This window comes from Pusillimonas sp. T2 (assembly GCF_002236805.1).
Taxonomy (GTDB): domain Bacteria; phylum Pseudomonadota; class Gammaproteobacteria; order Burkholderiales; family Burkholderiaceae_B; genus Neopusillimonas.
Map to the genome: position 1 here is coordinate 403,701 of NZ_NIQA01000002.1, position 56,569 is coordinate 460,269.

The following is a 56,569-nucleotide window of genomic DNA, read 5'->3' on the forward strand; positions in this document are numbered from 1 at the left end:
GTGGTAGTCGCCTGGGTTTTTCACCTGGCTTTCATGACCAACGTAAATCCAGGCCTGACCATAAATGCGGTCCATTTCCAGCTGGAAAAGCTCGGGATCGGTGTATACCCGTTTATGTACGCTGTCTGAACGAACCAGACCCGCAATTTCCTCGTTGCTGATGCTCATGTTGTCCTCCAAACGGTTCAAGAGTCATTCCGTAGGAGGCAATTTATTACGCAGCGAAAATGCGCAATAGCCGTTACTTGCAGCGGTTGTCCGCTTATGGCAGCGTAGCCTGACCATACCGGGATTAACCCTGTTTTTTGCATGATTCGGATAAACCATTCGGGGCTGATGCCTATTTCGGATAGTGACACCCGGCGAATTCAACAAGAATGGCCACCTTGCAGCTTTACCTTGCAGCGCAGTTGCGCCTGCAGCAACAACCCCTCAACATGAGCACATGCACACATGAGCACCCTATCCATTATTGAACAACTCATGAATGGCATCGGCCTGGGGCTGATTCTATTCATGATGGCAGCGGGCCTGACCATTGTGTTCGGCGTGATGGACACCATGAATCTGGCCCACGGCTCGCTATTCATGTTTGGCGCCTATTTTGCCGCAACAGCCTATGGCGTCACCGATTCATTCACGCTGTCCGTCCTTATTGCAGTCGCCCTGACCATGCTGGTCGGGCTGCTGCTGGAAACCAGCCTGATCCGCCGTCTATACACCCGCAACCACATGAATCAGGTCGTGGCCACGTTCGGCGTCATTCTTATTTGCAATGACTTGGTCAAGTACGTTTGGGGGCCGGCCCCTATCATGGCCGCCACACCGCCCTCGCTCGCCGGCTCTGTCGAGCTGATCGGCGGGCTTGAGTACCCGGCCTTCCGCTTGCTGATCATCGCCGTCGGTATCGTAGCCGCCCTGGCGCTTTACTTCATGATGACGCATACACGGCTGGGCATGCTGGTGCGTGCCGGCGCATCGAATCGCACCATGACCCAGCTCATGGGTGTACCGGTGCGACGCGTCTTCTCGCTGATTTTCATTCTGGGCGCAGCCCTGGCGGGTATTGGCGGCGCCATGGTCGGCCCCGTCACCGCCGTACAGGTTGGCATGGGCGACTCGTTCATGATCCCCGCACTGGTCGTTATTGTCATTGGCGGCATCGGGTCGATACGCGGCGCATTCATAGCCGCCTTGCTGGTTGGCATTGTCGACACAGCCGGCCGCGCCTTCATACCTGGTCTTATCAGCATGGTTGCGTCGCCGGTTGTTGCCGCCGACGTGGGCCCCGCCCTGGCCAGCGTTCTGATGTATATCCTGATGATTGTTGTGCTTGGCTGCAAACCATCCGGACTTTTCCCCGCACGAGGATAATTCATGCCCAGTCACAACACCTCAAAGTCGTCCGCCTGGGTGCCGCTGCTCGGCATCGTTTTGCTGGCAGCCTTCCCTGTTTTCTCGCAATACCTGGGGCTTGACTACTACACCGGCTTTGTCATGCGCCTGCTCATCTCGATGATCATCGTGACCAGCCTGAACTTCTTGCTCGGCTACGGCGGCATGGTCGCCTTAGGGCATGCCGGGTTTATTGGCGTTGGCTCTTACGCTATGGTCGCGCTGATCGAAGCCGGCATTACGTCAGTCTGGCTGCTGTGGTTCGGCGCCACCGTCATCACCGCGATCTGGGCGGCGCTGATCGGTCTTATCGTTTTGCGCACCCGCGGCATCTACTTTCTGATGATCACCCTGGCCTTTGCCGAAATGGTTTACTACATCGCGGTGTCACTGCGCCAGTACGGCGGCGACGACGGCTATATCTTGTCGACCCCGCTCAGCTTTGGCCTGGGCTTTGATCCGATGGACACCAACACCTTGTACGCCGTGGTATTGGTCATGTTCGTGTTGACCTTTGCATTCTTCAATCGCATGGTCGACTCGCGCTTCGGCAAAGCCATTATGGGTATTCGCGACAACCCAGTACGCATGCAGGCCCTGGGTTACCCCACGTTCAAGCTGCAACTACAGGCCTTCGTCATTGGTTCGGCCGTTGCCGGCTTGGGCGGCGCCATGATGATGACGCAGAACGGCTTTATCAGCCCCACCACAATTCACTGGACACACTCGGCCGAGCTGATGGTGATTGTTGCCCTGGGTGGCATGGGCTACAAATGGGGCGCCATTCTGGGCGCAGGCTTGTGGGGCATCTTGAAAGAGTTCTTGCCACAGTTCACCGAGTACTGGCACTGGCCCATGGGCTTGCTGGTCATCCTCATCATTTTGTATGCACCCAATGGCCTGTGGGCACTGTTCAGCCGCGAACAAGGTCACCAAAACGGCGGGCTGTTTAAATTTATCCGGAGGCAGGCATGAGTCTTTTTTCTGCGACCGGCCTGGTCAAAAGTTTCCATAGTTTGCGGGCCACCGACAACGTCGACATTTCAGTCAACGCCAATGAGGTCCACGCGCTTATCGGCCCCAACGGGGCAGGCAAAAGCACCTTGGTCAACCTTATCTCGGGGTTGCTGCCCGTCGATGCCGGGCGCATCACGCTGGACGGACAAGACATCACCCGCCTGAAGGCCCACGAACGTGTACACGCGGGTTTGTCACGCTGTTTTCAAGTCACCAATCTCTTCAAAGAAATCAGCGTCATCGACAACCTGCGGCTCGCTATTCAGGCCCACGAAGGCAACAATTTCAAAGTATTTGGCGTGCGTAACAACGAGGCCGTACTGAACGAAAAAGCTCGAGCCCTGGGCGCCAAAGTGGGCATCGAAGGCGAGGCTGTCCTGAACAGCATGGCCGGCAGCCTGCCTCACGGCGCACAGCGCCAACTGGACATTGCCCTGGCGCTGGCGGCCAACCCCAAGGTGTTGTTGCTTGATGAGCCTATGGCGGGCATGGGCCCCGACGAATCGGCACGTGTGGTCGAACTCATCAAAGGCCTGCGCCAGCACATGGCAATTTTGCTGATCGAACACGATATGGAAGCCGTGTTTCAACTGGCCGACCGCATTTCGGTGCTGGTTTACGGCAAAGTCATTACCTCGGGGACGGTCGATCAAATCCGCAACGACCCGAAGGTTCAAGAAGTTTATTTAGGCTCGGAGACCGTCGCCCATGGCTGACAAACACTTGTTAACCTGTAAAAACCTGCACGCAGGCTACGGCGCCAGCCAGGTCTTGTTCGGCATGGATTTCACCATCGACGAAGGTGAGGTCATCGGGCTGCTGGGCCGCAACGGCATGGGTAAAAGCACCACACTCAAAAATATTGTTGGCTTGCTTAAACCCACACAGGGCGAAATTTGGTGGGAAGGCAAGGCACTGAACACTATGGCGCCCGACGCCATTGCCCGCCTGGGCATCGCCATTGTGCCCGAGGGCAGGCAGTGCTACCCAAACCTGACCGTGCGCGAACACCTGGTGGCGTTTGCCGGCAACCGCAATGGCAGCGCCAACCAATGGACACTGGAACGCATTTACGATCTTTTCCCGCGCTTGGCCGAACGCAGCCAGCATATGGGCGGGCAATTGTCGGGCGGCGAACAGCAAATGCTGGCCATTGGCAGGGCATTGTCCACCAATCCGCGCTTGCTGATTCTTGACGAAGCCACCGAAGGCCTCGCCCCCTTGATTCGCGAAGAAATCTGGCGCTGCCTTGACTTGCTGAAACGCGAAGGCCAAACCACACTGGTGGTCGACAAATATGTCGATAAGCTGGTCGGGCTGGCCGACCGCCATATTATTCTGGAGCGCGGAAAAATCGTCTGGACAGGCTCGTCCGCCGAACTGGACGCCGACCGCAGCCTGTGGGTGCGCTATATGGGCGTTTAACCACAAGGGTTAAACGTTCACACTGCGCCGTCCCGCAACACTGCCGGACGGCGCAAATTTATAAAACGCCCCCCTACGCGGCACCTTCGCTCAACTCAGTAACGCTAGACACTTTCGCCACAAACGCTAGGCTGCGCAGCGCCGCATCATGAAACTCAGGTGACCCGGCAGCGCAGGCGTCAGCCGCAATGGTGACTTCGTAGCCCCGATCGGTAGCGTCACGCACGGTATGCTCAACGACTGAATGCGTCGCCACGCCCCCCACAATCAAATGCTGCACATCAAGCATGCGCAAAATATTGTCCAGGCACGTTCCGGCAAACGAGCTGATGCGCTGATGAGTGACCACAAACTCGCGCGCGTTGTTCAACGGTTGCAGAGGCGCCATGAATTCGGCACCCCACTCGCCGTCCTTCACGGCGCCAAGCTCGATGGTTTTCTGGAAAATAGGCGTATTACGGGGGCAGTCCGCATAGTCGGGACGAAAAGCAATACGCACGTGCACCACCGGCAATTGCTGGTCGCGGGCAAACGCCAGTAAGCGCGTGGCGCCATTAATCAGACGCTCGCGCACTTTTTCATCGTTTACGCCTACCCGGATCTTGCCGTCCGGATGCAGCACTTCGTTCTGGTAATGCAAGGCCAATACTGCGGTTCGTTCATTCATGGTTTTCCCCAATAGGTCGAGAGATCAATTGTGATGAAACCCAGTCTAGCGCCTTGAATCATGGGGCACTATCCGGAAAAAGAGCCCGAGACAGCCAAAAATGGCACTGCTAAAAACGGATAGCGCAACAGAGGCGTCTGCCGATTGTGGATATTGCGCCGTGCCTGCTTTGCCTAGACTTGAAGCGCTTCAACCACTCAACGCGCAAGGAAAATCATGAAAAAATCAGCTATCGCTCGAGCAATGGTGTTTTCCGCAGCCTTGCTGGCCGCTGCCGGCGCCCAGGCTGCCGACGAAATCAAAATCGGCTTCTTGACCACATTGTCCGGCCCCGGCGCCGGCACAGGCCAAGACATCCGCGACGCCTTCCTGCTGGCCATTAAGATGAACGGCGGCAAATTAGGCGGTTTACCCGTTAACATCAGCGTCACCGACGACCAAAACAACCCGGTCGCCGCACGTCAAACTGTCGAGCGCTACATCAAGCGCGACAAGGTCGACGTGATCACCGGCCCCGTATTCTCCAGCGTTGTCCTGCCGATTCTGCCCACCATTTTGCAGAACGATACGGTTTTCCTGAGCACCAACACCGGCCCAGCCGACTATGCCGGCGAAAAATGTGACCCCAACTTCTTTGCCGTATCGTGGCAGAACGAAGACGTGCCCCAGGCAATGGGCGCATTCGCCTCGTCTAAAGGCTACAAACGCGTCGCCATGATCGCCCCCAATTACCCCGGCGGCCGCGAATCGCTGCAAGGCTTCAAGCGCAAGTACACCGGCGAAATCGTCGACGAGGTCTACACCAAAATGGGCCAACTCGACTACTCGGCCGAAATCGCCAACCTGAAAACAGCAAAGCCTGATGCCGTGTTTTACTTCCTTCCCGGTGGCATGGGCATCAACTTTGTCAAACAATACAACGCGTCGGGCCTGCAAAAAGATGCCCCATTGCTGACCCCCGGCTTTACCGCCGACACCGAGAACATTGCCGCACTGGGCAAAGACCTGGTGGGTACGTACAACTCGTCGCAGTGGGCCCACGACCTGCCTAACGAAGCCAACAAGAAGTTCGTAGAAGCCTACCAGAAAGAGTATGGTCGTCTGCCCAGCATGTACTCGTCGCAAGGTTACGACGCTGCCATGCTGATCGACGGTGCCGTTCGTCAGGTCAACGGCAAGATCGAAGACCACAAGGCCTTCCTGAAAGCACTTAAAGACGCCAAGTTCGACTCGGTACGCGGCAAGTTCCGCTTCAACAACAATCAATACCCCATCCATGACATCTACATGCGTCAGGTCGTAGAAGACGCCCAGGGCAATGTCCAGAACAAACTGGTCAGCAAGGTCCTGGACAACCACCGCGACCCGTTCGCCAACCAGTGCCCCATGAAGTAACTTGAAGGAATTTTCTGCAATGAGCATGTCCACAACCACCGAAGTACTGAAGTTACGCGTGTCCTCTGCGGACATGCTCACTGCCGATATTCGCCAGTTGTACCTTGAACCTGCGGTCGACGGGCAGGCGCTGCCCGCCTTTACCGCAGGCGCACACATCGCACTAGAAGTAGCATTGCCAGACGGCAAGACCGACTGGCGCGAGTACTCGCTGGTCGCCCTTAACGACGAGGCGGCCCGGGCCCCCGTCGGCTACCAGATCGCTGTTCGCCGCGAAGCCAACGGGCGCGGCGGCTCGCATTTTGTACACACCAACATCAATGTGGGCGACGTGCTCAATGTACGCGCGCCCCGCAACCAGTTTCCGATGGAAACTGCGAACACGTCGCGCGCTGTTTTAATTGCCGGTGGCATTGGTGTCACGCCTATCGCCAGCATGGCCGCACATTGCCGCGACATTGGCCGCCCCATTAGCGTTTATTACGCAGGACGCAGTCGCAGCCTGATGGCCTATCTGACAGCACTTACCGAGCTGGCAGGCCCCGATCTGCATGTTCACGCCGACGACGAGCAGGGCAAGCCGCTGGATATCGCGGGTATTTTTGCCCGCCTGCAAGCCGAAGATCACGTTTATTTCTGTGGCCCCACGCCCATGATTGAGGCCATCCTCGCCACGGCCGAAAAGCAAGGTTGGCCGCGCAACCAGATTCACTTCGAACTGTTCAGCGCCCCCCCCGCCGAAGAGGGCGACCACCCGTTTGAGGTCGAGCTTGCCCAAAGCGGCAAAACACTAACCATCCCCGCCGACAAGAGCATTCTTGACGTTCTTATTGATGAAGGCTTCGACCCGCTTTACGACTGCAAGCGCGGCGAATGCGGCGTGTGCGCCACCGACGTCCTGTCAGGCGACATCGACCATCGCGACTACATCCTGACAGCCCGCGAGAAAGAAGCCGGCAACATCATGCACACCTGCGTGTCACGATGCAAAGGCAGCAAGCTGGTGCTGGATATGTAACCCCATAGGGCGGCAATGGTGACAACACCCCGCCGCCCAAACATTTGTCAGGCAACCTGACGAATAACGCCAAATAACCCTTTTAATATCAGGGATATAGCGTATCAAAACCGCGGGAAGTCCCTGATAGCCCAAAAGATACTTTACGTTTAAAGTGTTTCGTGTGGCAGAGTGGCGCCACTCTTTCTCAGCCGTCTCAAACCACCGGGCAAAACCGTGCAACACTTGGCGAATCTTAACCTTTCCAGGCTACACGACCACCTCGTATTCCACTCCGACTGCCCGTCTGAAGTGCGTAGTACGCTGGGCAGCATTCTTAGCGAACACGACCTAACGCTGGGCGAAGGCAAAGTCGACACCACGCTTTTTCAGCGTCGTCTCAACGACATCAGCGTCATGAAACTCACCTACGGTGCCGAGGTCAACGTCAAGGCCAGCCCGTTCAAAGGGTTTTCGTTGGTGCAAACGCCCCTGCGCGGCTCCTTCGAGGTCGAAATCGCCGGACGACGCAAAACGTTTGGCCAGGGCGACGTCGCGGTTCTGTCACCGCAGCACGATCTGGGCATTCACTGGCAAGAAGGCAGCGAGCAGCTCATTCTCAAAGTGCCGCATCACCTTATCAGCCGACGCTTCAACACGGCATCCCAAACCCCCGCCAACGGCGCAGGCACAACGTTTGCATCACCCGCGTTCAAGCTCGACGACAGCCTTAATCTGATCTGGCATTCGTTGGTTCAGCAGGCCATCGACCTGCCGAACAGCAATTTGGGGCTTAGCAATGTATGGCTCGAACACTTCGAGCAAACCATTGCCCTTTTTTTGCTCACGCATCAAACCGCCGAAGCAGGCAAACCTGAAGTCGGTCAGTATGCGCCGGCATCGGCTGGCACCTGTAAAAACAACAGCCTGGCCCCGCTCGAACGCATGGAGGCCTATATCCGCCAGCGGCTGTGCGCCCCCATATCATTGGTTGACCTGGCTAACGCAGCGGGTTTAAGCCCAAGGTCGTTAAACGCACTGTGCCACCGATATCATGGCGTCTCGCCCATGGTGTTGCTGCGCAATATGCGCCTAGACGCCGTGCGGCAAAAGCTACAAAGCAGCCCTGGCGCCAACGTCACCAATATCGCTCTCGACCACGGCTTCGGTCACCTGGGCCGGTTCTCGGCCTACTACCGCGAACGCTTCGGCGAACTCCCCCGCGACACCACCATGCGGCAATTTTTGCCCTGTATGTAAAGCCCCGCCACCGCCGTTAAGTCACGGCGGCGGCTAGACCATTTGTCGTCACAATCAGCCCACCCGTTATAAGCCGGGAAAGCGGTCAATTTTTGACAGCGGGATATTCGGGTCAAAAATCTTGAAGCGCAGGCCCGTCACGCCCATCGCAGCCAAACGCGCGGCATGCATATCTTTGTAGGCGTTCAGGGTTTCAAGATTCTCGAAACAGTAAATGCCGCCGGCTTCGCCAGTTTCGGCATTTTCGGTCCAAAGTTTCCAGACCAGGCCCGGCTCGTTGGCGATACTCTCGGCCAAGCCCTTAAGCATCTCACTCATTTCGGCGCCAAACGGGCCAGGGGTAGGAAAGTCGACTTGCAGGATTTTCATAATGATCTCCGGAGTGAGCAGGATTCGACCCGGCGCAGCGAGCGACGGGTCGACTAGCGCGGTAAAAAATCAAAATACTGATCAGGGAAAGGCTCCCTTTCAAGCGTAAAGTGCCACCACTCTTTGGGGTAAGGTTTGAAGCCATGCTTTACCATTAACGCCTGCAAAAGCAGGCGGTTGGCTCGCTGCTGAGGCGTAAGCCCCGGGTGCTCGGGCCAAGACTCGACACCAAAGAAATCAAACGCCGACCCCATATCCAAGGCCTGCCCGCTGTCGCGCGCAACCAGCGTCAGGTCGACCGTACTTCCGCGGCTGTGCCCCGAACGCAGGGCAATGTAATCTTCTTTGAACAAATTCTGTTTGTCGACATTCGGATAAAAAGCCGGTTTGGTTCTAACGTCTGACAAATCTTCGGCCCATTGGACAAAGTCATCTACCGCCCGTTGAGGACGATACGCATCGAACACCAACAACCCCAACCCAAAGGGCTTCAGGTCGGCCTGAACACGCGCCAACGCCTGCGCAGCCGGCGTTGAAACTACCGCCCGCGCATTGTCATAGCCCGCAACGGGACGCCCAAGAAAATTATTACTGCCCGAGTATCGCAAATCAATACGTATTTCGGGGATGGTGTCCTCGAGATAGACAAAACCCGCAGGCAAAGCCGCATGGGCCACGCCCGCAGACAACATGCCCAGCATCAATGCGAAGCGCACCTTCATCGAATACAAAAATCTCAACATGGTCACCCCGTATAGCGCAGTTCAATCGCCCCACTAACCAGAACCCAGGCCACATCAGGCCACGCCAGAACCACCTGCATGCGTAGCCACCCGGTTGCGCCCGTTGGCTTTCGCCTCATAGACCGCTTCATCGGCTTGCCGTAACAAGTAATGATAGTCGGGGTGCCCGGTATGCGAAGCCAACCCGATGCTCACCGTAACGGCAAGCACCGTGCCATCGGGAATAAGAAACGGATGCTTTTGTACGGCTTGACGGACACGGTCGCACAATAAGCCGGCCTGCTGGATATCCAGGTCGACCAGTACCAGTAAAAACTCTTCGCCGCCCATCCGGAATAAAAAGTCGCCACCGCGACAATGCTCGCTTAGCACGGCAGCGACCTGCTGAATAACCTGGTCACCCGCTTCGTGACCATAGTTATCGTTAATCCGTTTGAAATGATCAATATCGATTAACGCCACCGCAAAGCCACTCCCAGACTTACGGCTATGCTCGATTTCGCGGGCCAGCACCGTCGGCAAAAACTTGCGGTTAAGCAAACGCGTCAAGACATCTTTGCCCGATTCCAGTTCAAGGCTACGGGCAAACAAGCTGCCAAGGTGCAGTTGAATATTTCGCGCATGATTGCGGATTTCACGGACGACATCACTGCGCCCCTGTGCATCGACCGCACCTTCAGTTTCGAGCGCCACCAAACAAACATTATCAATCGCATCAATGCTCTGAGCGATGACATCGGCCTCGGGAACGCCCTGAAATGCATGTATGCCTTTATGCCTGAACCACAAGCCAAACTCGGACTCTCGAACGCGCACCAAGCGGGTTGAGGCATTACCCAGTACAGTTTCATACATGACCTGGCTTTCCCAATCGAGAAGCGCAGCCTTTTGGCGCTCTTTCTCTGTCGCCAAGTTTTCAGTAATGGAAAACAGTCGGTAAGCCTCGCTTGACCGCGCCTTTCGCGCGCTCGAGCTGGCGTAGGCCTGACTCATGACCTCCATCGCCAAATCGATCTTTGCCCCAAAAAAGCGACACGCCGATAACTTGAATGCATCGTCGTCAGGCGCAACACGATCAAGATAGGCATTGAATGCCCGCTTCAGAGAGCGCGCGCCCCTTAAAACAAGCGCAACAGGAATATCGACCCGCGCATGCACCTCGCCGATTTTGTGCTGATCGGCATATAAATCGTCGGCGGCTTCAGCGCTCACAGGCCCGAAAAGACGCGTCAACCACAGTATCAGTGATGCGCGCAATCGCGTTCTGACTTGCTCGTGATCAAGGAACTGCTGCGCCTGCGGATCCTTCAGCATGGTGTCATAGAACTGACTGGCGAGGCTGTCGGCCTGCTGCGTAACGATGCGCTCGACACGCTCGGGAACGCCCGGTCCGGCGAAATCATTAAAAAGCGCCCACTCGCGCCGAAAAATATCCAACAACATAATGGCAACCTATAAACTTTCGCCAACTGTAACTCACCTGGCGAGCCTTCTCGAAAATAACAAGAAATAAAGCCCGAAAGCATCGCTACACTAACGAAAAACACACAAAACCTGGGAGCCCGACAAATATGCCCGACGCAAAACACGACAACAAGCCCAAAGGCAGCGCCCTTAGACAAGACATCCGCAAGTTGGGTAAAACCCTGGGCGACGTAATTCGCGAATCGGACGGCGTCGCGATCTACAACGTTGTCGAAAAGTTGCGCCGATCGGCCGTTACGTTCAGACGGGAAGGCAGCGCGGCCGACAGCCGCGCCCTCACCCAGGCCATCGGCAAGCTCAGCCCCAAAGAGGCGTCATCCGTCGCCCGCGCGTTCAGCTATTTCTTGCAGCTGTCGAACATTGCCGAAGACCGCGACCAGAACAGACGCCACCGCCTAGCGGTTCTTGCTCCCGAAACGGCTGTGCGCGGCAGCTTGCAGCATGCACTGCAAACCCTGCAGGCACGCGGGGTTGGACGACAGCGGCTTGAAAAATTCTTGCACCAAACCTGCATTGTGCCTGTACTTACCGCCCACCCCACCGAGGTGCAACGCAAAAGCACCCTGGACCTGCACCGCGAAATTGCTCGCCTGCTGGCCACAGATGACGGCAATCTGTCGACCATTGAACGTCAGGTGACCGAGCAACAATTGCTGGGGCTGGTCGCCACGTTATGGCAAACCCGCATGCTGCGCTGGCAAAAACTGACGGTAATTGACGAAATAGACAACGCACTCAGCTACTACAACAGCAGCTTCTTAACCGCTATTCCCGAGCTTTATCACGAGCTGAACCTGCGCCTGAACCCACCCGGAAAGTCGGCGTTCAATGCCCGGTTCCCAACGCTGCCCCCATTCTTAAAAATGGGGAGCTGGATAGGCGGCGACCGCGATGGTAACCCCAACGTGAATGCCGAAACGCTGGAGCAAGCATTGCTGCGCCAATCGGCCATTATTTTGCGCCACTACCTGCAAGAAGTGCACAGCCTGGGGAAAGAACTCTCTATTTCGACATCATTGGGTAGCGCCGACCCGGCCCTGATGGCACTGGCCAATGCCAGCCAGGACACTTCCGAACACCGCCTGGACGAGCCCTACCGTCGAGCACTAATTCATATCTATGCACGCCTGGCTGCCACCTCGGTCGCCCTGACCGGACGACAGCAAGCCCAGCGGCCAACCTACCCGGCCGAGGCCTACGAAAACCCACAGGCCTTGCAGGCCGACCTGACCCTTATCGCCGACTCTCTCGACAAACACCACGGTCACGTTATTGCAACCTTGCGACTTTCAGGCCTCATCCAGGCTATCAGCGTGTTTGGCTTTCATCTGGCCACGCTCGACTTGCGTCAAAGCTCAGACGTGCATGAGCGCGTGTTAACAGAACTGTTTACAGCGGCGGGGGTTCAGTGGAACGGGCAGCCCGTCAATTACTCGCAACTCGATGAAACTGACAAACGCGCGTTACTTCGAGCCGAGCTGGCGCAAACCCGTCCGCTGGTCTCGCCTTGGGTCACCTACACTGAAGAAACCGAAAAAGAGCTGGCCATCTTACGCATGGCTGCTGTGTGCCGCAAAAAATATGGGGCCGGCGCCATTCAGCAAGCCATCATCTCGCACACCGAATCGTTAAGCGACTTGCTGGAGGTATTGGTGCTGCAACAAGAAACGGGACTAATTACGCCGCCGGTGCCAAATCAACCTGCGCCCAAGCACGACGGCCTCATGGTTACACCGCTGTTTGAAACCATCCCCGACTTGCAGATGGCGCCCGAAATCATGGCCCAATGGCTCGATCTACCCGAGGTTCGAGCCCGCGTAGACGGCGCACACGAGGGCATTCAAGAAGTCATGCTGGGCTATTCAGACAGCAACAAAGACGGGGGCTACCTAACCTCTAACTGGTCACTGTATTGCGCGGAGCGCCAACTGGTGCAGGTATTCAAAAAACGTAAGGTCAGGCTGCGCCTGTTCCATGGCCGGGGTGGCTCGGTAGGCCGTGGCGGGGGCTCAAGTTACGAAGCTATCCTGGCCCAACCTCCCGGTACCGTCAACGGCCAAATCCGCCTGACAGAACAGGGCGAAGTCATTCAGGTCAAGTACAAAGACGCCAACGTCGGCCGCTGGCACCTTGAAAACTTCGTAGCGGCGACACTCGAATCCAGCCTGACGCCAGCCACCTCGGCAGCCCAGGTCGAAGACCAGAACATGGCACGCTTCGGTCACGTCCTGCAGTTCATGTCCGATGTAGCCGAGCATACTTATCGCAGCTTGGTCTACCAAACACCGGGGTTCGACACCTACTTTTTTGCCTCGACCCCCATACTGGAAATCGCTGGTCTCAATATCGGCTCCCGCCCGGCCTCACGCAAAACAACGCAAGCCATCCAGGACCTGAGAGCCATTCCGTGGGGTTTCTCGTGGGCGCAATGCAGGCTGATGATTACCGGCTGGTTCGGGTTTGGCTCGGCCTTGTCGACATACATCGACCAAGGTTGCGAGGGCAGCCCAAAAAATGCATCTGCCCGTTTGGCCATATTGCAAGACATGGCGCGTGACTGGCCCTTCTTCAAGACGCTGCTATCGAACATGGAGCAAGTCCTGGCCAAGACCGATCTGGAGATCGCCCGGCATTACGCAACGCTGGTTCCTGACACTCAGCTTCGCGACACGGTCTTTGAGCGCATCGCCGCCGAATTCAAGCTGACCTGCGAACGCTTTACCCAAGTTTGTGGTCACGAACTGCTGGCCAACGATGAAATACTGCGTGACGCATTAAGCGAACGGTTTGCCTACATCGACCCGCTCAACCACCTTCAAGTCGAGCTCTTACGTCGCCACCGGCAACGTCGTCGTCGGCCTGCCAAAGATGGTAAAGAAGACAGCAGCCAACGCGCCATCCATATGACGATCAACGGTATCGCCGCCGGGCTGCGAAATTCGGGCTAACAACGGGTCAGATACTTGGCCCAACCAGCCCGACACCATGGGCAAAAGCAACTTGCCGTGACATAATCCAACCGTTCGCGTGCTGTCGCCTATAACGGTACACGAACGGTCCCGCGCACCGTCCGGTGCCGGGTAGGTCAACTCCAGATCGAGACAACCATGATGCGCAAAACTACCTTGCTCATTGCCCTGGTCAGCCTGGGCGCACTAGCGGCATGCCAAAGCCCGTCGGGCTCACAAAGCCGCGGCGGCAATTCCGAATTCAACTGCATTGCCGGTACTGTCGGTGGCGCCGTCATCGGCGGCCTGTTGGGCAGCACCATTGGCGGGGGCCGCGGCCGTACTGCCGCTACCGCCGTTGGCATTGGCGCCGGTGGCTATGTTGGCAACCAAATGGGGTGCAAATAATGAAAACTCTCACACTTAAGCCGGCAATATTACTGATGACCGGCCTGCTGGCGCTGGGCTCAGCCCAGGCGCAAAACACGGTTCAGCAGTCGCCCCTGACCCCGGAACACTTCGCTGCTCTTGATCGCAACAAAAGCGGCGGCGTCAGCAAAGAAGAATACGAAGTATTCATGCGTGAATCGTTTCAAAAAATGGACAAAAACGGTGACCAACGACTGACACCGGCCGAAACCAGCGGCGTACTGACTGCCGAGCAATTTGCCGCAGTCGATGCCAACAAAGACGGTGCCATTACACTAGACGAGTTCATTGAGCACGTTATGCGCGACTTTGATCGTTACGACTACGACAAAGACGGGCAATTGAAGCCTTAAGGCAATCTAGAAGCGCCTGGCAGGCGCCCGTCCGGCGTCCTGCTTACCCTAACGGAAACATCCAAATGCTCGACTCCCGCGCTGGCAGCGTCAAAACACGTATCCCATTCACTCAGGTCTTGACGGCCAAAATCTCAACCCTGGCACTGATTGGCGTGCTGGCGGCCAGCGGGGTTGCTGGCGCAACCGAAACCGGTCGCATCAAAGTCACCGAGATCAACACCGCCACTCACCCATTCACCACGCTGCACTGCGCACGCCAACCGCTGCAAGTGCGCTTCTTTGGCAATTTGGCTGAAGTGATCGTCAACAACGAAAGCCGTCTGCTGGTTCAAGCGCTGTCGGCGTCGGGGGCTCGCTATGTCGCCCCGAACGACGACACCACCGAGTTGTGGGGAAAGGGCCCCTTTGCCACCGTCACGTGGTCGGGGCAAACCCTGCCGCTATGCGCCCCGGCCGGCGCCATTATTCCGCCGTTCCGGGCATCGGGTAACGAACCATTTTGGGCCATCACCTATAACGGCTGGCAAGCTACGCTGGCACGACCCGGCCACCCCGATCAAACCCGCGATGCGCAAGTCTCGGAAACCACCGAACGCGGGCAGACACTTCAAGCCGGCCAGGGGCCTGACGCCTGGGAAATTCGCGCCTCAGACGCGATATGCACGGACAGCATGACCGGTATGCCCCACCCGCAAACCGTCGCCTTTAGCCAGGGCGGTCAAACCTACACCGGCTGTGGCGGCGACCCCGAACGCCTGTTGCAGGGCACCACCTGGCGCATCACCCACATCAACGACGCCCCCATCAACACAGCGTCATCGGCCGAAATCATCTTTTTGCCAAATAGCCAGCTCGCCGGCAACAGCGGTTGTAATCGGTTCTTTGGCAGCTACACGCTTACTGGCGAATCATTAACCGTAAAGGGCATGGGCAGCACACGCATGGCTTGCGCCCCAAGCGATATGGCCACAGAGGATGTGTTGTTGCAGCACTTAAGCAAACTCGAACGCTTCTCACTCGACGCGCCCGACACACTGACCCTGCACACCGCCGTGGGCACTGTACGTGCTCAGGCAACGCCACAGTAAACAGCCAAGCCGGCAAGTGCCCCGCAACATGCAGGGCGATGCCGGCTGGCAGGTGACGGGTCCGACGCGGTAAAATGCGCAAAACAGCTGGGCACATACGTGCTTCGCACTCACCCATCTTCGCCACCACTACCCAAAACAGAAAAGTCAGCAACGCGTTTTGCGCGGCATCCCGCGCATTAGGCAAATGCACGTCGCCATTACCTGCAAGTTGCGGGTCACAGAGCCATGCGACTGGGTATGACCGGCCCAGAAAAGTCACCTAACTTTATATTGAAATCATGCCTAATCTACTGCCCGAAACCATTGCACGCGTCGAACACGACCTCATCGGCGACCGTCACGTACCCGCCGACGCTTATTGGGGCATTCACACCCTGCGCGCAAAAGAGAACTTCCCCATCACCGGCACCCCCATCGGGGCCTACCCCGACCTAATCCGCGCCCTGGCTTACGTCAAGCAAGCCACCGCTCGGGCCAACCAGCAACTGGGCATCATCGCCCCCGAGAAAGCCGCCTTTATCGAACAGGCGTGCCAAGACATTATCAATGGCAATTTGCACGACCAGTTCATTGTCGATGTAATGCAAGGCGGCGCCGGAACATCAACAAACATGAATGCCAACGAGGTCATTGCGAACCGTGCGCTGGAAATCATGGGCAAAGCCAAAGGCGACTACGATCAGTTGCACCCTATTGAAGACGTCAACGCATCGCAAAGCACCAACGACGTCTACCCCTCGGCCCTGAGAATAGCCATTTGCTTTGCAGCGCGCGGTTTAGAAAGCGCCATGCAACATCTTCAACAGACGTTTGAGCGCAAAGCTGTTGAATTCGACGACCTTCTTAAAATGGGCCGCACCCAGCTGCAAGATGCCGTTCCCATGACTTTGGGCCAAGAGTTCCGAACGTACGCCGTCATGCTGCGCGAAGACCTGGTTCAAATCCGCCATGCCGTAAAACTGATGCATGTTGTCAACCTGGGGGGAACGGCCATTGGCACCGGCATCAACACTGACCCCGGTTACGCGGTGATTGCGGTCAGGCACTTGTCGGAAATCTCCGGGCTGCCCATTGCCCTGGCGCCAGACCTCATCGCAGCCACCCAGGATACGGGCGACTTTGTGCAGCTTTCGGGCGTGCTCAAGCGTTTTGCCAGCAAACTGTCAAAAATCTGCAATGATCTGCGGCTGTTGTCATCGGGCCCACAGTCAGGACTCTCTGAAATCTGCCTGCCGGAGCGCGCCGCAGGCAGCTCCATCATGCCCGGCAAGGTCAACCCGATTATCCCCGAGGTCGTGAATCAGATTGCATTTGAAGTGATTGGCAACGACATTACGATCACCATGGCCTCAGAGGGCGGGCAACTGCAACTGAACGCCTTCGAGCCCGTCATCGCCTGGAGCCTGTTCAAAAGCATCGCCCACCTTGAGGCCGGTTGCAAAACGCTGGCCGACAACTGTGTTGCCGGCATTACAGCAAACCGCGAAAGGCTTGTCGCCATGGTCGAATGCTCCGCCGGTTTGGCAACCGCGCTGAACCCAGTGCTCGGCTACCGCAAAGCGACAGAAATTGCGCGCGCAGCGGTCAAAACAGGCACACCCGTACGTGCGTTGGTAAAGGCTCAGGGGTTGCTGGACGACGCCACGCTCGACAACCTGCTGCGGCCTGAAGTGCTAACGCGGCCAAGCCGGGCGCTGGCCGAACCCAACTAACCCTGCTGTCCTCAAGTTGCCGGCGTATTGTCGTCCGGCACTTCCCTGAGGTAGTTATAGGCCGCACAATAGTGCGGCCTTTGTTTTGCCCCCGATTTTGGCGGCTCGAAAATATGAATGGACAGCACTGCGTTGTTGACGTCGCGAACATCGTGGGTTTGAAACTGCACGTATAAATACGTGTTGTCGTCGCCACACAAGGGGTTGCCGTTACGCAAATATACCGGCCGTTTCAAACGAGACGCCGGGACGCGTTTGTGATCGATCAAACGCAGGCGGTAAAAAGGTAAACCGGTAATTTCAAGGCTACCACCCGGCTGCCCCACCTCTTGCGTGGGCTCGACCCGGTAACGTGTCGTACCATCAAACACCAGCACATTGCCTTGCAAAGACACGTCGCCGGTAATGGCCACAGCCGTTTTACTCAACGCAGACCAGTCGCCCAGCGTCAGCTCGGGCAACGCAGGGTCAAGCGGCGCCTGAGCCACGGCTGCCCCCCCGCCGAGCTGAACCACGCACATTGCTGCCAATAAAAAACTTCGCATTTTTCCACTCTTGTTAAACGGCATGTCTTGTCATTAATACGGCTTCGCCCGGCGTCACCATGTTTTGCCCAATTTGGCCCGGCTTGGACATCAGTTGTCTGAAACCGGATAGAAGCAGCCCATACCCGCCCGGTACTGTATGTACAAGACGGCAAGCACTGCACCAGATCACATCACTTGCCCAACCCGTTACCGCACTACCCAGGGAGACTATGATGAACACTGTTGTTTACGACGCATTTCGCGAAGACGTTATAGGCCGCTCCAACGTTCGGGATACCCCCGAACTGGTGTCGTACTACAAAGACCTTGAACGGCTGGGCACCGCAGCACTTTGGACCGTGGCCAACAAAATCGAGCCCTGGGAACCAAAATCGGCGTCAGTCCCGATGCTTTGGCGCTACCGCGACCTACGCGAACATGTTCTCAAGTCGGTAGACCTGGTAACGCCGGAGCAGGCTGGCCGGCGCGTCATCTACTTCGAAAACCCCGGCCGTAAAGAAGAGGCCGCCGCCGTAGGCTGGCTGTATTCAGGCCTACAAGTCATGCACCCCGGCGAAAACGCCTCGGCCCACTGGCACTCTTCTTCAGCACTACGCTTCATTATGGAAGGTCGTGGCGCCTACACCATTGTAAACGGTCACAAAATGACACTCGGCGCCAACGACTTCGTCATTACCCCAAATGGATGCTGGCACGAACATGGCGTAGAAGAAGGCGGCCTGCCTTGCATTTGGCAAGACGGGCTCGATATCCCGTTGGCCAATGCCATGGAAGCAGGCTTTTACGGCGTTCACCCCGACTTGCATCAAGCCATTGGGTACCCGGTCGACGATGCCGTCAGCATCTGGGGCGCACCGGGGCTTACGCCACAGGGGGTGAAATGGAATCAGAACTATTCGCCGCTGTTTAAATACCAATGGGAACCGACCTATGAGGCGCTGGTGCGGTACAGCAAGGCAGCCGACGGCAGCCCGTTCGACGGCCACCTCATGAACTACACCAACCCGTCAACCGGGGGACCAGTCATGGCCACCATGGGAGCCAGCATGCAGTTGCTCAGGCCTGGTTTTGTCGGCAAAGCACATCGGCATACCGGTAGTTTCTTGTATCAGGTTGCCAAAGGCAGCGGCTACTCCATCATCAACGGCCAACGCTTCGACTGGCAAGAACATGACGTTTTCTGCGTCCCCTCGTGGGCCTGGCACGAGCATGTCAATACATCGCAAACCGACGACGCCTGCCTGTTCTGTTTCAACGACTTGCCGGCAATCCAGAGCATGGGCTTTTACCGTGAGGAAGCCCTGGCGGACAACAGCGGACATCAGCCCTTAACGACCTGAGCGTTTCGTCTGCCCCCATGCGCCCGCAGCCGCGCTCCCGCTGCGGGCAGAGCACCCCGCCTGGCGCTATACTGAGGCAAGGTCCCCAGACGGCGTCGGAGGTGCAGATGCCCACGAACATGACAAGTTGGACCCAGACCTTACTGGGTAATCACATGCTGTTGGCGTCACACGACGCCGAAGAAGTGCGCTCACGAGTCGCCGCGCTGCTGAACGACCACATTCTGGAACCCGGCGGCGGCGCTCTTGCGGCCAGGCTGCATGGTGTGCAAGCCGACACCCTCAGCCTTTGGCGTCTGGAATACGGCGAGGCCGTCTCGGTCAAAGAAACCCGACCCGGCGGCGAGTTCCTTATCGTTCAATTACCGCTTACGGGCACTGTCACCGTTCAGTGCGACGAGGGACAATGGTCGGTCAGACCCGGCTCCGGATTGATCATGCCCTCTAATGTTCCGCACCAATTATCCTGGGAAGCCGGCGCTGCGCAGATCATTCTGAAAGTGCCGCTGCAACGTCTGCACGAGCAATACCGCGGCCTGACGGGAACCACGACACTCGGCCCCTTGCGTTTCAACCGCGAAATCGCGCTTGATGCTACCGACGGCGAACAATGGAGCGCCTTGTTGCGCTATTTTTGCGAGCAGGTTGCGCAGCCCCATGCGCTCAGTTGGCTTAAGGTTAAAACGGCTGAAGAAGCCCTAATACGCCACTTGCTATGCGCGCAATCGGCCGCACTACACGATCACTTTTTAGGGGACGACAGCGTTCAGGTGCCGCAGCGTTTGCAGCGCGCCCGCGCCTATATACAGGCGCACGTGGCCGACGACATGACACTGGAAGATATTGCACGGTACAGCAACACCAGCCCGCGCACACTCACACGCATGTGCCGCCTGCAATATGGCGTCAGCCCAATGCAACTGGTGCGGGACCTGCGCCTTGACCAAATCAGGCAAGCTCTCATCGATGCTACGGCCGATAACTCCGTCTCGGAAATTGCCTTGCGTTGGGGCTATGCCCACCTTGGCCGCTTCGCCGCCGCCTACCGACAACGTTTTGGCGAAGCCCCGCACGACACCCTGCAAAAGAAACGCCAAGGCCTGCAGCCTTTGGCTGCTAATGACGCGGCTGATGCACGCCTGAATCGTCAACACTGAACGGGCGTTAGAATGGCGGGCACTGCTTAACCCTACAGGACCCTGTAATGCCCAACATTCACCACATGCCCATCGAAATCGGCTTCAAGCACTGCGACCCCGCCGGTATTGTGTTTTACCCGCGCTACGCCGAAATGCTGCACGATACCGTTGAGCATTGGTTCAATCATGGGCTGAAAATAGGCTTTAACTACCTGCACACCACACGCAACATGGGTATCCCCATGGTCAATTTGCAGGTCGATTTTCGTATTCCCAGCCGGCTGGGCGACATACTCGACAGCCGGCTGGTCGTAAAAAAACTAGGCCGCAGTTCGATGCAAATGTTGGTGCGTATTTGCGGCCCCGACAACGATGTACGTGTCGAAGGCCGCTTGACGGTTGTTTTTGCCAGCTTGGGCAAGATCAGTTCGGTAGAAATCCCGGAGGATTTCAAGGCCCTGATTTTGCCTTACGTGGACGATAGTGCCGAGGCCTGAACGCCCTGAGATAAAGCCAACGCCCAATACACGGCGGCCGTCTTAGGCAGGCAGGCGAACCGTCACTTCAATCTCAATTAACAACCCCGGTACAGCAAGCCCCGTGACGCCGATAATGGTCTGTGCGGGGTGCTCGGTGCTGCCCTGCACGGCTTCAATAGCCGCGGTAATGACTTCGTACTGCGTAGGGTGCAGGGTATAAATAGTGCGCCGAACCACATCGTTCCAGCTGGCATTAACCGCCTTCAAGGCAACTTCGATGTTTCGCATGGCCGCCTGAGTTTGCGCACCTAAGTCGTCGCCCCCGACGATTGAAAAATCGGGAGCCAAAGCCACTTGGCCGGCAATATAAGCAACACGACCCGGCTCGGCAACCGTGATATGGCTGAACCCGGGCGCAGGGTGAAGTTCGGGGGGGTTAATAAGTTTACGTGACACGCTTGCCTCCTGAATATGACATGGCGCTCGTGAATCGAGCGCGCCAAGCCACTATTGCCTCGGAAGCAGGTTCTGTCAAGACAGACGCGGTTTTAAACTAGTGCCCTTTGCCAGCCAGACGATCCATGCCGGCGTAAAACAACCCCGAAAACAAGAATGTGACGTGGATGCCCACCATCCAGGCCAGATGCCGGTCAGACAAGTTGTCGACATTCATGAAGGCCTTCAGCAGCTCGATACCCGAAATCGCAACGATTGAGCCAATGAGCTTTAATTTCAGGTCGGAAAACCCGATATGGCCCATCCACTCTGGGCGATCCTGGTGGCTGTGTAGGTCATCCATCTTCGAGACGAAGTTTTCGTAACCGCTGAACATGATGATGATCAGCAAATTCATGATGAGCGCGATGTCTACCAGCGACAGCACGCCAATAATCAATTCGCCCCCCGTCGCCGTCATGATGTCGGCGAACAGCACCCAGATTTCTTTGGCGAACTTGAACAACAAAATGACCAGCGCCAACGCCAAGCCAAGGTAAACCGGCCCCATAACCCAGCGGCTGGTAAACAGAAGGTGTTCAAAAGACTTTTCCAGGCGTTTCATGATGGGGAAATGAGAAATGAAGGGGTGAGCATTTTAGCGCGTTGCCCGCCGGCAAGCGTCGTCTGTCTGTATTCTGGGCCTGGCCACAAGGCGTACTTTTGCGAATACCTGTGCCGATGTCAGACAGATAGAGTGTGATTATTGAAAAACACTCTGGCCCCAATGCAAAAGCCCATCGCAAAACCGTCGACTCGCCCCCGAAATTTGCCATGGCGATATCCAGCCAAATTGAAATCCATGTCACTTGGTGGCATGATATGAGCCATGAGCGCGTGTTTAAAACGCGTCATTTCGCTCGATGGATGCGCAAAACAGAACTATTGGACGATATGCTTTGCAGCGCAATTACACAGATGACTGTCGGTTTAATTGATGCCGATTTAGGTCATAACGTCATAAAGAAACGTATCGCCCTAGAAGAAATTTGTCATGACCACTAGATCAGAACGCCCCCAAAAAGCAAAAAGCCAAATTCTTGAGGCCGTACACACCACAGCGGCGGACTTGGCGCGCCTAGGGTTTATAGACAAACGAAAACAACAAAAATTTGATGCGCTTTGTCTGGAGCCCGTTCCTGAGTACGACAGTCAACAGATCAAAGCATTACGCCAAAGCCTCAATCTGAGCCAGGCCGTGTTGGCTTCCGTACTTAACACCAGCCCGTCTACGATCAGAAAATGGGAAATAGGGGATAAAAAGCCCAGCGGTCCTTCGCTAAAACTGCTGAGCCTACTGGAAAGAAAAGGGCTGGACGCTGTTATTTAACGCGCCCAGCCGACTCAAGCCCCTCACTCCACCGTCACACTCTTCGCCAGATTCCGGGGCTTGTCTACGTCGGTGCCCCGTGCACACGCCGTGTGATACGCCAGCAACTGCAGCGGTATTGTGTGCAAAATCGGTGACAGCTTCCCGTAGTTTTCCGGCATACGAATCACATGCATGCCAGGGCTGCCGACAATTTTGGTGTCGGCATCGGCAAAGACATACAACTCGCCGCCTCGGGCGCGCACTTCTTGCATGTTCGACTTCAGTTTTTCAAGCAGCTCGTCGCGCGGGGCGATGGTTACCACGGGGATCTGATCGGTTACCAGCGCCAGCGGGCCATGCTTGAGTTCGCCAGCGGGGTAGGCCTCGGCGTGGATGTAACTGATTTCTTTCAGTTTCAGCGCGCCTTCAAGGGCAATGGGGTAATGCATGCCACGCCCCAAAAACAGCGCGTTTTCTTTACTGGCGAAACGGTCGGCCCACGCCATGATTTGAGGTTCTAGGGCCAATACCGCCGAAATGGCCACGGGCAGGTGACGCAGGGCTTTCAGGTAATCGGCTTCTTGTGCGTCGGTCAGGCGGCCTTTTACCTGAGCCAGCGCCAGCGTCAACAAGAACAAACCGGCCAACTGGGTGGTAAACGCTTTGGTCGACGCCACACCGATTTCGACACCAGCGCGGGTAATGTAAGCCAGCTTGCACTCTCGTACCATGGCACTGGTCGACACGTTGCAAATGGTCAGGGTGTGCGTCATGCCCAGCCGCTGGGCATGCTTCAGGGCCGCCAGGGTGTCGGCGGTTTCGCCCGACTGGGTAATGGTCACAACCAATGTGCGCGGGTTCGGCACGCTGTCGCGGTAGCGGTATTCGCTGGCAATTTCGACGTTGACCGGAATTTTCGCAATGGACTCGATCCAGTAGCGCGCCGTCAGGCCCGCGTAGTAACTGGTACCACACGCCAAAATCAATACGTTGTCGATGTCGTTAAAGACCTTATACGCGCCGTCGCCAAACAGTTCGGGCGTGATGGTCTGAATATCTTGCAAAGTATCGCCAACCGCGCGGGGCTGTTCGAAGATTTCTTTTTGCATGTAGTGGCGGTAAGGGCCAAGCTCGGCCGCGCCGGTGTGAATGTGCACAGTGTGCACGGCACGATCGACCGGTTGGCCCTGCGCGTCAATAATCCACACGCGCGACAACTGCAAATCGACCACATCGCCGTCTTCCAGGTAAATGATCTGGTCGGTAGTGCCGGCCAGCGCCAGGGCGTCTGATGCCAGAAAATTTTCGTTTTGGCCCACGCCGACCACCAGAGGCGAACCCTGACGGGCACCCACAACACGGTGGGGTTCGTCTTGGCAGAACACAGCGATGGCATACGCCCCCTCAAGACGCCGCGTCGCTTGCTGGACGGCGTCGAACAGGTCGTCGGTGTAAAGGTGATCGACCAAGTGGGCAATAACCTCGGTATCGGTCTGGCTTTCAAATACGTAGCCAACCGCCTCAAGCTCTGCGCGTAGTTCGTCGTGGTTTTCAATAATGCCGTTATGCACCAAAGCAATACGGGCGTTGCCGCGGCTTTGCCCGGAAAAGTGCGGGTGCGCGTTATGTGTGGCGGGTGCGCCATGCGTTGCCCAGCGGGTATGGGCAATACCGGTAAAGCCTTGCAAGTGGTCAGCGGCAATTTCACGTTCGAGCTCGGCCACACGCGAGGTGCTGCGCGCGCGACGCAACTGACCATCGGCATGTACCGCAACCCCACACGAGTCGTACCCGCGGTACTCAAGCCGCTTTAAACCTTCAACCAGGACAGGGGTGACATCACGTTGCGCAACAGCGCCGACAATACCGCACATAAGCTGAACTCCTTAATGAGATAGTGCTATTGTGCGCAATACAACAAGAAATTAAATTTCTTATTAACAAAACATGTGAAATTAAATTTCAACAATACAAAGACATGAAATTTAATTTCACAAAATAGGTACAAAATATGTCGACAATACGCCCCGAGCTCGACGACTTGGATCTGCGCATATTGAACGCGCTGCAATCAGACGCCGGACTAACCAACCAGACATTGGCCGAGCGCGTACACGCATCACCGCCAACCTGCCTGCGCCGGGTCAGGCGCCTGACGGCCGCGGGCATCATTGAAAAGCAAGTCGCCATTCTGAACACTGAAGCGCTAGGCATCGGCCTGACCGCAATTTGCGAAATCACGCTCGACAGACAAACCGCTGACCACTATGCAGCCTTTGAAGCCCTCGCCATTCAGGAGGAAGCCGTATTACAGTGCTACAGGGTATCGCCCGGGCCAGATTTTGTGGTGGTGGCGCAGGTCGCCGACATGCCGGCCTACCATGCACTGGCGCATCGGGTGTTTACGTCGCAACGCAATGTTCGAAACGTCCGCACATTTTTTGCTACACACCGGGCCAAATTCGACACCCGGGCACTGCTACCCGAACCCGAAGTTCGTCGGACTTAAACCTTACCCGACACCCGAAGACGGGTTGCGCGCCTCACCCAGCGCACATACCCGCTCGTACAGGGTCGCGTAGCGTTGCGCCATTTGGCCCACGTCGTGTTCGGCCCAAACATAATCGTAGGCACACTGGGTGACACGGGCGCGTAACGCGGTATCGTCAAGCAGTTGCGCAATACCCGAAGCCATGGCGCGGTAGTCAGCGACGTCGCACAGCACACCCCGGCCCTCTGCCAACACCTCTTTCAGCCCGCCTGCCCGCGTGGCCACCACGGGCACGCGCTGATAAAAAGCGTCAAGCACGCTACTGCCCAGCGCCTCGTGCGTTGAGGACAACGCAAAAACTTCAAATAAGCCATAAAGCGACTCAACGCCGGACACAAACCCGGCAAAGACATAATGCGAACCCAGACTCAGCTCGGTAACCAACTGACGGGCCGCAAAAGAGACGTCCCCATCGGCTCCAAAATGAACAAACATGACGTCGGGGTGCGTTTTACGCAAATGATGCGCCGCCCGAATCAGTGTCAACGGATCTTTTTCACGCGTTAGCGCTGCCGTGGTACCCACCACACGACGACCGTGCAAACCATACTGTTTGCGTAGCGCTTCAATGCGTTCCAAGTCGGCAACTGCGGGCTCTGCGGCGCTTCGAACAATAGTCACGTCAAGCCCCAACCGCCGGGGCTCAGCGGCGGCCGCTTCGCTAATGGCCGCGAACCCATCAACGCGGCGCCACTTCCAGAGCGTTTTACGCAACTTTGACAACGACACCGGAAACGCCGTACGCCGCGTAAAGACAATACGACCACGCAATACCGGCTTTAACACGGCCAACCAGGTCAGCGTATTGGCGGTCTGCGCATGAAGCACATCGAACTGCCGGCCGCGCACCAGCAGAAAAGCCAACAATGCCGGCACCGAACCTACGCCATGCACTACAAAACCACCCTGGCGAGCGGCCTGAGCCAAGGGCTCGCCATCACGAGCCAGCAACTGTACATCGTGCCCCAACAACCGCAACTGCTGCAGACAATACAGTGTCTGACGCTCGCCGCCGCGCCAGCCTCGCTCGAAGTTCAGCAACAAAATACGCATGACAACCCGAACCGCTACAAAGACAAGTCGGGCGCACGACTGAAATAACGCGCCACATTAATACCCACAGCACCCAGCGCCAGCAGCACGCCAACAACCAGTGCCACGGTGGCCCCCACCGGCCCGCCAAAATGAAACGACAGCGCGGCCAGGGCCGTACCAACGCTTTGACCAAACACACGTGTGGTGGCCTGCAACCCACCCGCTGCCCCGCTGCGGCGGTGTGGCGCCCCGGACAACAGGGCCCGATTATTAGGCGACTGAAAGAAACCGAAGCCCAACCCGCCGACCAGCATTGGCACCCAGCCCCAGAACAGGCTGGTACCCGACGGCAAAAGCACGATCCAGAACATACCGACGGCCGCCAGCCCCGCCCCGACAATGCACAGTACAGCGACCTGAAAACGATCGGACAAATACCCGGCAACCGGCGCCATAATGGCCGACCCGATGGCCCAGCCCCCCATTAGCACACCGACATGCGCATAGCTGTATTGCATAATGTTGATCAGATAAAACGGCAAGGCCACAAACGCCGCCATATGGGCAGCAAACAACGTGGCCGAGGCGCCTACAGCAAAGGCTACGGGCTTAATGCGCAACAAATCCAGCGGCACGACAGGGGCCTCTTGCTCACGCGAATGTCGGTACAACAACCAGGCCGAAAGCCCTGCCACAAGAATAAGAATGACAGCCCACAACGCAGAGGACACCAACATGTCGAGCCCAATGACGAACAAGCCAAACGCCAGCGCACTGAGCACGCAAGCCAGCCAGTCAAACGGGCGCACCGTGCGCGGCACATCGGGCAAAAACCGAACGCCGAAATAGGTAGCCAGACACAACGGCACATACATTAAGAACATCCAGTGCCACGAAGACCATTCGATGACGAACGCACCGATGGTTGGCCCAAGCACCGCCATAACCGACACCATCATCGCATTCAGACTCACGCCAAAGCCCAACTGATGGCTAGGGTAAATATTGCGTACCAACCCACCGAACAGGCACATCAACATCGACGTACCAATCGCCTGAATGACCCGCGCCGTAAGCAGCATGACGAACGAACTAGAGAACGCAACGGCCACAGCCCAAAACATGAACAGGGTAATACCCACCACAAACATCCGCCGAAACCCCACGCGCTCAGCCAGCGCCGACAGCGGCAGTAACGTGACAAGGATTGTGACGCTATAAGCAATCATCACCCATACCACCAGACCCGGCGCAACGCCCAAGTCGGCGGCAATAGCCGGCAAGGCCACATTGGCCATGGTGACATCGAGCGACGCAATGGCCAGGCTCACCATCAGTGTCGCAATCGCCCACAACCGGCGCGGCATGGGAAGACCGTCGGGGGTTGCTGCGGGCGATGCCGAAGTTTCGACCGAATGGGTTACGGGCAATCGGACCTCAGGTTTTTTTGACGGGGCGCTGCCACCCTGGCACAGACGCCTGCTTGCTACGTGACAATGTCAGCTGCCCGGCCGGCGCGTCTTTAGTTAGCGTCGTCCCTGCGCCCAATGTGGCGCCCTTGCCCACCCGCACCGGCGCCACTAACTGCGTGTCAGACCCGATAAAGGCATCGTCTTCGATGATGGTTTGAAATTTGTTGACGCCATCGTAATTGCAGGTAATGGTACCGGCACCGATATTTACCCGATCACCCACTTGAGCGTCGCCAATATAGGCCAGATGATTGGCTTTCGAGCCTTGGCCCAGGCGGCTTTTCTTGATTTCGACGAAATTACCCACATGCGCTTCGTTGCCGATATCCGCGCCCGGACGCAGTCGCGCGTATGGCCCCACGCGGGCCTGGCTGCCGATGCGCGCGTCGTCGATGTGACTGAACGCATCGATACGCGACCCTGCGGCTATATGGGCTTGGCGCACAACGCAATGCGGACCAACATGCACCCCATCTTCAAGGACAACGTCGCCCTCGAACACGCAGCCGACGTCAATAAAGACATCGCGACCACATTGAAGCGTGCCCCGCAAATCGAAGCGCGCCGGATCGGCCAAGGTCACGCCTTGCTCGAGCAGGCGACGGGCCTGCTCTGCCTGCCAGATACGCTCGAGCTGGGCCTGCTGCACGCGGCTGTTGACGCCGAGGGTTTCCCAGGATACCGACGGATGGGCAGCACCTACCGGAACATTGTCAGCCACCGAAAAGCCCACGATATCGGTTAAGTAGTATTCGCCTTGGGCGTTGTCGTTTCGTAGCTGCGACAACCAGGCTTTAAGTTGCACCGTAGGCGCCACCAAAATACCAGTATTGACCTCGGTGATGGCAAGCTCTTGGGGCGAGGCATCTTTGTGCTCGACGATACGCTGCACATGACCGGCAGCGTCGCGCACAATACGGCCATAGCCCGAGGGGTCGGGCAGGTTTTCTGTCAGCACCGCCATACCTTGCCCGCGCGCGGCCAGCAGCGTGCGCAGGGTATCAGCCTGCACCAGCGGCACGTCGCCGTAGAGCACCAGAGTAGCGCTTTGGGGATCATCGTCGAGTAACGGCATAGCCTGCATCACGGCATGACCCGTGCCCTGTTGCGGGCTTTGCAAAACAAAATCAAGGTCGGCCTGGTCGGCAAACGCTGCTTTGACCGCGTCTGCGCCATGCCCAACAACCACAATAATGCGTTTGGGGCCCAACAACCGGGCTTGGCCCAGCACATGGGCCAACATCGGCTTACCGGCAATAGGATGCAGTACTTTAGGCAGGCTGGACTGCATGCGCTTGCCCAGACCGGCCGCCAAAATAACAATATTCAGCATGTAACGTTAGAAGTTAGAGAGATCAGGATGAAGCCTTGGTACGTGCCGCGCGCTTACGCGGTGCAGCACGACCAGAGGCGGTTTTTTGGGTAGATGCCGCAGATTTACGAGCGGCGCGCGGTTTAGGCGTGGCCGCAGCAGGCGAGGCCGCCGCCATGGCCGCCAGCCCAGATGAAACGCTGGACGAGGTCGAGGCCTTCGCCGCGTCGGTGGCCACCTGAGTTGCGGCGGTCACCGCACTTTCGGCACTTTTCATGCTGGCCGCCGTTGCCGAGGCCAGGGTATCGAACTGCTGTTGAAGCATATTCCACCAGCCATCGCCCGACCCACCACTTGACGGATCGGCCGATGCGGCGCCGGCCGTGTCGGCACGCGCGGACTCGGACGCCGGCTTGATTTTGGCTTGCCCTGAAGGCTTAAGCCCTAGCGCAACTTCGAGGGCCGATGGCGCGTCGTCGTTACCGGTGGCCATCGGCGACACAAATGACTTCAAGGTGGCGATGGTTGCCCGTTGCACTTCCAACCCCTGAATGGTGCTGCCCAGCATCGACAAGTTCATACGCAGCCAATTTTCGACCGTGCGCAATTCAGTGATGCGACGGTCCAGCTCTTCGAGACTCATTGGCGGGGCGGCAACTGCACCGGCACCCAACGCACCGGCGCCGGCGCCTGCCAGGTTTTGCCAAGCCTGTCGCATCATTTCCATACTGGCCATCATGGGGTTTTGCGCCATGTCGCCCGATTGCCCAAAGCCCGGCAATACAAAAGGATTGGTGTTCGTCATGATGCCCCCTGCGGTAAGTAGTAAGACCCGTGAATGAAACCCGGTAAAACAGCGCCTAGGGCGCCTTAAGTAAAACCATTTTACGCAGAATGCCGCCCTGAAGGGCAAGAATGGCACAATGCATAACAACACACGGCGGCCATAAGCAATCGCGGGCCCTGTCAGCAGTTAGACGCGCAACCGCGCCATCAGGCTATCGAGCACCACCAGCTCAGCCTCAAGGGTGAACTCGTCGGCCAAAATGCGAGCCCATACGTCTTCGATATCAAGCGCCATGATTTCACTCACCTCGCCATCTTGATTGACCGGTCTGACCTCAGCATCAAGCACGCACTCGCTGACCAGCGCGTCTTCGACCTGATACCCCTCGGGCAAATGACGGTGCATACGAGTAATGACGCGAACCGGCGTACGCCCGCCCAACACCTGAGGCGCTAGGCCGGCCTCTTCATAGCTTTCGCGCAGCAAGGCCGTATCGAGCGACTCTCCGGCGCCAGCCAACCCGCCAACCAGCGTGTCAAGCATGTCGGGGTCTGTCGTTTTAGTAGCCGACCGGCGCGCGACCCATAACCGGCCGTCGGGCGTCCAGGCGTTAAGGTGAACGGCGCGTGTCAGCATGCCTAGCGGACGCAATGCGGCGCGCTCGATGACGCCCAGCACCTGGCCTTCGCCCACCACATCGAGCAGCTCGTTGCGCCAACCCCGCAAACAACCCGCATTTTTTAACGTGTGCGCGACGGTTTCGAGCACCTGATTCAGGGGTAAACCCCGCGCAAGCAAGGCATGTATATGCACGGCCTCGGACGTAATGGCCACGCCGGGCAAGCCCGCCAACGCCAGGGTTGCACGGGCCGTAACCCAGCCCGACACCCGACCGGCCACAGTAAGCGGCCGAGCGCCTGCAGGGGGAAGCTGCTGTATGCGTTGCTGCAGGGCCTGAAACCGGGTCGTCAGGGCTGCTAGAAATGACGATGACGGAGTAAGATTCATGACGCGATTGTAGTGTAAGCAGGCGCAATTGCCCCACGACTTGCGCAGGTTCGTTATAATTCCGCGGTTTAAGAGCAATTCAATGGGGCAGGTGTTTTCATAGGCCGTGGTTCTACGCGCCTGCCATCTGATAATTGTGCACTCGCCGCAGGCCAATTAATTAACGGCCTATTAATTAAAGTTGCCAACGGGCGAACGCACACCGTATTTCGAGGTCAGCATGATGAAGTTGAGAGGGGTACTGGGCGCCGGGGCTTTGCTGTTCGCAGGCACTGCTGGTGCACAGGTAGTAGATATGCCCGGGGGGCCAAAGGTTAATCAACTTAACCTCACCCCTGGGGTCACACAAATCGCCAACGACATTGCATGGCTGCACTGGATGATGCTTATCATCTGTACAGTCATTTTCATTGGTGTTTTCGGGGTCATGTTCTACTCCGTTTTCAAGCACCGCAAGTCGCGTGGCGCTGTGCCGGCCAAATTCCACGAACACGTGGGCGTCGAAGTGGCCTGGACAGTCGTCCCGTTCCTCATCGTTATCGGCATGGCCCTGCCTGCAACACGTACCGTTGTGGCCATGAAAGACACTTCCAGCTCCGACCTCACCGTCAAGGTAACGGGCTACCAATGGAAGTGGGGCTACGAATACCTCGACGGCGCGGCCCAAGGCGTAGAGTTCATGTCGAACCTCACGACTCCCATGGCTCAGCGCATGGGCAAAGAACCCCCCGGCGAGTTCTACCTGATGGAAGTTGATAACCCACTGGTAGTACCCGTAGGCAAAAAAGTACGTATCGTGCTGACCGCCGGCGACGTTATTCACTCCTGGATGGTGCCTGAACTGGGCGTCAAGCAAGATGCGATCCCCGGCTTCCTGCGTGACACCTGGTTCCGTGCCAACCAAGTCGGCACATACCGTGGCCAATGCGCCGAGCTGTGCGGTAAAGATCACGCTTACATGCCTATCGTTGTCAACGTCGTTTCGCAAGAAGACTTCGACAAATGGGCTGCCGAGCAGCAAAAAGCACTGGCCAGCGCTGCCGACGACCCAACCAAAGAATGGACCAAAGAAGAGCTCATCGCACGTGGCGAAAAAGTCTACACCGCAGCTTGCGTAGCATGTCACCAGGCTACAGGCAAGGGTAACCCTCCGGCATTCCCTGCCCTCGACGGCAGCGCCATTGTCATGGGCCCAGCTAAAGAGCAAATTCTTCGAGTACTGAACGGTGTCAACGGCACGGCCATGGCCGCCTTCCGCGACCAGTTCAACGACGTAGAAATCGCTGCAGTCAGCACCTACATCCGCAACGCCTGGGGCAACGCGGGTAAAGGCCAAGACCCTATCGTCCAGCCTTCACAAGTTACGGCATTGCGCTAACCCTTGTTGGCACGTGTAATCAAGTTCACAAGTTTTTCTGCCGGGGTGGCCGCGCTGCCCCGGGAAAAGTAGGAAGGAGTCCATCATGAGCAGTGTTACTGCCGATCACGCCCACGGGCACGATGACCACGCCCACGGCGCCCCGCACGGGTGGCGTCGCTGGCTGTTCGCCACCAACCACAAAGACATCGGGACGATGTACCTCATCTTCTCGTTCATCATGCTGCTCGAGGGCGGCACGCTGGCCCTGTTGCTGCGTACCGAATTGTTCTCGCCCGGCCTGCAGTTCTTCCAGCCCGAACTGTTCAATCAGTTCACCACCATGCACGGCATCATCATGGTGTTTGGCGCCATCATGCCGGCGTTCGTAGGCTTCGCCAACTGGATGATCCCGCTGCAAATCGGCGCATCCGACATGGCTTTCGCCCGCATGAACAACTTCAGCTTCTGGCTGTTGCCGGTCGGCGCTATTTTGTTCACTGCATCGTTCTTCGTGCCTGGCGGCGCAATGGCGGCCGGCTGGACAATGTACGCACCGCTGACCCTGCAAATGGGTATGGGTATGGATCTGGCCATTTTCGGCGTCCACATTCTGGGTGCGTCGTCCATCATGGGCGCCATCAACATTGTGGTTACCATCCTGAACATGCGCGCACCCGGCATGACCCTGATGAAAATGCCGCTGTTTTGCTGGACATGGCTGATCACGGCTTACCTGCTTATCGCTGTTATGCCTGTACTGGCTGCTGCCGTTACCATGCTGCTGACCGACCGTCACTTCGGCACCGCGTTCTTCAACGCCGCCGCAGGTGGTGACCCCGTTCTGTACCAGCACGTGTTCTGGTTCTTCGGTCACCCCGAGGTCTACATCATGATTCTGCCGGCGTTCGGTATTGTGTCGGCCATTGTGCCCGCCTTTGCCCGTAAGCCGCTGTTCGGTTATGCCTCCATGGTTTACGCCACGGCCGCCATCGCGATCCTGTCGTTCCTGGTCTGGGCTCACCACATGTTCACCACCGGCATGCCCGTCACTGGCCAGCTGTACTTCATGTACGCCACCATGCTTATTTCGGTGCCCACCGGCGTCAAAATCTTCAACTGGGTAGCCACCATGTGGCGCGGCTCCATGACCTTCGAAACCCCCATGCTGTTCTCGGTGGGCTTCATCTTCGTGTTTACGCTGGGCGGCTTCACTGGGCTGATTCTGGCCGTAGCACCTATCGACATCGCCGTACACGACACCTACTACGTTGTGGCTCACTTCCACTACGTGCTGGTTGCCGGCTCGCTGTTTGCCTTGTTTGGCGGCGCCTACTACTGGCTGCCCAAATGGACAGGCCGCATGTACGACGAGCGCCTGGGTAAATGGCACTTCTGGATGACAATGATTTCCTTCAACGTCACCTTCTTCCCCATGCACTTCCTGGGTCTGGCCGGTATGCCCCGTCGCTATGCCGACTACGCCGCGCAGTTCACCGACTTCCACCAAATCGCCACCATCGGCGCCTTCTGGTTCGGTCTGTCGCAGCTGATCTTCGTATACGTCGTGCTTAAGGCTTACTCTGGCCGCGGCGAAGTAGCCCCCGCCAAGCCCTGGGATGGTGCCGAAGGTCTTGAATGGACAGTGCCTTCGCCAGCACCGTTCCACACCTTCGAAACACCGCCTGTCGTCAAGTAATCAAAGGTTCGAAATGACACCAGAACAACGCCGCCGCAACCGTATTACCGGGCTGATCCTAGCCGCCATCGTCTTCGCGATCATGGGCTGGGTTATTGTCCGCGGCGGCATTGGCTAACATTTCGACTAAGGTATCGGCATGACCAACGACATCCGCGAACTTTCGCAACGCAAGCTTAATTTTTTCCAAACCCTCAAAGCCGTACTTTGGGGGTTCCTGGGCGTACGGAAGGGCAAGGGTTACACCGAAGACATCGCCAAACTCAACCCGGTCCACCTCATTATTGCGGCCGTTATCGGCACAGTTTTGTTTGTGGTGGGCTTGGTTATGGTGGCACAATGGTTCGTCGCTCAGGCCGTTTAACGTATTTGTACAAAATTCAATAATTCGTAGGAGAACACCATGAGTGCAAGTCACTCGGCAACCGGCAACAAGGCGCCTTACTACTACGTGCCTGCCGATTCCGCACACCCGGTGCGTGCCAGTGTCGCCCTGCTGATCGTCCTGATCGGTGCGGCGTTGTGGGTCAACAGCATTTCCTTCGCACCCTTTTTGGTTGGCGCAGGCCTGTTAATGCTGTTTGTTGTTTTGTGGGGCTGGTTCGGCGACGCTATTCGCGAGTCCGAAGACGGCCTGAACAGCCAGCGCGTCGATAACTCGTACCGCTGGAGCATGGCCTGGTTCATTTTCTCCGAGGTCATGTTTTTTGGCGCGTTTTTTGGTGCGCTTTGGTACACGCGCGAAGTCACTACGCCTTGGCTGGCCAACATCGACCACCAAAACATGTTGTGGCCCAACTTTTCGGCCGCCTGGCCCAACCTGGGCCCAGCAGGTGTTGTAGAAGCCTTCCAAACCGTTGGCCCCTTCTGGCTGCCTACCATTAACACGGCGCTTCTGCTGACTTCCGGCCTTACCCTGACTATCGCCCACCACGCGATCCGCGCCAATCATCGCGGTAAAACAGCGTTCTGGCTGGCCACCACCATCATCATGGGCTTTGTCTTCGTATGCGTTCAGGCTTACGAATACATGCACGCCTACAACGACCTTAACCTGCGCTTCGACTCGGGTGCCTACGGCTCGTTGTTCTACATGCTCACCGGCTTCCACGGCTTCCACGTTATTCTGGGCGCCACGATGCTGTTGGTTATTTTCTTCCGCGTCCTGAAAGGTCACTTTACCGCTGATCAGCACTTCGGTTTCGAAGGCGCAGCTTGGTACTGGCACTTTGTTGACGTTGTATGGTTGGGCTTGTACCTGTTCGTATACTGGTTCTAAGTTCTACCATATCCCGGGCTCAACGCCCGGGCACAAAAAAACCGGCCGCCTGCTTTGCAGTGCGCCGGTTTTTTTTAACCGCCAATTTAGACCATGCCTTCGCTATACGCCTACGCGCAGACAGCGCAAAAACGCCCCCACCCCAACGTACCGTTTTTTTATTGCGGCTGCAGACCAAAGCCCGTGCTTTGAATCCAGCCCATATAGTTGGCAAATAAAACAAACAAAAACAAAGCAATAGACAACCCGATGCGTATGGTAAGGGCATTAACCGTACGATTGCTGCCGCCTTTGTCACGCATAAGATACAAAAAGGCCGACGCCAAGCTGGCAATAATGCCCAGAAACGCCAGAATCACAATAATGCGCATGCGCTGCCCCCTTTGAAGAAACTATAATTATCGCAGACATGGCCCAATCCCCCTTTTCTTTTCGTATCGTTTCCGCCCTAGTTGCACTGGCGGTAGTTGCTGTTGTGTGCGGCTCGCTGGGCCGTTGGCAACTAGGCCGTGCTGCCGAACGCGAAGCCCTGTTGGCTGACATTACCGCGGGTCAGGCGCAACCGCCTCTTACACTGAAAGCCAACACGCCGGCAACGCAAATGACCAACTGGCGCCCTGCCACGGCAACGGGGCAGTGGCTGAACCGCTACACCATACTGCTGGCCAACCGGAACCACGATGGGCGGCCCGGTTATTGGGTCGCCACCCCAATGCAAATCGCTGAGGACGCCACTCAGCCTGCCGTTGGCAGACAGGCGCTGCTGGTGCTGCGCGGCTGGATTCCTCGCCCCTTGGGCGCAGGCAGCACCCTGCCTGCGCTCGATGCCCCTACGGGCATTCAGACAATTACCGGTAGTCTGCGCGACCGCGTGCCCCGCATGTTCGAATTGTCCGGCACCGACGACAACGCCCTGGCCGTATTGTCATCAGGCGCCTCGGGGCCGGCCTACCCGCCAGAAGTCCAGAATCTGGACCTGGCCAACGTCGAATCCGTAACTGGCTTAAAATTAGTGCCGGCTGTACTGCAACAAACCTCTGCCGCTTCACTTGAAGACGGCACCCCTCTTATTCAGAACTGGCCCACCCCGTCGGTCGATGCCGACAAGAACCGGGGTTACGCCGTTCAATGGTTTGCATTTGCCGCTATCGCACTTGGCGCCTGGCTGGTTATCGCCTGGCGTACTTTGCGCGCGTGGCGCCGGCACGTATAACGCTGCCCTAACGCATGACAAAAGGATTACCCCGTGGTTAGCACTACCCCCGAAACGTCACCCAAGGCTGCGCCCAAGCGCTCCATCCAGCCCCTGATCTGGATCGTTGTATTGTGCATGGCCCCCATTATGTTTGCGCTGCTGGCTTACTACGTACCAGCACTGGGCTTGCGGCCCGGCGAGACCAGTAATTACGGGCAACTGGTTAACCCCCAGCGCCCCACACCCCCGGCCGAGCAGCTCGGGCTGACGACGCTCGACGGCAAACCCTTCGATCTGGCTAGCCTGCACGGCAAGTGGGTGCTGGCCACAGCCGACCAAGGTGCCTGCCCCGAGTCATGCGTCGAAAAACTCTTTATCTTGCGTAATTCTCATGCCAGCCAGGGTAAGAACGTCGATCGCGTCGCCCGCATCTGGTTCATTACCGACGATGCCGAAGTGCCGCAAATTGTGCAAGACGCCTACATCGGCACCGTATTCGTTCGCGCAAACCCCGAAAAGCTGGCCACTTACCTGCCCAGCAACACCGTCACGTCACCGAGCGCATCGGCAGCCGAAAATTTGGCACAACCCATGTGGGTGATCGACCCACTGGGCAATCTCATGCTCGAGTTCCCCCCCGACGACGGCACCGCCCCGGAAGAACGTGGCCCCCGTGTACGTAAAGACATCAGCAAACTGATCTACAACTCGCGTATTGGTTAATCATGATCGACGCCATCAAAGCCCGCTACCGCAAGCTGGTTTTCTTCACCTGGTTTCTTACGCTTGACCTGATCATGTTTGGCGCCTTCGTGCGCCTGACTGACTCTGGCCTGGGTTGCCCCGACTGGCCCGGCTGCTACGGCAAAGTCACGCCCATCGGCGCGTCAGACCATATTCGGGCTGCCGTCGAGGCCATGCCTTATGGCCCAGTCAGCTTCCCCAAAGCCTGGATCGAAATGATCCACCGCTACGTGGGCGCGCTGTTAGGCCTGCTGATCATCTGTATCGTCATCATGGCGTGGCGACACCGCAAGGTGCTGGGGAACACGCCCCGCCTGGCCATCGTCACACTGATTGCCGTGTGCGTACAAGGTGCTTTCGGCGCATGGACAGTCACGCTCAAACTCATGCCCATTATTGTCACGATTCATTTGTTGGGCGGCATGACCCTTTTAGCCCTGATGACCTGGCTCGCCGCGCGCGAGAAGTCCCATCCACCAATACCGTCGACCGCGGCGCGCTGGCACCCCTGGATGGTGGTCGGGTTCATTCTGATATTCGCGCAGATCGCGTTAGGCGGCTGGGTCAGCACCAACTATGCCGCGTTGGCGTGCATGGATTTCCCAACCTGCAATGGGCAGTGGATACCGCCTATGGACTTGCACGGCGGCTTCTCACTCATCCGCGCTTTGGGTGAGCTGCCTTCGGGCGAAATGATTTCGCAGCACGCGCTTACCGCCATTCACTGGGTACACCGTAACTTTGCTTTTGTCGTGTTTGTGTATATGGGCTTGCTGGCGCTTAAATTGCGCCAAGAGCCTGGCCTGCGCACCCCCGCCACCGCCATTTTGCTGTTGTTGCTGGCACAACTGTTCACCGGCCTGACCACCATTTTCTTCGAATGGCCCTTGCTGATTGCCGTCTTGCATAACGGCGGTGCTGCGGGACTGGTTCTGTTCAGCACCACCCTGCTGGTTCGCTTGGCGGCCACCCGTCAGACTACAATAGCGCCATGAGTACTGCATCATCCCTTCCTTCGTCCGGGCTGTGGCGACAATACTGGGTATTAACCAAACCCCGTGTTACGCAACTGGCCGTATTTTGCGCCATTATCGGTATGTTCCTGGCCAGCCCGGGCTTGCCGCCCTGGCAACCCGTTGTCGCCGCAACCATCGGTATCTGGCTGCTGGCCGCCGCCGCCTTTGCGATCAACTGTCTTATCGAACAAGAAGTCGACGCCAAAATGCAGCGTACGGCGCGTCGGGCAACGGCACAGGGCACCATTACCAACCTGCAGGTATTGGTGCTGTCGGGCATTTTGGGTGGTGTTGGCATGCTGGTGCTTTACCACTGGGTCAACCCGCTGACAATGTGGCTGACCTTCGCCACTTTTGTGGGCTACGCCATCATCTACACCATTATCCTCAAGCCACTGACACCGCAAAACATCGTCATTGGTGGGTTGTCTGGCGCCATGCCGCCGGCGCTAGGCTGGGCTGCCGTGGCCAACTCGGTACCGGCCGAGGCCTGGGTGCTGGTGCTCATTATTTTTATCTGGACCCCGCCGCACTTCTGGGCGCTGGCGCTTTACCGAAACACCGACTACGCCGAATCGGGCCTGCCCATGCTGCCGGTCACTCACGGCCAGCAATTTACGTTGCTGCACATTTTCTTGTACAGCCTGGTGTTGTTCGCCGCCACCATGCTGCCCTTCATGATCCGCATGAGCGGCTTCATTTACCTGGGCTGCGCTGCCGTACTTAGCGGGCTGTTTGTCTGGTACTCGTGGCAGCTGTATCGTAACTATTCCGACACCCTGTCGCGCAAACTGTTCCGTTTCTCGATTCTGTACTTGTCACTGCTGTTCCTGGCGCTGCTTATCGACCACTGGATACTGCTGCTTTAATGACTACCACCACGTTTAATCGACGCTCGTTACTTAAGCTGGCTGGCGCCGTAGGGCTGACCGCATTGCTGGCGGCCTGCGGCCCCGACCCGAAGCCTCAATTTCATGGGTCTGATATCTCGGGCACGGGCCTGGGCAGCGGCCTGAACATGATCGACCATACGGGCCAGCCCCGTACCCTGGCCGACTACAAAGGCAAAGCCCTGGTGGTCTTCTTCGGGTTTACGCATTGCCCAGACGTCTGCCCCACCGCCCTGGCGCATATCTCGCAATCGTTGTCTTTGCTGGGAGATCAAGCAAAAGACGTTCAAGTCATGATGATCAGCGTCGACCCCGAGCGCGACACCCCCGAAGTGCTGGCCAACTATGTCAAAGCCTTTAACCCCGACTTTGCCGGGCTGACAGGCACGCCAGATCAACTGAAAGAAACTGCACGGTCATTCAAGGCGTTTTATGCCAAGGTGCCCGACCGCAGCAACGACACCTACTCGATGGACCACACGGCATCGTTCTATTTGTTTGACAAGAACGGCCAAGCTCGTGTGCTGGTCAACGCCACAGCGCCAGCCGATCAACTCGCCGCCGACATCAAAGCACTGTTGTAATTACTGCTCCAATGCGCTTAAGATAGGTGGCGATTGTGCCAATCACCATCGGGGCTATCTTGCGCAAATGCCGTGTCAATACTGTTGGGCCCCCTGGGTTGGCACGCCCTACATGCCCGCCATATTTGATGTTGGCTGGGCTAACAAGACTGCTATTTGTTGTTTGCTTAATAGGCCTGGCATTAACTACGCGGCCAGCACACGCCGCTAATACCGCCCCCGACATTTCCCAACCAGCGCGCACGCTGGAAATCGGCATTTTCAACTATCGCCCCGAACACATCTTGCGGCCGATGTGGGTGCCTTTAGCCGAATATCTCCAAAAAATCCTGCCTGGCCACGCCGTCAGACTGCACTTTCTTGAACAAGACGAAATGGCCACCGCCGTCGATAACGCGCTGCTGGACATCGTGTTTACCAACCCGGCGCATTACATCCGCCTGCGTAGTTCGAACCTGCTGACTGGGGCCATTGCCACCCAGGTTACCCTGCACGCCGGGCAGCCGGTGTCGCAGCTGGGCGGCGTCATTATCAAACGCAAAGACAACGACAACATCAAGACCCTTTCAGACCTTGAAGGAAAAAAGGTCGCCATTCTGGGCCGCCAGTACCTGGGCGGCTACACGGCACAAGCAGCACATCTGCGCAAGAAGGGTATCGACCTGGACCGCATCCAGTTTATGGCACTGGGCAACCCGCACGACAAAGTGGTCGATGCCGTACTCGACAAGCGCGCCGATGCCGGCTTTATTCGTACCGGCATACTCGAGGCCATGCAAGCCGAAGGGCGCACCGACGTTGCACAACTTGAAGTCCTGGAGCCCATCAAATGGCCCAACTTCCCTTTTGTCACCTCAACGACGCTTTACCCAGAATGGGCCATTGCGGCGTTACCGCACATCGACCGCGACACGAGTCGGCGTGTGTTGGCGGCCTTGCTGGCTATCGAACCCGGTGACCCGGTCGCAGTCAAGGCCGGTATTTATGGCTTCACCATCCCGCGGGACTACAGCGCCGTCGAAGACGCCATGGTCACGCTGCGGCTGCCCCCCTTCGACCAGGCGCCGTCGGTGACACCCTTTGAGTTCATTCAGCAGAACCTTCTGCTGGTCGGTACGCTAAGTGCGGTACTGATTGCCCTGGCCTTACTGGCGACACGCCTGGCGTGGTTGCACCGCCAGCTACTGTCGGCCCGCGCAGCCGAACAACATCTTAACGCCCAGCGCATTTTGGCCGAGCAAGAGCGCAGCGCCCTGTGGCAACGGCTGGGCGAGCTGGCCGAGAACGTACCCGGCGCGTTGTATCAGTTCCGACTGGACGCCGACGGCGCTAGCCGATTTACCTATGCCTCACGCCAGATTTCCGATGTGTACGGCTACACCTACGCCGAATTGTCAGAAGATGCCAACATGGTCTATAGCCGTGTTCACCCTGACGACTATCCGCAGTTGACGCAGTCCATTGAAACCTCGGCCCTTACGCTGAACACATGGACGGCAACCTATCGGTACAACCACCCCACCAAGGGCGAAATTTGGGTAAAGGGCAGCTCGACCCCCACGCGACACGACGATGGCAGCATTACATGGCATGGCTATATCCAGGACATCACCGTGCTCAAGCATCACGAGCAAGAGCTGGAGCGCATGGGTTTTTATGATGCATTAACCGGCATCCCGAACCGTCGGCTGCTGGTCGACAGACTGCATCAAGCCGTGGCCCAGGCACGACGTACCAACGAAACACTGGCCGTATGCATGCTTGATCTTGATGGGTTCAAGCCCGTCAACGACCATCATGGCCACGACGCTGGCGACCACTTGTTGATCGAAATAGCTAATCGGCTGCAGTCACTGGTCCGCGCCGAAGACACCGTCGCCCGTCTTGGCGGGGACGAGTTCACACTGATATTGCGACGCTCTGGCAACACGACCATCTTCGACAAGATTTTAGAATCCCTCCGCGCACCCGTTACCCTGGGCCATGCGACTGTCACCGTATCGGCAAGTATTGGGGTGGCGTACTTTGACGGCAGCGATCCCATCGACGCCGACGATCTGCTGAGACGCGCAGACCAGGCGTTGTATGCCGCAAAGCACAACGGCCGAAATAACTATGTGGTTTACGAGGACAGGACCGTCTCTAGGGCTTGGCGCGCGTAATTTATTCGGCTTAAGCGCCATTAACAAGCGCCTGACTATCGCAGGCTGCGCACATAAAAAATGGCTGATGTCAAGTTTTTTCGGCATCAGTAATGCAAGAAAAACCTTAGGAAAGACAGCAGGTTGAGCTCAAATCTAGCCGTTGGGTATTGCGACCCGTGAGCGCTTCAGGGGTCATCTAGGAGCAATGCGCAAACCAAGTTTGGCGCAGTCCAACAAACATGGTACTGGCTGAGCGACATGGGCAGCTCATGACAGGTATTTACCGGCGTAGTGTCATGCTCGCCAATGGATGCGATGCTGGATGATGGCATGGGGCAGCGGTTGGGGCGCGTGTCCTAGAAGATTGGGCTTTGGAATTGATTGAAGCCACTGATCGGAAGCAATGGTTGCTGGAAGGCTGCCTTATAAGCTAAGAAGAAAATGGTGGTTGTTATTAGGAAATGATCGTTCTATAATTGTGGCGTGATGAAATCGAAATCTAAACTTATCCGCATATCACGAGCACCAGGGCGCCCTCGAGAATTCGATATGGGCGGGGTGCTTGATAAGGCAACCAGCGTTTTTCGAAAACGTGGATATCACGCAGCTTCGATCAGTGAACTGAGCAAGGCTACGGGATTAACGGAAGGTAGTCTCTATAAGGCTTTTGCGGGAAAAGAGGCGCTATTTATTGCAGTTTTCGATCGCTATTGTGCTCGTCGGCAAGATGAACTTTCCGGTGTTTTGGCAAGGGAAAGTCATAGTGCCGCCAAACTGCAGGCAGCGCTTACTTATTACGTACAGTCATCCACGGGTGCAGAGGGACAATTGGGCTGCCTCATCGTAGGAAGCGTCTCGGCACTCGACTTGCTCGAAGTAAACGTGGCATCCAAAGTTCGCGAAGCATTACAACGGAATGAATCAACCCTGGTTTCCCTTATTGAACAAGGGGTTGCTGATGGGGCATTTCGTGAGGATATTGACCCAATTGCAGCAGCCAAGTTGTTATGGTGCACGCTCATGGGCATACGCGTTGCCGGGAAGGCGGGAGTCAAAGGTGAAGAGCTTGGTGTCGTAGTCGAGCAGGCTATGCGTTTTCTCAAATAATTTTTTAACCAAATAGGTAGCGATCGTTTCCTATTTAACTAAGCAAAGAGCATTGGATATGAAGCAACTCAAATTCCCACTTTTGAACAAAACAGCCATTGTTACAGGAGGGGGGACAGGTATCGGCCGTGCTGTAAGTACCTTATTGGCAAGGCAAGGCGCAACCGTTGCAATTTTCTATTCGAATAGTGACAGTGATGCTCAAGATACGGTGTCAACTATTACCGAAGAGGGTGGCAAGGCAATTGCCTTTCAAGCAGATATCGCAGATGCTCTCATGGTACGGAAAACGATTGAAACAGTACGTCAATCCTTTGGCCGCATCGACTATTTGGTGAATAACGCAGGTATCACGAAACAATTGAATTTCAATGATTTGGATGCCATAGACGATGACATTTGGGACGCGCTGTTTGATGTCAATGTCAAAGGCACATTTCATTGCTGCCAAGCGGCAGCCCCCTATCTTAAAGAACAAACTGGTTCAGCAATCGTCAATATTGGGAGTATCGCTGGAGAGACGGGTTATGGCTCGTCGTTGCCTTATGCGGTTTCGAAATCGGCCGTACACGGAATGACCCGTTCTCTTGCTCGGGCATTAGCTCCAGCCGTTCGAGTCAATTGCGTTGCACCCGGCGCAGTTGCCACACGCTGGTGGCAAGGCAATGAAGAAAAAATGCGTGCATTGTCTGGGCATTTGCCATTGCAGCGCATATCGACTCCCGAAGATATTGCAGATCTTGTACTGATGTTGCTCAAAGCCGAGTCTGTAACCGGACAAGTTTTGCGCGCGGAAAATGGTCAGACACTGTAGGATATGGAATTACGGCATCTGAGGTGTTTTCTAGCCGTAGCCGAAGAACTCCACTTCGCCCGCGCAGCCGAGAAATTGCATATTGAGCAGTCACCACTGTCTCGGACGATCAAGGAGCTTGAGGAAACCCTTGGCGTTCGGTTATTCATCCGCACCACGCGCAGTACCCGCCTTTCGCGGGCGGGAGAAGTATTCAAGGAACATGTACCGCGTATTTTCACTGCCTTACAACAGGCGTGCGAAGGAGCCAAAGCGGTTGCCGCTGGCTACGATAGTCAACTGCGCATCGCGCTGTCAGACGGCATCACGCCGCCACGCCTGAGTGCCTTTCTGGCGAAGTGCCGGGACGATGATCCCGAAGTCGGAATTCATCTGACCGAGATACCGTTATCGCAGCAAATCACTGGATTGCGTGAAGACCTCTACGACGCGGGCTTTGCGCAATCCGACGACGTGGACGATGGCCTGCTGGCGGTGCCTGCTTGGAACGATCCGCTGGTGGTGGCGATGCCTGCCAAACATCCTCTGCTGGCCTATAAACGTATCCCGCTGAAGGAAGTCCTGCGCTATCCCTTGGTAATGGGTGATCCACATATCTGTGAAGGCTACTGCCGACAGATTTCTCGGGTACTGCGGACCGTGGAAATCGAGCCGTTGGTTGCCGAGGAGACCGCCTCGCTCGACTTGATGTTGACCTTGGTTTCTGCCGGCTATGCCTTGGCCCTGGTCGGGGCTTCGCAGATTACCGCCTGTCGTTCGCCAGATGTGACCAGCCGCCCGCTGGCGGGCATCTCCCCGGTTCTGACAACTTATCTTCTGCGGGCCGATACAGCTCCTTCTGAACCTCTGTCTCGCTTCATCGAGCAGGTCATTTCGGACGCTTCAGACTCGCCCCACTGACTTCCTTGCCGATTTCGTTGTGCTGCTGCTCAGGCGTAGCAGAGCGCGTTGCGGCATAGATGGCACGCGGTCAGGTCAGCATTCACGCGGCTTGGCGCAGTTCAACGGCACGATGCCATCCAGGTGACGTGCCGCGCTCCCCCCACGTGCAGACTGGCTTTACGGGCGGACAGGTGCCGCCCCCTTTTGTCTTGCCTTCCGCCGCTCCAAGCTCCGCAGCACGCGAATTCAGTGAGGCGGCAGCGCGGCATCGGTAGCTGTCTGCCGTGTAATGGCTGTGCCGAATACAGCTTAGTGTACGGTGCGAATGCACACGCAATGCCAAATCGGAGAGACGTTTCAAGGCATGAAGACGGCTTCATAGCGTGCTGTGGCGATTCCAGCGACTCTGCTTCCTGCTGGCAAGGGTTTGGAATGCTGCCGCGCCTGTTTCGCGCATGTAAGCGTGCGCAAAACAGGTGCGGAATCTCTTTTGTTACGTGTCAATCACGACGTCGGCGCGAAGTTCAACAGGCAGCAGGACCGGATACTTCTGCCTGATCAAATCGTATAGGTTGGCCACCCCAGGAGCTTGCACCGTTACAACAAGTGCAAAAGATACGTCGGGAGCCGATGTTGGCGGAACTGATCTGCTGGCTTCACGTGCGTGATACTCCACGTCGAAGACTGGGGCGGATAGTGACGTACCCTCTGTGAAGTCTCTGCTGCGATGAAGGACTGTCTCCCACTTGTGACCAGCATCTCGCATTTCGCGTTCTGTGGCCTTGTACTGTGACCTGATACCAAAAAATTCAGTAGAAGTGTCGTCGCCGATGCCCAACAAAGGTCTAAAAGTAACTCCCATCCCGGAACGCGTGTAATTGATAGCATGCTCTGGGTCTGTATGTGCGCAAATGCAGAATGTTGCCTTGATTGTCACCTTCCCAGAGATCAAGATGTCAGGGAATGGAATGGGGCAGCGTCGGAACTCTCCTTTGGCCAAAGAAGCTTGGAATACAACTGTCGCAGAATCGGGCGCACATTCAAGCAGAGCTAGGCTGTCTTCGCGAAATCGCCCCCACCCCACCTCAGCACGAGGCAGTCGGGCCGAGTGCTCGGAATGATGGATCAATAAGGCTTTGAGAGCGATAGACGAGAGTTCGTAACTCGTTGTCGCGGCAACACCAGCAGCCGTACGAAGCGTCAACGGTGAGGAATAGCTTGTTCCAGCTACACCGACCACGCTTCCGATAAGTGGATTGAAAACCTCGAACAATTCTTTTTCGCTGCCGCCGAACGCCACGCCATCAGGCTTAACATAGCCTGGACTTCTCCCCGGTCCAATACAGCTATATGGAGCTCGCTTCCATTTTTTTCCTGCGGAGTTGGATGCACCAACAGCAATGGCATTAACCATATCCCCGGGAGGTTGGATACGATCAGCACCTGTTGCTTCTCCGTCGTTGCCGACGGCGACGGTCAACAGAATGTCATAGTTAGCGCACAGCTGATCGAGTGTCGCAGTCCAAACATGCACCTCGTCGTCATAGATTGGCATGCGAGGGCCAAGACTGAGATTCGCAAACCGATGCCGACCAGCTTCCAGGACACTTTTGATCCGAAGCAGTACGTCAAACAGGTCGGGATCTCGCCCAGATGTCGGTGCTAGAACCCTAAAGTGATCAACGCCCATGAACGGTCGTTTGATTGGAGTTCCTATTTGGGGGCGCCCGAATAGAAAGGTCGATGTCACTTCGCTACCGTGCATGAGTAACATGCCAGAAGTATCGGATGTCTCCGGAAATGTGTACTCAGTGGCCCACGCCGAAAGATCTGCGGTTCCTAGTCCTCCATCAAAAATGGCAACCCGCTCTTTTGGATGAAGCGGTCCACCAACAGGCAATGCAAAAGGAATCGCATTCATAGTCTGGCGCACCATGTTTGGCACAGCAATTCGCAACGCCGGCATCGGGCGGGCAACTCGTAAGAAAGTGAATTGCGAAAGCGCCAGCAGTTGTGATGATGTCGCAGTCACCGGAAGAAAAGTAAGGCCGCCAACTCTGATCCTTCGTTTTAGATCAACATCTGCTCCCAACTGCATTGCAAATCGCTGAAAGCCTATTACGATGTCATCCTCGTTGGCACCGGCATGTAATGCAACCTCAAATGAGTGATGAGCATCGTCCGCTGGAAGCTCGCCACGCAATTTATCTTCCGAGCCAAGCCATTGGATAGACTCTATTTCGGTGAGTTGTTGGCCGATGTATTCCGGCACTCCCTCATCAGTGAGAAACGAAGCGAGTCTGTTAATTCCATCCTCCCTTCCGGCCACAAGAATCGAAGCTGTCGCGTGGGGTTTGCCCTCAAGCCGGTCTTCCGAAGCTTTCCTCGGCGTTATCGTTCTCTCTTTGCTGCCAACGTCTCGGAGTCCAGTAGCAGATAGCAACTTTGAAGGGTAGTAGCTTCTGGCAAGGAATGAGGGATGCAGTGTCATTTCAAACACTCCCTCTCCCCGCGGTTTTGCACCCGTAGGAGTGTTACGTAAAGCAGTTGCAATATCGTGTACCGGTGCGAGCAGTCTGTCCCGTACCTCGGCAAGAGTGTAAGGCCTCTTCTTTGGGCCACCGCCACGCACGATGGTTGCCCGCCCAGCAATTCTCTCGCCACCGCCAAGGAGTAGGTTTTTGGTCGCCATAGCTTAGTTCCCCTTTGTCTTTTTGAGTACCCTTCCCACTGTTGGGTGGGATATACCAAGTTGCTGAGCTATATCTCGGTGAGATATCCCCTCGGCGGCTAGCCTCTTGATCTTTACGTCGCGAAGGAATGTTGATTCTTGAAGCGCAGCCATCGAGGTCAACCCCTCTTCAGCCAAAACCTCTTCAAAGGAGCGATCGGAGAGGACTGCCGCTTTTTTTGCACTTTGCGCAGAACGACGAAGGTCTGCGTACGATGACCCTGCGTAGATGGCCGCAAGCTCCGTTGCTACCGTGACCGAAATACCTTCGGCTCGCAGGAATTGCACAATGGCCGGTTCAGATGGATTTTCGAAGTCGAGTTCAAGATCGAAGCGCCGCCAAACTGCTGGGTCAAGAAGTTCAGGGTGATTAGTTGCCGCCACCAACAACGAAGTTGAAGGCCATTCGTCAATAGCCTGCAGTAACACTGTGACCAAGCGCTTAAGCTCCCCTACATCGCGTTCATCGTCCCGGCGCTTGGCAATAGAATCAAACTCGTCGAGCAAAAGAACACACGGGAATCCCCGTCCGTAATCAACAACCGCTCGTACGTTCGTTCCTGTCTTGCCAAGTAAGCTGCTCATCACGGTGGCTAGATCCAACGTCAAAAGAGGAAGACCCAGTTCGCGGGCGAGCCACCGGCAAGCCATCGTTTTGCCAACGCCAGGTGGCCCCTTGAACAGCAAAGCTTTCATGGGCTCAAGGCCAGATAGGCGCAGCTTCGTGGCAAGCCGACGCTCATCAATCACACGACCGAGTTTTAATGCAATATCCGGTGACCAGATTGGCTCATGGTCTAGAACAACGGCCATTTCCTCCTTAAGCAAGCCACGGCGACTGTCGGCATCCACGGGTTGGGTTACTGAGCGTGTGGGCGAAGACATTGAGGAGAGGGTTTCGGCGAGAAGGGTGGCGGTGGCAGGGTCACTTTTCTTCAATCGACTGACTAGCCGCCTCGCTAGCAAGACGAAGCTGGCAGCATTACCTTGGATGCCCTGTTGGAACAGAAGTGATAAATCATTCTCGTCTACTTGAACCATATCTTAACTCTGAATTTTTTATTTGGTACATACAATTTTTTAATTGTACCAGTTTATGTACCATCTCTTCAATGTTTTTAGGGAGATCACCTGCCCACGCGACAGGCGATGAGGTGACCAAGGTGCCACTCGAACATTGGAAGTGGCATAACTAGTTGCATTGCGTGCTGCCTAGGACCCCTTCTGACTGAACTCAGCCTTGCTAGAAGCACCACTCGTGTTACTGGCTGTTTTGCCCGAAACCACCGCTATACGGCGCTTGGCGACCAACTCGACAGCCTTGCGCACCGGGTCATCCTCGGTGTGGACATAGCGCATGAACATCGCCACGGTCTTGTGCGCCGTCAGCGCCATACCGACCTTGACCGGGATGCCCGAATTGGCAATATCCGTTGCGGAGCGATGACGGATGCCGTGCGTACCGACATGTGCCGCACCGGCTGCCTTGAGGGCACGACTCCAGCCGTTGTAATACTCGCCCGTGGTCAAGTGCCGGTCGGGGTGGCGCGGAGACGGCAGAACGTAAGGAAAATTCTTTCGGCGTGGTGCCGTCGAAAGCAGCCTATAGGCTTCCTCGCTCATGGGCTTGGACATGCCACCTGTCTTGCTGTCCGGCCAGACAACTCGCCGGTTTTCCAGATCGACCCAATCCCATTGAAGCGTGACAATTTCGCCACGTCGGCCAGCAAACTCGAATTGCAGGCGAATCGCCAAAGGGATGACGTAGTTTTCCAAGCCCTCGGCTTCGATCTTGTCGAGTTGCCGAAACAACTTGCCCATGTCCTCGTCACTGATGAGATGGGTAGCCTTGCCGCTGGGAAACATCGGGACATGGCGGCACGGATTGGTGCCATCGGGCCGATGCCCCCATACTTCGGCCAGGTTGAACATGCGGCGCATGACGCTGAACGTCCGGTTCGCATCAGCCGGTTTGTGCGCCATCTTCTTCATTGCTGCGGCGACGTCCGAACGTTTCACGTCCTGCACCTTCATACGACCCAGCAAAGGAATGATGTTGCGGTCGATGACGCCCTGATAGCCTTCCTGCGTGCTGGGCTTGTTACGCTGCTTGGAATAGTCCTCCATGAACGTGCCGCACAGTTCCTTGACTGTGGGAGCGGAACGGGCTGCGGCCTTGGCTGCGCTAGGATCACCGCCCCGGCGTACTTCGGCCATCCATTCCTGAGCCAGTGCACGGGCTTGTTCGACGGTCAATTCCCCGTACAGACCCAAAGCAGGCTTGCGGCGCGCGCCCGCATTCGTGCGGTACTGGAGCATGAACACCTTGCGGCCTGCTGGGGTAATCTTGCACAAGAAGCCGGGCACCAGCGTATCCCGGAGTTCGACGGCCTGCGCCTGGGGTTGCGCCGCATCGACTGCCGACTTGGTGAGCTTGAGTTTTGCCATAATGACTCCTCGGAACGTCCCGGTTCCCGGGAGCCTCATAGGAGCCTTCAGCGGGGAAGTCGGGTCAGATTTCGGAAAGCACCGGCATATGGTGAACTCACCTAAGCTATTGATAAACCTGCTGTATCGGGCTTTGGCGCAGTCCAGCGAAATGCGGCACTGGAGTCATGGTGAAATAAAAAAGGGGACGCCGAGGTTGGCGTCCCACTAAAAAACCCGCTTCAGAAGGGAGGGGATTGAGAGAAGCAGAAGCGGTCACAAGACACCGGACACAACGAGGTGAATGTCAACGATGTCTTATAAGGTTTAGGCCTTACGACCGGCATTTGGTTCAGTCAAATACCTGATGAAAATGTATTTTTTTGTATCTGCCCTGCTGCCAACGCCAGGGCGATCAATTAAGCGTGATCTGGGCCGACGCGACGCCTGACACTTGAAAGCACCCGCCAGTTAGCTTAAACCGTGAGCGCTGCGCGCATTTTTTTGAAGGCTGCCGCCTCGATCTGGCGAATGCGCTCGGCCGATACGCCGTATTCGGCAGCCAGCTCGTGCAAGGTGGCGCCACCCTCGTCTTGCAACCAACGAGCCTCGACAATACGTCGGGAGCGGGCGTCGAGCATTTCCAGGGCCTTGCCCAGCCCGGGGCCTTGCAGCGCATCGCTAGCGCGGCGCTCGAGCACGTTAGAAGGCTCTTGCATGCCGTCGTCAGACAAATACGAAACAGGAGCAAAAGCATCTTCGTCGTCTTGCGGCGCCTCGAGAGCCAGTTCGCGACCCGTCAGGCGGACTTCCATCTCGCTGACGTCTTCGGGACGCACGTTGAGTTCACGCGCAATGGCATCGACCTGCGCCGGGTCAAGCGTTTGGCCGTCGGGGCGCATTCTGCGCAAATTAAAGAACAGCTTGCGCTGGGCTTTGGTGGTGGCGATTTTGACCATACGCCAGTTACGCACGATGTATTCGTGGATTTCGGCTTTGATCCAGTGCACTGCAAACGACACCAGCCGCACACCGCGGTCGGGGTCGAAGCGCTTGACGGCCTTCATGAGGCCGATATTGCCTTCTTGGATGAGGTCGGCATGCGCCAGACCATAGCCCAGGTACTGGCGCGAAACCGATACGACCAGACGCAGATGCGACAAGATAAGTTCGCGAGCGGCGTCGAGATCGGCGGCGTCGCGCAAACGCTTGCCCAGTTCAGTTTCTTGCTCGGCAGAAAGCACGGGCAAACGATTAACCGCTGCAATATAGGCCTCGATAGTGCCTAGTGCACCGGGGTTCGAGATGGCCGCTGTCAACGCTGTGTTAGACAGTGCCAAAGATTGCGATGGGTTCGTCATTTTCGTGTGCAGTCCTGATCCTTGGAATAGGTAACTTTTATATTAGCACTCTGTGCGGCCGAGTGCTAAGAGGGTTACCAATATGACCGCCGGTCAGGGCAGAAAGTTCAAAAAAAGCGCTCACACAGCACGCCGAAGCGGCTGTGTGAGCGCGAGGCTCTCTCTCATTAGCCATACTACACACGAAGTTTGAAGACTTCGTGAAAGACATAAAGCAATATCTGTGCCACATCACAGACCGCAACAGCCCCAGAGGGTGCAGACTGCAGCTGAACGCCGGGTACCGCGCCCTGAGCGCTCAAACGCCCCAGTATGGATCGGCCCCGCCCCACAATCTGCACCTCAAACTACCAGACTCAATAACAATAATAATGATGATAACCATTCTTATTTAAGATATAATCGGCGCCAGTCGATGTAACAGCTCAAACGCAGGGTCTCGCCTTGCATTGACGCAATCGCATTTGGCCACCCGAACCCACCCATTACGCCCCAAGCGCCTGTTTTGAATTAAATGAACGCCGTCGCCCGCAGCAAGCCTCGCAGCAAGAACACCTGGATGAAAACAATGCATCAGTGGCATTGGGTAAGCGCCGCCATCAGCCTGGCGGGCCTGATCCTGTTTTCGATTACCGGGGTCACGCTGAACAACACTTCGCTGTTCGAGGGCAACGCCGAAACGACCCAACGCCAACTTGCACTACCCAACGACATCCACGTCAATATTCAGTCGTGGGCCAATACCGTCGCTAACGGCGACGCATCAGAGTCCAAAACGCAGCGCGCCAGCCCCCCTGTGTTGCCCGCCAACCTCGAGAACTGGCTTGACCAGGCCCTGGGCATTCGTATTGCGGGGCGACCGGCCGAAGTGTCTGCTGACGAAGTGTATGTATCGCTGCCCGAGCCTGGCGGCGATGCCTGGCTGGCCATTGACCTGGCCTCCGGCGAACTTGAATACGAACGCATACATCGCGGCGCGATCGCCTATCTGAACGACTTGCACAAAGGACGTCATAGCGGAGTCGCCTGGCGCTGGTTTATTGACATCCTGGCCGTTGCCTGCCTGGTCTTCGCCATTACCGGCCTGGTGCTGCTGAAGATCCACGGCAAGAACCGCCCCATGACCTGGCCCATTACCAGTGCCGGCGTGGTGATTCCCGCGCTGCTGATGCTGCTGCTGGTTCACTGACGACGAGCCCGCGAGTGCGTCGTGCACCCCACAACTTAAAACCATCAACGCCGTCGTAACCGACTCAACGCAAACCCATAGACCCTGAACCAGAGACCGTAACCATGGCCCTTCCAGTTAAAACCGCCGCCACCACCGCTATTTTGCTGACTTCGCTGATGGGCGGGCACAGCGTGGCGGCCGACCTGGCACTGAACATCAACCTGCCAAAAATTGACACCGCCGAATACCACCGACCCTACGTAGCGGTTTGGCTAGAGGGCGAAAATCGCAAAGTCGTGCGCGACATTGCGGTGTGGTACGAAAACAAGAAAGCCGACGGTGAAGGCAAGAAATGGCTTAAAGACCTGCGCCAATGGTGGCGTGTCAGCGGCCGTACCCAAGGCGAACCTGACGACGCCGTGACAGGGGCAACACGCCCCGTCGGCGATCACAAGATCAACGTACCCGCCAGCGCCGCTGCACTCAAAGACCTGCCCGCCGGCCAGTACGACATCGTTGTCGAAGCTTCACGCGAAAAGGGCGGGCGCGAGCTGGTTCGCCTGCCGCTAGCGTGGCCGCCCACAGCAACGCAGCACCAGGCCACTGAAGGCAAACACGAACTGGGCGCTGTCACTTTACACGCCAACCCCTAACTGCATTTCACACTTTAGAAGAGACCGTCTTATGAAGAAATTGCTTGCTCTGTCGCTGCTGGCGGCCACCCTGACAGCCCCTGCCGCCAACGCCCACGACTTCTGGCTGTTGCCTTCGTCTACCGTACTGTCGGGCGACAAGGCGTGGGTTACCGTCGACGCCGCCGTCAGCAACGACAAATTTCATGTCAACTACCGCCCATTGCAGCTCAGCAACCTGGACATCACCAGCCCCAGCGGCAAGCCTGTACAGGCCCAGAACACCTTTACGGGCCAGATGCGCAGCGGCTTTGACGTAGAACTGACCGAACCCGGCACGTATCAGCTGGCCATTGTCAACGCAGGCCTGGTCGCCTTCTGGAAAGAAGATGGCAAGAACAAGCGCTGGATGGGCACGCCCGAGAAGTTTGCAACCGAAGTCCCCCAGAACGCCGAAGATCTGCGTGTCACGCAGCGCCATGGTCGCATCGAAACCTTTGTCACTCGCGACAAACCCACGACCATTAAAGCCGATGATCAGGGCCTGAGCCTGCGCCCACTGACCCACCCGAACGATCTGTACGCGGGCGAAAAGGCAAGCTTCGTCGTCTTGCTCGACGGCCAACCTGCCAAGAACATCGATGTCGAGGTCGTCCGTGGCGCCCAGCGTTACCGCAACCAGGTTGAAGAAATCATCGTCAAGACAAATGCAGACGGCGAAATCGAATTGACCTGGCCGCAAGCCGGCCAATACTGGTTGCACATCGAGCACAGCGATGACAAAACCAGCGTAAAACAAGCGAAAACACGCAACTTGTCTTACACCGCCACACTCGAAGTCTTGCCCCAGTAACGCCTATGAGCGACTGGATCCGCCTGCAAGGTAACAGCATGGGGACGACGTGGGCGGTGGACATCGGTCCGCACCGCCCCGCGTTGCGCCCCGCAGGCGCAAGCCTCGTCGAAAGACACCCGGCTCCGGCTTTGTCTAACGCGATACAAGCCGCCTTGCAAGCCGCGCTCGACAACATCGTCGACCAAATGAGCACCTGGGACACCTGCAGCACCATCAGCCGGCTGAACCGTGCCGAGCCCGGCTGGTATCAGATAGAACCCGAGTTCTACACAGTGATGGAAGCCGCCCTGCAGGTGGCGCAAGCCACGCAAGGCGCCTACGACCCCACCCTGAATGAGCTGGTAAACCTGTGGGGCTTTGGACCGGCCGGCCCCTGTACCCGGCCCCCGACGCCGGCAGCGCTGCGCGATGCCCTGCTGCGCAGCGGCTGGCGCAAAACTGCACTGAACCCCGAGCACCGCGGCGTCTGGCAGCCCGGCGGGTTGCAGTTTGACCTGTCGTCTATTGCCAAAGGCTACGGTGTAGACGCCATGGCGCGCACGCTGGACGAACACGGTTATACCCACTACCTGGTCGAACTGGGCGGCGAACTGAAGGCGCGCGGCACCAACCCCGACGGCAAGCCCTGGCAAGTCGGTATCGACGAAATACACTTGCCGCTTGTACTGAGCAACGAGGCGGTAGCCACGTCGGGCGACTACAGGCGCCACTTTGAACACGAGGGCAAACGTTACGCCCACACGCTGGACGCGCGCACGGGCCAACCCTTGCAACACACGCTGGCCGCCGTCACCGTCATACACAAACAATGCGTATTGGCCGACGCCTGGGCAACCGCACTGCTTTGCCTAGGGCCAGACGCAGGGCCAACAATGGCCCAAGAATACGGGCTGGCTGCGTTATTCGTTGAGCGGACGCCCACCGATTTCAAAGTGAATTGGTCTGCGGCATTCGCCCAGAAAGCAGGGCTGAGCCTGTAGCCTCGCGCGCGGCACCGCTACAGCGGCCCGCATCGCCTCAATATACCTAGTCGGTAATAATGGCCCGCAGCAAACCGACCATCCGGTCAGCGTAATCGGGGCCCAGCTTGGCCAGCACGCGCTGCTGATGCGCCATGGCTTTATCGCACAAACTACTGATAAGTAGCGTACCCTTGGGGGTGATGCGCACCACCGTCTGGCGGCGGTCGACACGCGACGTTTCGAGGGTTACCAGCCCCTGGGCTTCCAGGCGAGGCAGCACCTTGCTAAGCGTAGGTTGCTTGGTAATGGCCAAACGGGCCAAATCGCCCACCGTTTCGCCTTCGGCCTCAAACAAACTACCCAATATGCGCCATTCGGTTACCGTCAGCCCGGCTTTACGCACTTCAACATGAAATTCGGCAGAAATATTATGGCTGGCCAACGCCAGCACCGAAGCCAGATATCGGTGCACAAAACGCACAGGCTCTTTAGGCCCGGCCTTTGGGGCGTTGACATCAGCCACCTGAGCACCTTTATTCATAAGAGACAACAATCCGGAAAAAGGGGAAAATCGTATGCCAGCGAAACCCCTACGTCAAGACGACTAATGGTTTACCCTGATACTCAAACGACTGATTTTTTTATTAAATATTGCCAATACATGAATTTTCATGTTTTTTTGAAGGCACGTCGCATCCGCGCAACCGTCTTCAAGTAAAGGACACCACCATGGCAGAACGTTCATTCAAGAAAGAAGTCCAGCAGCTTCGCATCGGCGCTGGCGAAGAATTCCGCGGCGAAGGCATTTTGGCCGTGACCAAAGGCCTGTTGCAATCGGGCGTAGGGTACGTCGGCGGTTACCAGGGCTCGCCTATTTCCCACCTTATGGATGTGCTTGCCGACGCGCAAGACATTCTGGAAGAGTTGGGCGTGCACTTTGAAACCAGTGCCTCTGAAGCCACCGCCGCTGCAACGCTGGCCGCCTCGGTCAACTACCCCATCCGGGGTGCGGTCACCTGGAAATCGACAGTTGGTACCAACGTCGCCTCCGACGCGCTGGCCAACCTGGCCTCGGGCGGTGTCACCGGTGGCGCTCTGGTCATTGTGGGTGAAGACTACGGCGAAGGCTCTTCGATCATGCAAGAGCGCACCCACGCGTTTGCCATGAAGTCGCAACTTTGGTTGCTCGACCCTCGTCCCAACCTCGACAGCATGGTCAACTTTGTCGAGCACGGGTTCCAATTGTCGGAAGCCAGCAACACTCCCGTTATTTTGCAGTTACGCATTCGCGGCTGCCACGTACACGGCCGCTTTATTGCCAAAGACAACCAACGTCCCAAATTTACACTGGCCGAAGCATTGGCCAACCCAAAACGCGACCTGTCGCGCATTGTGTTGCCCCCCGCAGCGTACGTACACGAACACGAAAAAATCAAACAGCGCTGGCCAGCGGCGGTCAAGTTCATTAAAGAAAACAAACTGAACGAACACTTCGACGGCGACATCGAAGACCTGGGCATTATTTTGCAGGGCGGCCTGTACAACGGCGTCATTCGCGCCCTGCAACTGCTGGGCCTGGCCGACAACTTCGGCAACAGCCGCATCCCGCTGTACGTGATGAACGTCACGTACCCCATGATCGACGACGAAGTCACCGAATTCTGTAAAGACAAAAAAGCCGTCTTGCTGTTTGAAGAAGGCCAGCCCAACTACATCGAGCAAGGCATGAACATGATCTTGCGCCATGCGGGCATCGACACCATTTTGTCGGGTAAAGACGTACTGCAACTGGCCGGCGAATACACCACTGCGGTCATGCGCGACGGCCTGCAAAAGTTTCTGGCCGCCCAGCGCCCCGAACTGCTGCCTGTCATCGACGTCGAGCCCACCCAGGCACCCGCAGCAGCCGCTAACGGCAATGCCGCCATGGAAGTGGCCGAAGTCACGCGCC

The 56,569-nt window shown here is 56.9% G+C and carries 57 protein-coding genes (2 of these 57 only partly in view); 37 read left to right on the top strand and 20 right to left on the bottom strand.

Translation table 11 applies throughout. The annotated features are described in order from the left end of the window. A protein-coding gene (locus PuT2_RS04965; protein WP_093969911.1) for an aromatic ring-hydroxylating dioxygenase subunit alpha crosses the window boundary here: on the bottom strand, positions 1–168 show its start. 1,155 nt of this gene lie to the left of the window's left edge; only the first 168 of its 1,323 coding nucleotides appear in the window; it begins with the start codon at positions 166–168; its stop codon lies off the left edge, out of view. 285 nt (positions 169–453) lie between these two features. On the opposite strand from PuT2_RS04965, the gene PuT2_RS04970 reads away from it, so the two are divergent. Genes PuT2_RS04970 through PuT2_RS04985 form a run of 4 tightly spaced genes read left to right on the top strand, consistent with a single transcriptional unit; the run spans position 454 to position 3,837 of the window. Then, positions 454–1,374, top strand: coding sequence for a branched-chain amino acid ABC transporter permease (locus PuT2_RS04970; RefSeq protein WP_093969912.1), 921 nt, complete (start codon positions 454–456; stop codon positions 1,372–1,374). A 3-nt stretch (positions 1,375–1,377) separates the two neighbouring features. Then, positions 1,378–2,370, top strand: coding sequence for a branched-chain amino acid ABC transporter permease (locus tag PuT2_RS04975; RefSeq protein ID WP_093969913.1), 993 nt, complete (start codon positions 1,378–1,380; stop codon positions 2,368–2,370). Continuing rightward, positions 2,367–3,128: an ABC transporter ATP-binding protein gene (locus PuT2_RS04980; RefSeq protein ID WP_093969914.1), complete on the top strand. Its 762-nt coding sequence runs from the start codon at positions 2,367–2,369 to the stop codon at positions 3,126–3,128. The genes PuT2_RS04975 and PuT2_RS04980 overlap by 4 nt, the downstream gene beginning before the upstream one ends. Next, complete coding sequence (locus tag PuT2_RS04985) at positions 3,121–3,837, top strand: ABC transporter ATP-binding protein (RefSeq protein ID WP_093969915.1); 717 nt, start codon at positions 3,121–3,123, stop codon at positions 3,835–3,837. Before PuT2_RS04980 ends, PuT2_RS04985 begins: the two co-directional genes overlap by 8 nt. A gap of 73 nt (positions 3,838–3,910) precedes the next feature. On the opposite strand, the gene PuT2_RS04990 is transcribed toward PuT2_RS04985, so the two are convergent. Continuing rightward, positions 3,911–4,504 carry a cysteine hydrolase family protein gene (locus PuT2_RS04990; RefSeq protein WP_093969916.1) on the bottom strand — a complete coding sequence of 198 codons (594 nt, stop codon included), beginning with the start codon at positions 4,502–4,504 and terminating at the stop codon, positions 3,911–3,913. Positions 4,505–4,720: 216 nt separating this feature from the next. Here PuT2_RS04990 and PuT2_RS04995 point away from each other — a divergent pair, with 216 nt between their 5' ends. The 3 genes from PuT2_RS04995 to PuT2_RS05005 all read left to right on the top strand — a co-directional run bounded on the left by PuT2_RS04995 (position 4,721) and on the right by PuT2_RS05005 (position 8,156). Beyond that, complete coding sequence (locus tag PuT2_RS04995; protein ID WP_093969917.1) at positions 4,721–5,899, top strand: ABC transporter substrate-binding protein; 1,179 nt, start codon at positions 4,721–4,723, stop codon at positions 5,897–5,899. Positions 5,900–5,918: 19 nt separating this feature from the next. Next, positions 5,919–6,917: a PDR/VanB family oxidoreductase gene (locus tag PuT2_RS05000; protein WP_254046939.1), complete on the top strand. Its 999-nt coding sequence runs from the start codon at positions 5,919–5,921 to the stop codon at positions 6,915–6,917. A gap of 225 nt (positions 6,918–7,142) precedes the next feature. Further along, the gene (locus PuT2_RS05005; RefSeq protein ID WP_199722870.1) at positions 7,143–8,156 is read left to right on the top strand and encodes an AraC family transcriptional regulator; all 1,014 of its coding nucleotides are present in this window, start codon (positions 7,143–7,145) and stop codon (positions 8,154–8,156) included. 66 nt (positions 8,157–8,222) lie between these two features. Here the strand turns inward: PuT2_RS05005 and PuT2_RS05010 are convergent, their stop codons facing one another. Genes PuT2_RS05010 through PuT2_RS05020 form a run of 3 tightly spaced genes read right to left on the bottom strand, consistent with a single transcriptional unit; the run spans position 8,223 to position 10,711 of the window. After that, complete coding sequence (locus PuT2_RS05010; RefSeq protein ID WP_233574778.1) at positions 8,223–8,525, bottom strand: monooxygenase; 303 nt, start codon at positions 8,523–8,525, stop codon at positions 8,223–8,225. Between the two features lie 53 nt (positions 8,526–8,578). Further along, complete coding sequence (locus PuT2_RS05015) at positions 8,579–9,268, bottom strand: M15 family metallopeptidase (protein WP_216820795.1); 690 nt, start codon at positions 9,266–9,268, stop codon at positions 8,579–8,581. Between the two features lie 54 nt (positions 9,269–9,322). Beyond that, a complete protein-coding gene (locus PuT2_RS05020; protein WP_093969920.1) occupies positions 9,323–10,711 on the bottom strand; it encodes a diguanylate cyclase in 1,389 nt (462 codons plus the stop codon). A gap of 128 nt (positions 10,712–10,839) precedes the next feature. Between PuT2_RS05020 and ppc the strand changes: the two genes are divergently transcribed. From ppc to PuT2_RS05045, 5 genes are all read left to right on the top strand, one after another. Further along, positions 10,840–13,701 carry a phosphoenolpyruvate carboxylase gene (gene ppc / locus PuT2_RS05025; protein WP_093969921.1) on the top strand — a complete coding sequence of 954 codons (2,862 nt, stop codon included), beginning with the start codon at positions 10,840–10,842 and terminating at the stop codon, positions 13,699–13,701. Positions 13,702–13,860: 159 nt separating this feature from the next. Next, complete coding sequence (locus PuT2_RS05030; RefSeq protein ID WP_233574776.1) at positions 13,861–14,109, top strand: glycine zipper 2TM domain-containing protein; 249 nt, start codon at positions 13,861–13,863, stop codon at positions 14,107–14,109. Beyond that, complete coding sequence (locus PuT2_RS05035) at positions 14,109–14,483, top strand: EF-hand domain-containing protein (RefSeq protein WP_093969922.1); 375 nt, start codon at positions 14,109–14,111, stop codon at positions 14,481–14,483. Before PuT2_RS05030 ends, PuT2_RS05035 begins: the two co-directional genes overlap by 1 nt. A gap of 65 nt (positions 14,484–14,548) precedes the next feature. Next, positions 14,549–15,574 carry an META domain-containing protein gene (locus tag PuT2_RS05040; protein WP_093969923.1) on the top strand — a complete coding sequence of 342 codons (1,026 nt, stop codon included), beginning with the start codon at positions 14,549–14,551 and terminating at the stop codon, positions 15,572–15,574. Positions 15,575–15,855: 281 nt separating this feature from the next. Beyond that, positions 15,856–17,289, top strand: coding sequence for an aspartate ammonia-lyase (locus PuT2_RS05045; RefSeq protein ID WP_093969924.1), 1,434 nt, complete (start codon positions 15,856–15,858; stop codon positions 17,287–17,289). Between the two features lie 11 nt (positions 17,290–17,300). Here the strand turns inward: PuT2_RS05045 and PuT2_RS05050 are convergent, their stop codons facing one another. Then, positions 17,301–17,834 (bottom strand): hypothetical protein, encoded by a 534-nt coding sequence (locus PuT2_RS05050; protein WP_093969925.1) that lies wholly within the window; start codon positions 17,832–17,834, stop codon positions 17,301–17,303. 215 nt (positions 17,835–18,049) lie between these two features. On the opposite strand from PuT2_RS05050, the gene PuT2_RS05055 reads away from it, so the two are divergent. The 3 genes from PuT2_RS05055 (at position 18,050) to PuT2_RS05065 (ending at position 20,813) form a co-directional block, all read left to right on the top strand. Then, positions 18,050–19,177 (top strand): cupin domain-containing protein, encoded by a 1,128-nt coding sequence (locus PuT2_RS05055; RefSeq protein WP_093969926.1) that lies wholly within the window; start codon positions 18,050–18,052, stop codon positions 19,175–19,177. Between the two features lie 119 nt (positions 19,178–19,296). After that, on the top strand, positions 19,297–20,334 hold the full coding sequence (locus PuT2_RS05060; protein ID WP_158214010.1) for an AraC family transcriptional regulator: 1,038 nt from the start codon (positions 19,297–19,299) through the stop codon (positions 20,332–20,334). 47 nt (positions 20,335–20,381) lie between these two features. Beyond that, complete coding sequence (locus PuT2_RS05065) at positions 20,382–20,813, top strand: thioesterase family protein (protein WP_093969928.1); 432 nt, start codon at positions 20,382–20,384, stop codon at positions 20,811–20,813. Between the two features lie 42 nt (positions 20,814–20,855). On the opposite strand, the gene PuT2_RS05070 is transcribed toward PuT2_RS05065, so the two are convergent. Both PuT2_RS05070 and PuT2_RS05075 read right to left on the bottom strand, forming a co-directional pair. Beyond that, entirely contained in the window at positions 20,856–21,251 is a 396-nt protein-coding gene (locus PuT2_RS05070; RefSeq protein WP_093969929.1) for a RidA family protein, read from the bottom strand. Between the two features lie 97 nt (positions 21,252–21,348). Continuing rightward, positions 21,349–21,855 carry a TIGR00645 family protein gene (locus PuT2_RS05075; protein WP_093969930.1) on the bottom strand — a complete coding sequence of 169 codons (507 nt, stop codon included), beginning with the start codon at positions 21,853–21,855 and terminating at the stop codon, positions 21,349–21,351. A gap of 134 nt (positions 21,856–21,989) precedes the next feature. On the opposite strand from PuT2_RS05075, the gene PuT2_RS16095 reads away from it, so the two are divergent. Continuing rightward, positions 21,990–22,295, top strand: coding sequence for a type II toxin-antitoxin system RelE/ParE family toxin (locus tag PuT2_RS16095; protein ID WP_254046940.1), 306 nt, complete (start codon positions 21,990–21,992; stop codon positions 22,293–22,295). After that, positions 22,285–22,620, top strand: a complete 336-nt coding sequence (locus PuT2_RS05085) for a DNA-binding transcriptional regulator (RefSeq protein WP_093969931.1) — start codon at positions 22,285–22,287, stop codon at positions 22,618–22,620. The genes PuT2_RS16095 and PuT2_RS05085 overlap by 11 nt, the downstream gene beginning before the upstream one ends. 23 nt (positions 22,621–22,643) lie before the next feature. Here PuT2_RS05085 and glmS read toward each other — a convergent pair whose 3' ends face one another. Beyond that, the gene (glmS, locus tag PuT2_RS05090) at positions 22,644–24,476 is read right to left on the bottom strand and encodes a glutamine--fructose-6-phosphate transaminase (isomerizing) (protein WP_093969932.1); all 1,833 of its coding nucleotides are present in this window, start codon (positions 24,474–24,476) and stop codon (positions 22,644–22,646) included. A gap of 137 nt (positions 24,477–24,613) precedes the next feature. On the opposite strand from glmS, the gene PuT2_RS05095 reads away from it, so the two are divergent. Continuing rightward, the gene (locus tag PuT2_RS05095; RefSeq protein ID WP_093969933.1) at positions 24,614–25,111 is read left to right on the top strand and encodes an Lrp/AsnC family transcriptional regulator; all 498 of its coding nucleotides are present in this window, start codon (positions 24,614–24,616) and stop codon (positions 25,109–25,111) included. Between the two features lie 3 nt (positions 25,112–25,114). Here the strand turns inward: PuT2_RS05095 and PuT2_RS05100 are convergent, their stop codons facing one another. The 5 genes from PuT2_RS05100 to PuT2_RS05120 form a co-directional block, all read right to left on the bottom strand. Further along, positions 25,115–26,206: a glycosyltransferase family 4 protein gene (locus PuT2_RS05100; RefSeq protein ID WP_093969934.1), complete on the bottom strand. Its 1,092-nt coding sequence runs from the start codon at positions 26,204–26,206 to the stop codon at positions 25,115–25,117. Positions 26,207–26,220: 14 nt separating this feature from the next. After that, positions 26,221–27,555 (bottom strand): MFS transporter, encoded by a 1,335-nt coding sequence (locus tag PuT2_RS05105; protein ID WP_093970089.1) that lies wholly within the window; start codon positions 27,553–27,555, stop codon positions 26,221–26,223. A gap of 70 nt (positions 27,556–27,625) precedes the next feature. After that, entirely contained in the window at positions 27,626–28,993 is a 1,368-nt protein-coding gene (gene glmU / locus PuT2_RS05110) for a bifunctional UDP-N-acetylglucosamine diphosphorylase/glucosamine-1-phosphate N-acetyltransferase GlmU (RefSeq protein ID WP_093969935.1), read from the bottom strand. 22 nt (positions 28,994–29,015) lie between these two features. Then, positions 29,016–29,777, bottom strand: coding sequence for a PhaM family polyhydroxyalkanoate granule multifunctional regulatory protein (locus PuT2_RS05115; protein ID WP_093969936.1), 762 nt, complete (start codon positions 29,775–29,777; stop codon positions 29,016–29,018). A gap of 168 nt (positions 29,778–29,945) precedes the next feature. Continuing rightward, positions 29,946–30,767: an NUDIX hydrolase family protein gene (locus tag PuT2_RS05120; RefSeq protein WP_093969937.1), complete on the bottom strand. Its 822-nt coding sequence runs from the start codon at positions 30,765–30,767 to the stop codon at positions 29,946–29,948. A gap of 220 nt (positions 30,768–30,987) precedes the next feature. Here PuT2_RS05120 and coxB point away from each other — a divergent pair, with 220 nt between their 5' ends. The 5 genes from coxB to PuT2_RS05140 all read left to right on the top strand — a co-directional run bounded on the left by coxB (position 30,988) and on the right by PuT2_RS05140 (position 35,102). Beyond that, positions 30,988–32,145 (top strand): cytochrome c oxidase subunit II, encoded by a 1,158-nt coding sequence (gene coxB / locus PuT2_RS05125; RefSeq protein WP_093969938.1) that lies wholly within the window; start codon positions 30,988–30,990, stop codon positions 32,143–32,145. 85 nt (positions 32,146–32,230) lie between these two features. Further along, entirely contained in the window at positions 32,231–33,823 is a 1,593-nt protein-coding gene (gene ctaD / locus PuT2_RS05130) for a cytochrome c oxidase subunit I (RefSeq protein ID WP_093969939.1), read from the top strand. A gap of 13 nt (positions 33,824–33,836) precedes the next feature. Then, positions 33,837–33,941, top strand: coding sequence for a cytochrome oxidase small assembly protein (locus PuT2_RS15935; protein WP_216820796.1), 105 nt, complete (start codon positions 33,837–33,839; stop codon positions 33,939–33,941). Positions 33,942–33,962: 21 nt separating this feature from the next. Then, on the top strand, positions 33,963–34,187 hold the full coding sequence (locus PuT2_RS05135; protein ID WP_093969940.1) for a DUF2970 domain-containing protein: 225 nt from the start codon (positions 33,963–33,965) through the stop codon (positions 34,185–34,187). Between the two features lie 39 nt (positions 34,188–34,226). Continuing rightward, a complete protein-coding gene (locus PuT2_RS05140) occupies positions 34,227–35,102 on the top strand; it encodes a cytochrome c oxidase subunit 3 (RefSeq protein ID WP_093969941.1) in 876 nt (291 codons plus the stop codon). Between the two features lie 158 nt (positions 35,103–35,260). Here PuT2_RS05140 and PuT2_RS05145 read toward each other — a convergent pair whose 3' ends face one another. Continuing rightward, positions 35,261–35,473: a twin transmembrane helix small protein gene (locus PuT2_RS05145; protein ID WP_093969942.1), complete on the bottom strand. Its 213-nt coding sequence runs from the start codon at positions 35,471–35,473 to the stop codon at positions 35,261–35,263. Between the two features lie 38 nt (positions 35,474–35,511). On the opposite strand from PuT2_RS05145, the gene PuT2_RS05150 reads away from it, so the two are divergent. The 9 genes from PuT2_RS05150 to PuT2_RS05190 all read left to right on the top strand — a co-directional run bounded on the left by PuT2_RS05150 (position 35,512) and on the right by PuT2_RS05190 (position 44,496). Further along, positions 35,512–36,315: an SURF1 family protein gene (locus tag PuT2_RS05150; protein ID WP_093969943.1), complete on the top strand. Its 804-nt coding sequence runs from the start codon at positions 35,512–35,514 to the stop codon at positions 36,313–36,315. Positions 36,316–36,432: 117 nt separating this feature from the next. Beyond that, positions 36,433–37,020 (top strand): hypothetical protein, encoded by a 588-nt coding sequence (locus PuT2_RS05155; protein ID WP_254046958.1) that lies wholly within the window; start codon positions 36,433–36,435, stop codon positions 37,018–37,020. 5 nt (positions 37,021–37,025) lie between these two features. Next, positions 37,026–38,036, top strand: a complete 1,011-nt coding sequence (locus PuT2_RS05160; RefSeq protein WP_093970090.1) for a heme A synthase — start codon at positions 37,026–37,028, stop codon at positions 38,034–38,036. Further along, positions 38,033–38,926, top strand: a complete 894-nt coding sequence (gene cyoE, locus PuT2_RS05165) for a heme o synthase (RefSeq protein ID WP_093969945.1) — start codon at positions 38,033–38,035, stop codon at positions 38,924–38,926. The genes PuT2_RS05160 and cyoE overlap by 4 nt, the downstream gene beginning before the upstream one ends. Continuing rightward, a complete protein-coding gene (locus PuT2_RS05170) occupies positions 38,926–39,531 on the top strand; it encodes an SCO family protein (protein ID WP_093969946.1) in 606 nt (201 codons plus the stop codon). Before cyoE ends, PuT2_RS05170 begins: the two co-directional genes overlap by 1 nt. A gap of 128 nt (positions 39,532–39,659) precedes the next feature. Further along, positions 39,660–41,693 carry a diguanylate cyclase domain-containing protein gene (locus PuT2_RS05175; protein ID WP_093969947.1) on the top strand — a complete coding sequence of 678 codons (2,034 nt, stop codon included), beginning with the start codon at positions 39,660–39,662 and terminating at the stop codon, positions 41,691–41,693. A gap of 531 nt (positions 41,694–42,224) precedes the next feature. After that, positions 42,225–42,782, top strand: coding sequence for a TetR/AcrR family transcriptional regulator (locus PuT2_RS05180; RefSeq protein WP_158214012.1), 558 nt, complete (start codon positions 42,225–42,227; stop codon positions 42,780–42,782). A 58-nt stretch (positions 42,783–42,840) separates the two neighbouring features. Continuing rightward, entirely contained in the window at positions 42,841–43,596 is a 756-nt protein-coding gene (locus tag PuT2_RS05185; RefSeq protein WP_093969949.1) for an SDR family NAD(P)-dependent oxidoreductase, read from the top strand. A 3-nt stretch (positions 43,597–43,599) separates the two neighbouring features. Next, entirely contained in the window at positions 43,600–44,496 is an 897-nt protein-coding gene (locus PuT2_RS05190) for a LysR family transcriptional regulator (protein WP_093969950.1), read from the top strand. 475 nt (positions 44,497–44,971) lie between these two features. Here PuT2_RS05190 and PuT2_RS05200 read toward each other — a convergent pair whose 3' ends face one another. The 4 genes from PuT2_RS05200 to rpoH all read right to left on the bottom strand — a co-directional run bounded on the left by PuT2_RS05200 (position 44,972) and on the right by rpoH (position 50,997). Next, the gene (locus PuT2_RS05200) at positions 44,972–46,969 is read right to left on the bottom strand and encodes a S8 family peptidase (protein WP_216820797.1); all 1,998 of its coding nucleotides are present in this window, start codon (positions 46,967–46,969) and stop codon (positions 44,972–44,974) included. Positions 46,970–47,173: 204 nt separating this feature from the next. Next, positions 47,174–48,250, bottom strand: a complete 1,077-nt coding sequence (locus PuT2_RS05205) for an AAA family ATPase (RefSeq protein ID WP_093969953.1) — start codon at positions 48,248–48,250, stop codon at positions 47,174–47,176. A gap of 171 nt (positions 48,251–48,421) precedes the next feature. Further along, a complete protein-coding gene (locus PuT2_RS05210; RefSeq protein WP_254046942.1) occupies positions 48,422–49,657 on the bottom strand; it encodes a site-specific integrase in 1,236 nt (411 codons plus the stop codon). A 455-nt stretch (positions 49,658–50,112) separates the two neighbouring features. Continuing rightward, positions 50,113–50,997, bottom strand: coding sequence for an RNA polymerase sigma factor RpoH (rpoH, locus tag PuT2_RS05215; RefSeq protein ID WP_093969954.1), 885 nt, complete (start codon positions 50,995–50,997; stop codon positions 50,113–50,115). A 514-nt stretch (positions 50,998–51,511) separates the two neighbouring features. On the opposite strand from rpoH, the gene PuT2_RS05220 reads away from it, so the two are divergent. The 4 genes from PuT2_RS05220 to PuT2_RS05235 all read left to right on the top strand — a co-directional run bounded on the left by PuT2_RS05220 (position 51,512) and on the right by PuT2_RS05235 (position 54,636). Beyond that, complete coding sequence (locus tag PuT2_RS05220; RefSeq protein ID WP_093969955.1) at positions 51,512–52,186, top strand: PepSY-associated TM helix domain-containing protein; 675 nt, start codon at positions 51,512–51,514, stop codon at positions 52,184–52,186. A 104-nt stretch (positions 52,187–52,290) separates the two neighbouring features. After that, a complete protein-coding gene (locus PuT2_RS05225) occupies positions 52,291–52,821 on the top strand; it encodes a DUF2271 domain-containing protein (protein WP_093969956.1) in 531 nt (176 codons plus the stop codon). A gap of 31 nt (positions 52,822–52,852) precedes the next feature. Then, positions 52,853–53,653, top strand: a complete 801-nt coding sequence (locus tag PuT2_RS05230; protein ID WP_093969957.1) for a DUF4198 domain-containing protein — start codon at positions 52,853–52,855, stop codon at positions 53,651–53,653. A 5-nt stretch (positions 53,654–53,658) separates the two neighbouring features. Beyond that, the gene (locus PuT2_RS05235; protein ID WP_254046943.1) at positions 53,659–54,636 is read left to right on the top strand and encodes an FAD:protein FMN transferase; all 978 of its coding nucleotides are present in this window, start codon (positions 53,659–53,661) and stop codon (positions 54,634–54,636) included. A 46-nt stretch (positions 54,637–54,682) separates the two neighbouring features. Here the strand turns inward: PuT2_RS05235 and PuT2_RS05240 are convergent, their stop codons facing one another. Further along, positions 54,683–55,159 (bottom strand): MarR family winged helix-turn-helix transcriptional regulator, encoded by a 477-nt coding sequence (locus tag PuT2_RS05240; RefSeq protein WP_093969958.1) that lies wholly within the window; start codon positions 55,157–55,159, stop codon positions 54,683–54,685. A 188-nt stretch (positions 55,160–55,347) separates the two neighbouring features. Here PuT2_RS05240 and PuT2_RS05245 point away from each other — a divergent pair, with 188 nt between their 5' ends. Continuing rightward, positions 55,348–56,569, top strand: partial view of an indolepyruvate ferredoxin oxidoreductase subunit alpha gene (locus PuT2_RS05245; protein WP_093969959.1) — the 5' portion only. The gene runs 1,010 nt beyond the window's last position; only the first 1,222 of its 2,232 coding nucleotides appear in the window; the start codon lies at positions 55,348–55,350; the stop codon falls past the right edge of the window.

Excerpts from the sequence above, each read along its gene's own strand:
- PuT2_RS05205 (WP_093969953.1), bottom strand. The coding sequence starts at position 48,250 with ATGGTTCAAGTAGACGAGAATGATTTATCACTTCTGTTCCAACAGGGC.
- PuT2_RS05085 (WP_093969931.1), top strand. The coding sequence starts at position 22,285 with ATGACCACTAGATCAGAACGCCCCCAAAAAGCAAAAAGCCAAATTCTT.
- PuT2_RS05095 (WP_093969933.1), top strand. The coding sequence starts at position 24,614 with ATGTCGACAATACGCCCCGAGCTCGACGACTTGGATCTGCGCATATTG.
- PuT2_RS05100 (WP_093969934.1), bottom strand. The coding sequence starts at position 26,206 with ATGCGTATTTTGTTGCTGAACTTCGAGCGAGGCTGGCGCGGCGGCGAG.
- PuT2_RS05010 (WP_233574778.1), bottom strand. The coding sequence starts at position 8,525 with ATGAAAATCCTGCAAGTCGACTTTCCTACCCCTGGCCCGTTTGGCGCC.
- PuT2_RS05065 (WP_093969928.1), top strand. The coding sequence starts at position 20,382 with ATGCCCAACATTCACCACATGCCCATCGAAATCGGCTTCAAGCACTGC.
- PuT2_RS05000 (WP_254046939.1), top strand. The coding sequence starts at position 5,919 with ATGAGCATGTCCACAACCACCGAAGTACTGAAGTTACGCGTGTCCTCT.
- ppc (WP_093969921.1), top strand. The coding sequence starts at position 10,840 with ATGCCCGACGCAAAACACGACAACAAGCCCAAAGGCAGCGCCCTTAGA.
- coxB (WP_093969938.1), top strand. The coding sequence starts at position 30,988 with ATGATGAAGTTGAGAGGGGTACTGGGCGCCGGGGCTTTGCTGTTCGCA.
- PuT2_RS05220 (WP_093969955.1), top strand. The coding sequence starts at position 51,512 with ATGAACGCCGTCGCCCGCAGCAAGCCTCGCAGCAAGAACACCTGGATG.
- PuT2_RS05015 (WP_216820795.1), bottom strand. The coding sequence starts at position 9,268 with ATGTTGAGATTTTTGTATTCGATGAAGGTGCGCTTCGCATTGATGCTG.
- PuT2_RS05225 (WP_093969956.1), top strand. The coding sequence starts at position 52,291 with ATGGCCCTTCCAGTTAAAACCGCCGCCACCACCGCTATTTTGCTGACT.
- PuT2_RS05060 (WP_158214010.1), top strand. The coding sequence starts at position 19,297 with ATGACAAGTTGGACCCAGACCTTACTGGGTAATCACATGCTGTTGGCG.
- PuT2_RS05240 (WP_093969958.1), bottom strand. The coding sequence starts at position 55,159 with ATGAATAAAGGTGCTCAGGTGGCTGATGTCAACGCCCCAAAGGCCGGG.
- PuT2_RS04980 (WP_093969914.1), top strand. The coding sequence starts at position 2,367 with ATGAGTCTTTTTTCTGCGACCGGCCTGGTCAAAAGTTTCCATAGTTTG.
- PuT2_RS04970 (WP_093969912.1), top strand. The coding sequence starts at position 454 with ATGAGCACCCTATCCATTATTGAACAACTCATGAATGGCATCGGCCTG.
- cyoE (WP_093969945.1), top strand. The coding sequence starts at position 38,033 with ATGAGTACTGCATCATCCCTTCCTTCGTCCGGGCTGTGGCGACAATAC.
- PuT2_RS05230 (WP_093969957.1), top strand. The coding sequence starts at position 52,853 with ATGAAGAAATTGCTTGCTCTGTCGCTGCTGGCGGCCACCCTGACAGCC.
- PuT2_RS05135 (WP_093969940.1), top strand. The coding sequence starts at position 33,963 with ATGACCAACGACATCCGCGAACTTTCGCAACGCAAGCTTAATTTTTTC.
- glmS (WP_093969932.1), bottom strand. The coding sequence starts at position 24,476 with ATGTGCGGTATTGTCGGCGCTGTTGCGCAACGTGATGTCACCCCTGTC.
- PuT2_RS05185 (WP_093969949.1), top strand. The coding sequence starts at position 42,841 with ATGAAGCAACTCAAATTCCCACTTTTGAACAAAACAGCCATTGTTACA.
- PuT2_RS05030 (WP_233574776.1), top strand. The coding sequence starts at position 13,861 with ATGATGCGCAAAACTACCTTGCTCATTGCCCTGGTCAGCCTGGGCGCA.
- rpoH (WP_093969954.1), bottom strand. The coding sequence starts at position 50,997 with ATGACGAACCCATCGCAATCTTTGGCACTGTCTAACACAGCGTTGACA.
- PuT2_RS05150 (WP_093969943.1), top strand. The coding sequence starts at position 35,512 with ATGGCCCAATCCCCCTTTTCTTTTCGTATCGTTTCCGCCCTAGTTGCA.
- PuT2_RS04990 (WP_093969916.1), bottom strand. The coding sequence starts at position 4,504 with ATGAATGAACGAACCGCAGTATTGGCCTTGCATTACCAGAACGAAGTG.
- PuT2_RS05175 (WP_093969947.1), top strand. The coding sequence starts at position 39,660 with ATGTTGGCTGGGCTAACAAGACTGCTATTTGTTGTTTGCTTAATAGGC.
- PuT2_RS05105 (WP_093970089.1), bottom strand. The coding sequence starts at position 27,555 with ATGCCGCGCCGGTTGTGGGCGATTGCGACACTGATGGTGAGCCTGGCC.
- PuT2_RS05200 (WP_216820797.1), bottom strand. The coding sequence starts at position 46,969 with ATGACACTGCATCCCTCATTCCTTGCCAGAAGCTACTACCCTTCAAAG.
- PuT2_RS05140 (WP_093969941.1), top strand. The coding sequence starts at position 34,227 with ATGAGTGCAAGTCACTCGGCAACCGGCAACAAGGCGCCTTACTACTAC.
- PuT2_RS05235 (WP_254046943.1), top strand. The coding sequence starts at position 53,659 with ATGAGCGACTGGATCCGCCTGCAAGGTAACAGCATGGGGACGACGTGG.
- PuT2_RS05120 (WP_093969937.1), bottom strand. The coding sequence starts at position 30,767 with ATGAATCTTACTCCGTCATCGTCATTTCTAGCAGCCCTGACGACCCGG.
- PuT2_RS05190 (WP_093969950.1), top strand. The coding sequence starts at position 43,600 with ATGGAATTACGGCATCTGAGGTGTTTTCTAGCCGTAGCCGAAGAACTC.
- PuT2_RS05170 (WP_093969946.1), top strand. The coding sequence starts at position 38,926 with ATGACTACCACCACGTTTAATCGACGCTCGTTACTTAAGCTGGCTGGC.
- PuT2_RS04995 (WP_093969917.1), top strand. The coding sequence starts at position 4,721 with ATGAAAAAATCAGCTATCGCTCGAGCAATGGTGTTTTCCGCAGCCTTG.
- PuT2_RS05155 (WP_254046958.1), top strand. The coding sequence starts at position 36,433 with ATGGCCCCCATTATGTTTGCGCTGCTGGCTTACTACGTACCAGCACTG.
- PuT2_RS05050 (WP_093969925.1), bottom strand. The coding sequence starts at position 17,834 with ATGCGAAGTTTTTTATTGGCAGCAATGTGCGTGGTTCAGCTCGGCGGG.
- PuT2_RS05180 (WP_158214012.1), top strand. The coding sequence starts at position 42,225 with ATGGGCGGGGTGCTTGATAAGGCAACCAGCGTTTTTCGAAAACGTGGA.
- PuT2_RS04985 (WP_093969915.1), top strand. The coding sequence starts at position 3,121 with ATGGCTGACAAACACTTGTTAACCTGTAAAAACCTGCACGCAGGCTAC.
- PuT2_RS05075 (WP_093969930.1), bottom strand. The coding sequence starts at position 21,855 with ATGAAACGCCTGGAAAAGTCTTTTGAACACCTTCTGTTTACCAGCCGC.
- PuT2_RS04975 (WP_093969913.1), top strand. The coding sequence starts at position 1,378 with ATGCCCAGTCACAACACCTCAAAGTCGTCCGCCTGGGTGCCGCTGCTC.
- PuT2_RS05035 (WP_093969922.1), top strand. The coding sequence starts at position 14,109 with ATGAAAACTCTCACACTTAAGCCGGCAATATTACTGATGACCGGCCTG.
- PuT2_RS05055 (WP_093969926.1), top strand. The coding sequence starts at position 18,050 with ATGAACACTGTTGTTTACGACGCATTTCGCGAAGACGTTATAGGCCGC.
- glmU (WP_093969935.1), bottom strand. The coding sequence starts at position 28,993 with ATGCTGAATATTGTTATTTTGGCGGCCGGTCTGGGCAAGCGCATGCAG.
- PuT2_RS05145 (WP_093969942.1), bottom strand. The coding sequence starts at position 35,473 with ATGCGCATTATTGTGATTCTGGCGTTTCTGGGCATTATTGCCAGCTTG.
- PuT2_RS05045 (WP_093969924.1), top strand. The coding sequence starts at position 15,856 with ATGCCTAATCTACTGCCCGAAACCATTGCACGCGTCGAACACGACCTC.
- PuT2_RS05115 (WP_093969936.1), bottom strand. The coding sequence starts at position 29,777 with ATGACGAACACCAATCCTTTTGTATTGCCGGGCTTTGGGCAATCGGGC.
- PuT2_RS05020 (WP_093969920.1), bottom strand. The coding sequence starts at position 10,711 with ATGTTGTTGGATATTTTTCGGCGCGAGTGGGCGCTTTTTAATGATTTC.
- PuT2_RS15935 (WP_216820796.1), top strand. The coding sequence starts at position 33,837 with ATGACACCAGAACAACGCCGCCGCAACCGTATTACCGGGCTGATCCTA.
- ctaD (WP_093969939.1), top strand. The coding sequence starts at position 32,231 with ATGAGCAGTGTTACTGCCGATCACGCCCACGGGCACGATGACCACGCC.
- PuT2_RS05210 (WP_254046942.1), bottom strand. The coding sequence starts at position 49,657 with ATGGCAAAACTCAAGCTCACCAAGTCGGCAGTCGATGCGGCGCAACCC.
- PuT2_RS05040 (WP_093969923.1), top strand. The coding sequence starts at position 14,549 with ATGCTCGACTCCCGCGCTGGCAGCGTCAAAACACGTATCCCATTCACT.